Raw genomic sequence first — 54205 nt, forward strand, 5'->3', positions numbered from 1 at the left:
GCTTGACGATGTCGGCCATGGGCAGGATGCGGTCCAGGCGGGCGCGGAAGGCGTCGGGCTGGGTGATGAAGAAGGGGCGGATGTTGGGGTCGATCATCACCACGCGGTCGCCGTGGTGATCCGCGATCAGCGATTCCACCGTCGCGCCGCAGGGATCGGGCACCAGGCTGATGCCGCCCGCGAACAGGGTCGTGACCTCGTCCGGCAGGGGGGCGATGTCGTCGCGCGTCATCATGCGCCCCGCCGATCCCTCGTCATAGAAGGAATAGCGCGCATCGCCGTTTTCCAGCGTCACCAGCGCCAGCGTGGTCAGCCGGTCGGTGCGCGGGCACAGATCGGTGTTCACACCGGCCTCGGCCAGGGGGCGCAGGATCTGTTCGCCGAAGGGGTCGCGGCTGATCGGCCAGAGATAGCCCGCATCGACGCCCAGACGCCCGAGCGCGATGGCCGTGTTGAACACCGCCCCGCCTGCCAGCGGGCGGAAGCTGCCGTCCTGCGGCACCATGTCGATCAGCGATTCACCGGCACACAGGATCATGGGTCCCCTCCATTGGCGTGGTTCTCAGCGCGTGAAATACAGGATAATCGCTAGCGCTACCAGCGCCGCGACCGCCGCACCGGCGATTTTCCATGCGGACCACGGACGTTCGCCCATGACGCGGCCGGACTGGCCGTTCACGACGAAGCGGAAGCTGCGCCCGTTATAGCGGTATGCGGCGGTCCAGATCGGCAGCAGGATGTGCTTGAACGTCTCGGCGTCGAATTCGCTGGCGATGCTGTCGATGCGCTGCCGGTCGCCGCCGATGTCGCGCCGCACGTCGCCCTCGATCACGCGGGCCATCTGCGCGCGGGCTGCGCCATGCCCGTCCGCAAGGGCGACGGTATAGCCCTCGGCCTCGAACCCGGCCAGGAAATCGGGGCGATAGACCGCAAGATGGGACAGGTCCCAAGGCGCCATCGCACCGGTGAAGCGCTGCGGCAACGCGGTCGAGGCAGGCACCAGAACGTCGTTGAAGCTTCGGGCCACGCGCCCCCGCGCCGGCCGCCAGCGGACCTTGGCGACGCGCCGGGCGACGCGGCGCGACTTGCCGTTCACCGTCTCGGTCACCCAATGGGTTTCGTAATAGACATCCCCCCGCTGCCCGGAATAGCGCGAGCGGCTGTCGGCATCGAAGGTCCAGAACGGCGAATAGACCCCGGTCAGGTGCTTGTCCTTGCGGGCATAGGCGACCAGCCCGGACGGCGCGAACCACAGCCCGCCCAGCCAGTCCGACATGGCCTTGCGGGCCTCGGCCTCGGTCAGGCGAAAGGGCAGCACGGCCTGCGGCTTGATCCGCCGCGTGGCGCCCGTATCGGTGACGACGGGCGTGGCGCAGAAGGGGCAGGCGCTTGCGTGATGCGTGTCGTCCAGATCGACCCGCGCCCCGCAATTGGGACAGGACAGGGTGCGGACCTCGTGGACGATGTCGCCGCCGTCGCGATCCAGATGCAGGCCGTGCTCCAGCGGGATCTCGGCCAGTTCGGGGGTCTTGTGGGCGGCATCCCATTGCAGGGCGGGGTCGGCAGGACCGGCATCCGGCTGGCGGCCCGGCGCGCGTGCATCGCCCGGACCGATGGGCTGCACATGGCCGCACCAGTCGCAGACCATTTCCCGCTGGCCCGGGCGAAAGCGCAGGCTGGCCCCGCAGCGGCTGCAGGGAAAGCGGTGTTCCTGCGTCTGATCCGTCATCTTCAGGCGTTGGGCAGGGGCGGCGGCATCATGGTGAACAGCTGCGCCAGCTCGTCGATCTCTTCGGCGGGCAGCCAGCCGTCCTGGCCGGGGGTCCAGACCAGCGTGTCGCGGGCAAAGCTGCCATCCGCGATCAGGCGACCCAGATGGCCGCGACCGAAGGGCCCCTGCGCCTGGCCGCCGATGGCGATGTGCCACACAGTCTCGACCGGCTTGCCGGGCAGGGGCGGGGGCGTGGACCGCGCGGGTTGGGGGGCGGGTTGCTGCGCCGCCTGCTGCGGAACGGCGCCCCAGGGGCCGCGCATGGTCGCGCCCATCGCGGCACCCATCGCCGCGCCGAAGCCCGCGCCCGCGCCGCCCTGGTTCTGCGCGGCGGACAGCATCGCCTCGGACGCGGCATATTGGCCGAAGCGGTCCAGATCGCCCACGATCCCCATCGAGGTGCGCTTGTCCAGCATGGCCTCGACCTCGGCGGGCAGGCTGACATTCTCGATCCAGAACTCGGGCAGGGCGATGCCATAGCTGTCGATCACCGGGGCGATGGCCTTGGCGACAAGCCGCGCCAGCTGATCGGTATTTGCGGCCATGTCCAGAACCGGGATCCCCGAGGAGGCAATGGCGCGCGAGAATTCCTGCACGATCACGTTGCGGATCTGGAAGGCGATCTCGTCGCGGGTGAAGTCGCCATCGGTGCCGACGATCTCGGACATGAAGCGGGCGGGGTCCGTCACCCGCATCGAATAGGTGCCATAGGCGCGCAGGCGTACCGGGCCGAATTCGGGATCGCGCGCGATGATCGGGTTGCGCGTGCCCCATTTCAGGTCGGTGAAGCGCGTCTTGTCGACGAAATACACCTCGGACTTGAAGGGGCTGCGGAAGCCGTGATCCCAGTGCTGAAGCCGCGTCAGCACCGGCAGATTGTTCGTTTCCAGCAGGTACAGGCCCGGCCCGAAGACGTCGGCCAGCTGTCCCTCGTGGACGAAGACGGCGGCCTGTCCTTCGCGGACGGTCAGCTTCGCGCCGTACTTGATCGCGCGTCCGACCGTGTCGAAGCGCGAGACCATCGTGTCGCGACCGTCATCGACCCATTCGATGATCTCGATGAATTCGCCGCCCAGAATGTCGAAGATGGACATGGCTTTCCCCCGTTCAGGCTGTCCCGCGCCCCATGTATGGGACGCGGGCGGCACGGGATCAAGCTTCGCGGGCCAGAAGCTCGGCCGCGATGCGGCGGACGATGGGACCGGCCTCGGCCTCGGTCATGCCGGGGCGCAGGCGGGGATCGTAGAGGATCTTCAGCAGCAATTCGTCGTGCCGGGTCAGCAGGGCGAATTCCTCGTCGTCGTTGAAGACCGAGGGCCGCGCGGCGGGGCTGTCATTCGACAGGCCCATGCCCTGCGCCAGTTCCTCGTGGATGCAGGAGGTCCGCAGCAAAGGCGGCAGCTCGGCCCGGATCACCGCGACGGCATGGACGTAATCCGAGGCACCGCCCCGGCTGTAGGCGAAGACCGTGCAGCTGATCGCGGCGGGCAGGCCGGTCAGCACGTCGATGTCGCGGGCGGGGATGCCGGGCACCAGCTCGGCAATGCGCGAGGATGCCTGGCGGCGCTCGTCCTCGGTCATGACCAGCACGACGAAATTGCCGCCGCTCCCGGTCAGCGACACGGGATGGCCCGTCGCGTTCGACAGCGTGCCGGCCATCTGCGCCAGTTCGGACCGCCACAGGGCGCGGTCGCCCGTATCCTTGCTGGTGCCGAAATCGGGCTGGATGCGGACCGGCTGCGACCAGCGCCGCAGCGGCGCGCTGCGGGCCTTCGCCACGATGCCGTCGGCGGTGGGGCTGTATTCGTCCTGCAGCGCGATGGCCATGAAGTTCCGGGCCAGCGTCTCGGCGTCGATGGGCGCGTCCAGCGGCACGCGATCGCGCCGCAGGCGGCCGCGCGTCAGCAGACGCGCCTCGACCGAGGCATAGTATTGCCGCTGCGCGTCGCTGACATCCGACCCCGTCGAGGCCGCGCTCTGGGCGTTGGTCTGACGGTTGCGTTCGGCACGGGCCTTGCGCAGCTCGGCCTGGCTGGGGCCGGGATCGGGGCGGGCCTCGCCCAGCCCTTCGGGGGTGGGCAGGGGCCGCGGCGACAGGGCGGGGTCGGCGCCCCGGTCGCAGGCCGCCAGAACCATCCCGCCGACAAGTGCCGCCAGAACGCCCGGACGCAGCCGGGCCAGCAATTGCGTCATGGTCAGACCGCCTTGCCCGGGGCCGGACGAGCGCGTGCGGCCGACAGCGTGTCGCGCAGCTCGCCCTCCATCCGGGTCAGTTCCTCTTCGGCGGCGCGACGGCGCGTGCGGCCTTCGTCGGCGATACGCAGGCTGTCCTCGATCGTCGCGATCAGCTGGGCATTGGCCGACTTGACGGCCTCGATGTCGAAGACGCCGCGCTCGGTCTCGGTGCGGATCTGGGCGTTGGCGCTGCGCAGGTTGTCGGCATTGCGGGTCAGCAGCTCGTTCGTCAGGTCGCCCGCCTCGCGGACGGCGCGCGCGGCCTCGGCGCTGCGCTGGATGGTGACGGCCTGCGCCAGCTGGGTTTCCCACAGCGGCACCGTGTTCACCAGGGTCGAGTTGATCTTGGTGATCAGCGACTTGTCGTTCTCCTGCACCAGCCGGATCGAGGGCAGCGACTGCATCGTCACCTGTCGCGTCAGCCGCAGGTCGTGGACGCGGCGTTCCAGGTCGTCGCGCAGCGTGCGCAGGTCGCGCAGCTCCTGCGCCTCCATCACCTGCTCGCCCTCGGGGCGGGCGGCGACCTCCTCGACCTTGGCGGGGATGACCTGCTGGTCCAGTTCGCGCAGCTTCGCATCGCCCGCCGCGATATAGAGCGCGAGTTCGTCGTAGAAGTTCAGCGTGCGGTCATAGAGCAGGTCGAGCGACTTGACGTCCTTCAGCAGCGTCTGCTCGTGGCTTTCCAGTTCGGCCGTGATGCGGTCGATCTGGGTCTGCACCTTCTCGTAGCTGGCGACGAACTTGGCGAAGGGCGCGGCGCGGCCCAGCAGCTTCTCCCACCAGCTGCGGGTGCGGCGCACGTCCAGCTCCTGGGTCGAGAAGCCGCGGATGGTGGTCACCACCTCGCGCAGGCTGTCGCCGGCGGGGCCTGCATCCTTGCTTTTGACATCGGACAGCATCTGCTGGCTGATCTGCTGCAGATCGCCTTGCGCGCGCGTGCCGAAACGCAGGATCGAGCCGCTGTCGCCCAGGTCGATCTCGTCCATGCGCTTGCGGATCTGCGCCTCGGTCGCGGGGTCGGTGGCGTCCAGCGCGGTCTCTGCGGGGGCGGGTTCGGGAAGGGCCGTCGCGGCGACCGTCTCGATATCTTCGCGCAGGGCCTCGGCGCGGCGGCGAATCTCGTCACTCATCACAAATTTCCCTGTTCTGCGGCGCGGACGACGATGTCGCGCCTTTCGCATCGCAGCATATCGGGGATATCGGGTTTCGCAACGTGACAAGGGGGCGAATTGATCGCCCCCTTGCAATCATGACACGTCAGGCGGCCTGGGACTTCGCCCCGAAGCGACCATAGAAGCTGTCGCCCTTCTCGGCCATCTCGCGCAGCAGGGCGGGGGCCGCGAAGCGGGCGCCGTGGCGTTCGGTCAGGCCGTCGCAGATTTCCACCGCGCGGGCGGCGCCCAGCATGTCCAGCCAGCCGAAGGGGCCGCCCGACCAGGGCGCGAAGCCCCAGCCCAGGATCGCGCCGACATCGCCTTCGCGGATATCCTCCAGCACGCCCGATTCCAGCGCGCGCACGGCCTCCAGCGTCTGGGCGAACATCAGGCGGTGCTGCACCTCTGTCAGTTCCGGCTGATCGTCCGCCTGCGGATAGCGGGCATCCAGTTCCCCCCACAGGCCCTGGCGCTTGCCCTTCTCGTCATAGTCGTAGAAGCCCGCATTCGCCTTGCGGCCCATGCGGCCCGCATCGGCCATGGCAAAGATCACCTCGTCGACGGCCCCGTCGGGATAGGCGTCGCCCATCGCCGCGCGCGTGGCTTTGGCGATCTTGACGCCCAGGTCGATGCTGGTCTCGTCGACCAGCTGCAGCGGCCCGAGGGGCATCCCCATCATCTTGGCGGCATTCTCGATCAGGGTCGGGTTCACGCCCTCGCCGACCATGCGGATGCCTTCGTTGATATAGGGGATGATGCAGCGGTTGGCATAGAAAAACCGTTCATCATTGACCACGATGGGCGTCTTGCGGATCTGGCGGACGAAATCCAGCGCCTTGGCGACGGCGCGGGGACCGGTCTCGCGGCCCTTGATGATCTCGACCAGCAGCATCTTGTCCACCGGGCTGAAGAAGTGGATGCCGATGAACTGCTCGGGGCGGCTGCTGGCGCGGGCCAGATCGCTGATCGGCAGGGTCGAGGTGTTGGTCGCGAAGATCGCATCCTGCGGGATCACGGCCTCGGCCTTCTTGGTCACCTCGGCCTTGACGGACGGATCCTCGAACACGGCCTCCACGATCAGGTCGCAGCCCTTCAGCGCGTCGTAATCGGTGGTGGCGGTAATGCGGCCCAGCACCTCGGCCTTCTTCTCCTCGGTCGATTTCTTGCGGCTGATGGCCTTGTCCAGCAGCCCTTCGGAATAGGCCTTGCCCTTGTCGGCGCTGGCCTGCGCCGCGTCGATCAGCACGACCTCGATACCCGCCATCGCGCTGACATAGGCGATGCCCGCGCCCATCATGCCCGCGCCCAGGATACCGACCTTGCGGACGGTCTGATCGGGGGCCTCGGGGCGGTTCGCGCCTTTTTCCAAGGCTTCCTTGTTGATGAACAGGCTGCGGATCATCGCGCTGCTCGACGGGTTCATCAGCACGTTGGTGAACCAGCGGGCCTCGATCTTGAGCGCCTGGTCGAAGGGCACCATCGCGCCTTCATAGACCGCCGACAGCAGCGCCTTGGCCGCCGGATAGACGCCCATCGTCTTGCCATGGATCATCGCGGACGCGCCGACGAAGGTCATGAAGCCCGCGGGGTGGAAAGGCTCGCCCCCCGGCATCTTGTAGCCCTTGGCGTCCCAGGGCTTGACGATATCGGCATCGGACGCGGCCAGCACCCATTCGCGGGCGGCGGTCAGCGGATCCTCGGAGACCTCGTCGATCAGGCCGGCAGCCTTGGCCTTCTTCGGGTCCGACAGCTTGCCTTCCAGCAGGAAGGGGGCCGCGGCCATCGCGCCCAGCTTGCGGGCAAGGCGGGTGGTGCCGCCCGCGCCGGGGAAGATGCCGACCATGATTTCCGGCAGGCCGATCTTGGCCTTGGCATTGTCGGCAACAAAGATGCGATGCGTCGCCAGCGGCAGTTCAAGACCGATGCCAAGCGCGGTGCCCGGCAAGGCCGCGGCGATGGGCTTGCCGCCCTTCTTGGTCTTGCGGTCCATGCCCGCGAGTTCAATCTTGCGCAGGAGGTGGTGCAGGCCCATCACGCCGTCGAACACGCCCTGCGCGCCACCGGCCTCTCGCATGCCAGCGATGACGTTCAGATCCATCCCGGCGGCGAAATCCTTCTTGCCGCTGGTGATGACGATGCCCTTGACGGCATCGTCGGCCAGCGCGTCGTCGATCAGGTCGCTGAGGGTGTTGGCGCCCTCCATCGACAGCACGTTCATGGATTTGCCCTGAACGTCCCAGGTGATGATCGCGGCGCCGTCGGCGCCTTTCTCCATCGTGAAATCGGTCATGGTCTGATCCCTCACACGCGTTCGATGATGGTGGCCGCGCCCATGCCGGACGCGATGCACAGGGTCGCCAGACCCACGTTCTTGTCCTGACGCTCCAGCTCGTCCAGCAGGGTGCCGATGATGATCGCGCCCGTCGCGCCAAGGGGGTGACCCATCGCGATCGCGCCGCCATTGACGTTCACCTTGGCCGGATCGACCTGGAAGGCCTGCATGAAGCGCAGCACGACCGAGGCGAAGGCCTCGTTCACCTCGAAGAGGTCGATATCGCCGATGGACATGCCGCTGTCGCGCAGGATCTTCTCGGTCACGGGGACGGGGCCGGTCAGCATGATCGTGGGATCGGTGCCGATCTTGGCGGTCGCGCGGATGCGGGCGCGGGGCTTCAGGCCGTGGGCCTTGCCGAATTCCTCGTTCCCGATCAGCACGGCGGCGGCGCCGTCCACGATGCCGCTGCTGTTGCCGGCGTGGTGGATGTGGTCGATGGCGGACAGGTGCGGGTATTTCAGCATCGCCACCTTGTCGAAGCCGGGCATCATCTCGCCCATCTCCTTGAAGGCGGGCTTCAGCTTGGCCAGATCGTCGATCGTCGTGCCGGGGCGCATGTATTCGTCGCGGTCAAGGATCGTCAGACCGTTCTGGTCGATGACCGGGACGATGGACTTGTCGAAGCGGCCTTCCTGCCATGCCTGCGCGGCGCGGCGCTGGCTTTCCAGTGCCAGGGCGTCGGCCTGGTCGCGGTCGAAGCCGTATTCGGTCGCGATGATGTCGGCGCTGATGCCCTGCGGCACGAAATAGGACTTCATCGCAAGGCTGGGATCGACCGCGATGGCCGCCCCGTCGCTGCCCATCGCGACGCGGCCCATCATCTCGACCCCGCCGGCGATATAGGCGCTGCCCGCGCCGCCCTTGATCTGGTTGGCGGCCAGGTTCACGGCCTCCATCCCCGATGCGCAGAAGCGGTTGATCGACAGGCCCGGGATGCGCTCGTCCAGGTCGGATGCCAGCACCGCGCTGCGCGCAAGGCAGCCGCCCTGTTCCTTGACCTGGGTGACATTGCCCCAGATCACGTCCTCGACCGCGTGACCTTCCAGGTTGTTGCGTTCCTTGACCGCGTTCAGCAGGCGCGCGGACAGCGCCAGCGACGTGACCTCGTGCAGGCTGCCATCGGGGCGGCCCTTGCCGCGCGGCGTGCGGGCGGCGTCATAGATGAATGCGTCGGTCATATGTCCTCCTCGGTCGCCCGGTCGGATGGATTGCCGGGCATCAGGTCATAGGGGTGTTTCCAGCCGGGCAGGGCGGCGATGCCGTCCAGCCAGCGGTCGATATTCTTCCATTCGGCGCGATCGAAGCCGAAGGGCTCGGGATAATAGAGGTAACCGCACAGCGCGAAATCGGCGATGGTCGGCCCGCCGGGGGCGACCCAGTCGCGATCCGCCAGATGCGCGTCCAGCACCTTCAGCGCGGCCAGCAGGCGCCCCTGAAGGAACTCGGCCGCGCCGACGGGCCGCTTGTTCTGCGGGATGAAGTTCAGCTGGAACCGTGCCGGCCCGCCCGAGGCCGAGACCTTGTGGTTGTCGAACATCAGCCAGCGCAGCGTCTCGTTGCGGTCGGTGCCCCAGAACTTGCCGTGCAGATCCGCGACATGCATCTGGATCACCGCCGATTGCGTCAGCGTCAGGTCCCCCTCGCGGAAAACGGGCACCTCTCCCATCGGGTTCAGCGCGCGGAATTCGGGGCCGCGCGCCTCGCCGTTGAAGAAGTCGACATAGACCGGTTCCCAGTCATGTCCCGCCAGCTGCAATGTCAGCGCCGCCTTGTAGGCGTTGCCGCTTTCGCCGAAGCACCAGAGCCTTGCCGTCATCTTCCCTCCGAGTGCCGGGGGCCCGGCCCCCGGTCCGTCATGGTTTCAGGGTTCTCAGAACGCTTCCGCCTCCAGCGCCATCACGGTGTCGGCGCCCGACTGGATGCGCGCCAGGTGCGTGGCGGTCATGGGCAGCTGCCGCTTCATGTAGTAGCGCCCGGTCGCCAGCTTGGTGCGATAGAACGCCTCGTCGGCGGTGCCCGCGTCCAGCGCGGCCTGCGCGGCGACGGCCATCTGCGCCCAGACCAGGCCGAAGGTCACGTGCCCGAACAGGTGCATGAAGTCGTAGCTGCCTGCCAGCGCGTCGTCGGGGTTCTTCATCCCGCGTTCCATGAAGAACATGGCAGCGGTCTGCAGATCCTTGGACGCGGCCTTCAGCGGCGCGATGAAGTCGTCGGCCAGCGGGCCTTCGGAATGGTCCTTGCAGAAGGATTTCACCATCTCGAAGAAGGCCATGACATGCTTGCCGCCGTCCTGCGCCAGCTTGCGGCCGACAAGGTCCAGCGCCTGCACGCCGTTCGCACCTTCGTAGATCATGGTGATGCGCGCATCGCGGACGAATTGCGACATGCCCCATTCCTCGACATAGCCGTGGCCGCCGAAGACCTGCTGGGCAAGGATCGTGGTCTCCAGGCCCTTGTCGGTCATGAAGCCCTTGATGACCGGCGTCATGAGCGAGATCATGCCCTCGGCATCCGCATCATTCGCCATGTGGCTGCGGTCGATCAGGTGCGCGCCCCACAGGGCCAGCGCACGCGCGCCTTCCAGGAAGGATTTCTGGTCCATCAGGCTGCGGCGGATGTCGGGATGCACGATAAGCGGGTCGGCCGGACCGGCGGGGTTCTTCGCACCGGTGACGGCGCGGCCCTGCAGGCGGTCCTTCGCATAGGCCAGCGCGTTCTGATAGGCGGGCACCGCGCAGGCATAGCCCTGCAGGCCGACGCCCAGTCGGGCCTCGTTCATCATGGTGAACATGGCGCGCATGCCCTTGTGCAGGTCGCCCAGCAGCCAGCCCTTCGCGCCGTCATAGTTCATGACGCAGGTGGCGTTGCCGTGGATGCCCATCTTCTCTTCCAGCGAACCGACCGAAACGCCGTTGGCCTGGCCAAGCGATCCGTCCTCGTTCACGAGGAATTTCGGCACGATGAACAGGCTGATGCCCTTGGTACCCTCGCCGCCGCCGGGGGCCTTGGCCAGCACCAGGTGGATGACGTTCTCGGCCAGGTCGTGATCGCCGGCGGAAATGAAGATCTTCTGGCCCGTGATCAGATAGCTGCCGTCGTCCTGCGGTTCGGCCTTGGTGCGCAGCATGCCCAGGTCGGTGCCGCAATGCGGCTCCGTCAGGTTCATGGTGCCGGTCCAGTCGCAGGTGACCATCTTGGGCAGATAGGTCTGCTTCTGTTCGTCCGTGCCATGGGCATGGATCGCCGAATAGGCGCCATGGGTCAGGCCCTGGTACATGTTGAAGGCCATGTTGGCGCTGACGAACAGCTCGCCCACCGCGGTGCCCAGCACGTAGGGCATGCCCTGGCCGCCATATTCGGGGTCGCAGTCCAGCGCGGTCCAGCCGCCTTCCTTCATCGCCTCGAACGCCTTGTCGAAGCCTTCGGGCGTGCGGACGACGCCGTTCTCCAGCACGCAGCCCTGTTCGTCGCCGACGCGGTTCAGCGGCGCCAGTACCTCGGAGGACAGCTTGCCCGCGGCATCCAGGATCGCCTCGGTGAATTCGGGATCCAGATCGGAATGGCCGGGCAGGTCGGATTGCGACAGCTTCAGCAGGTCATGCAGCACGAATTGCAGGTCGCGGACGGGCGGTTCATAGATCGGCATGGCGTTACCCCGTGGGATGTTCATCTGTGTCGGCGACCAGCCGGCGTTCGGCATCCGCGATCTGCCTGCGCAGATCGTCGATGGCGATGCTCAGCTCGGCGTATTGACGCTCCATGTCCGCCAGGCGGTCGCGTCCCACCTCGATCGTCGCGGCGATCTGGGTGCGGTTCACGCCACCGGGTTCATAAAGCTCGAGAAGCTGCCGTATCTGTTCGAGGCTGAATCCGAACCGCTTCCCGCGCAGGATCAACGTCAGGCGCGCCCTGTCGCGGCGGTCGTAGAGACGGTGCTGCCCCCGCCGCTGCGGGAAGATCAGCTCGCGCGCCTCGTAGAAGCGAAGCGTGCGGGGCGTCACCTCGAAGGCGTCGCACATCTCTCGGATGGTCATCAGCGTGTCGGACATCTGGCGGCTTCTCCTCCTTCACCGGCTTGTCGTCCTTGGGCTGAACATATGAGCAGGTTGACGCGAACGTAAGCGAGACGCCGCGTCACGATCCGCCTGCCGCCGCGTCAGCCCATGCGGCTCAGTTCCTCGGCGGTGGCGCGACGCAGCTCCTCCAGCTCGTCGCGGGCGCCCTGAAGGTCCCTGATCTGTTCGTCCAGCACGCCCAGCTGCCGTTCGGCCATCTCGACCCAGGTCTGGTACTGTTCGCGCGATCCCTGCTTGTCATAGATCAGCAGCCACTGGCGGATATCCTCCAGGCTGAAGCCGAAGCGGCGGCCACGCAGGATCAGCGTCATCCGCGCCACCTCGCGCGGGCCATAGTAGCGAGCGCGCCCTTCCTTGCGGGGCTGCAGCAGCTCGATATATTCGTAGTACCGCAGCGTGCGCGGCGTGACGTCGAATCGTGCGCACATTTCCTTGAAACTGAGTTCGTCCCCGGTCATCCGCGCCTCCTGTGGAATTTCCCTTGGCGTCAACTTAGGCAATCGGCGAACGCATCTCAACCGAATCGACGGGGTTGAGCCTTGCGCACGGGCAGGGATATTCATTCCAAAACGACAGGAGCACCCATGTCCGAGGACCGTCCGGCCCCCGATGCCGCCCAGAGGGCCGAGCTTGCCCAGGCCTTCATCGAGCAACTGCCACATGCAAAGGCGCTGCAGATGCGCGTGGACGAGATCGGCGCGGGCCGTGCCGTCATCTCGATGCCCTGGGCCGAGCATCTGGTCGGCGATCCGCATACGGGCGTGATCCACGGGGGCGTCATCTCGGCGCTGATGGATACCTGTTCGGGTGCGGCGGTCATGTGCCATCCCAGCCAGCCGCGATCCACCGCGACGCTGGACCTGCGCATCGACTACATGCGGTCGGCCACGCCGCGCCAGCGCATCACCGCGCGTGCCGAATGCTATCACATGACCCGCAGCGTGGCCTTCCTGCGCGCCGTCGCGCTGGACGAGGACGGCGGAAACCCCGTGGCGACCGCGACCGGCGCCTTCACGATCGAGAGGTAAGCCATGGGCGATCGCAACGAACCGCTTCACCAGATCAAGTCCCGCCGCGATTCGGCGCTGAAGGCGCTTGTCGCGGGCGTGCCCTACATGCAGTGGCTGGGCGTGCAGTTCGACCGCCGCGGCGACGAGCTGACGGCAACCCTGCCCTTCGACGAGAAGCTGATCGGCAATCCGCGCCTGCCCGCGATCCATGGCGGCGTGACGGCGGCCTTCCTTGAAATGACCGCCATCATGGAACTGGCCTGGACCGCCATGTGGGAGGACATGGAGGCAGGCCGCATCGCCCCCACCGCCGAGGTGCCGGGCAGCGTGCCGCGCCTGCCCAAGACGATCGACTTCACCGTCGACTACCTGCGGTCGGGGCTGCCGCGCGACGCCTATGCGCGGGCGCGGATCATCCGGTCGGGCCGCCGCTATGCCAGCGTCCATGTCGAGACCTGGCAGGACAACCGCTCGCGGCTGATGGCGCAGGCGACGGGGCATTTCCTGATGCCCCAGCAATGAGCGGGGCCGAGCTGACCCGAAACCGGGTCCTGCATATCGCCGTGCCCATCGTGCTGTCGAACCTGACGGTGCCGATCCTGGGGCTGGTCGATACGGGCGTGGTCGGTCAGCTGGGCGCGCCCGAACCCATCGGCGCGGTGGGGATCGGCGCGGTGATCCTGGCCTCGATCTACTGGATCTTCGGGTTCCTGCGGATGGGCACGTCGGGGCTGGTGGCGCAGGCGCATGGCGCGGGCGACACCCCCGAGGTCGGCGCGCATCTGCTGCGCGCGCTGGTCATCGCCTTCGCGGCGGGGCTGGCCTTCGTCGCGTTGCAGGCACCGATCTTCTGGGCGGCCTTCCGGCTGGCCCCCGCCAGCCCCGAGGTCGAGAGCCTCGCGCGCGACTATCTTGCCATCCGCATCTGGGGCGCACCCGCGACGATCGGGCTCTATGCCCTGACCGGCTGGCTGATCGCGGTCGAACGCACGCGCGCGGTGCTGGGGCTGCAACTGCTGCAGAACGGGCTGAACGTGGCGCTGGACCTGTGGTTCGTGCTGGGGCTGGGCCTTGGGGTCGCGGGCGTGGCCTGGGCGACGCTGGTGGCGGAATTCGCGGGGCTGGGCGTCGGGCTGTGGCTGGCGCGTCCGGTCATCGCGCGGGCCATCGCCGCCGCACGCAGCGGGGCCACGCTGCTGGCGCGGGCCAAGCTGGAACGCTTCGCGCGCGTCAATGGCGACATCATGATACGCTCGGTGCTGCTGCAGGGCTGCATGACCAGCTTCCTGTTCCTGGGGGCGGGGCAGGGCGACGTGACGCTGGCCGCGAACCAGGTCCTGCTGCAATTCGTGACGCTGACGGCCTTCGCGCTGGACGGCTTCGCCTTCGCGGCCGAAAGCCTGGTCGGGCAGGCCGTGGGCGCGGGGCGCCCCGACAGGGTGCGTCGGGCATCGGTGCTGACATCGAAATGGGGGATTGGCGGCGCGGTCGTGCTGGGCCTGTTCTTCATGGCGGCGGGCGGGCCGATCATCGACCTGCTGACCACGGCACCGGGCGTCCGGGCCGAGGCGCGGCATTACCTGCCCTGGATCGGCATCGCGCCGCTGCTGGGGGCGGGGGCGTGGATGCTGGACGGCATCTTCATCGGCGCGACCCTGACACGAGAGATGCGCGTGGCGATGATCCAGTCGGTCGCGGTTTTCGTGCTGGGGGTGCTGCTGCTGCCGCCGGTGATGGGCAATCATGGGCTGTGGGCGGCGCTCATGGCGCTGAACGCCGCGCGGGCGGTCACGATGATCCGCCTCTATCCGAGGGCCGAGGCGGCAGCCGCCCCGGCCTGAACGCTCAGGCCTCGTCGGCGACCTGCCGGCGGGCCTCGGCGGTCAGCTCGGTCATCTTGGCGCGGATGGTGTCGGCATCGGCCTTGCCGTCCAGGTCGGCCGCCACCTTGCGGAACACGTCCTCCTCGCCCGGTTCCTCGAAGTCCGATGTCACCACGCTCATGGCATAGGCGCGGGCATCGTCGCCGGTCTTGCCCAGCAGTTCCGCCGCCCATTCGCCCAGCAGGCGGTTGCGGCGGGCCTCGGCCTTGAAGCGCAGCTCGGCGTCATGGGCGAACTTGGATTCATAAGCGCGTTCGCGATCGTCGAATGTGGTCATCGGACCCTCCTGCTGTCTTATCACACAGATATGGGCATGCGGACCCCGTGCAGGCAAGCCTCGTATTGCGTGTGGGGGGTGTTTCGCGATAAGGCGCGGCATCGGGGACATGCGAAAGGACGGTCGGGCCATGGCACCGCGGCGCAAGAAGATATACGAAGGCAAAGCGAAGATCCTGTACGAAGGCACTGAGCCGGGCACGCTGGTCCAGTACTTCAAGGACGATGCGACCGCCTTCAACGCGCAGAAGAAGGCCACCATCGAAGGCAAGGGCGTGCTGAACAACCGCCTGTCCGAGTTCTTCATGCAGGGCCTGACGAATATCGGCGTGCCGAACCACTTCATCCGCCGCATCAACATGCGCGAGCAGCTGATCCGCCAGGTCGAGATCGTGCCGCTGGAAGTGATCGTGCGCAATTTCGCGGCAGGCTCGCTGGCCAAGCGGCTGGGCCTGGAAGAGGGCACGATGCTGCCCCGTCCCATCGTGGAATACAGCTTCAAGAACGACGAGCTGGGCGATCCGATGGTGTCCGAGGAATATATCATCGCCTTCGGCTGGGCCACGCAGCAGGATCTGGACGACATCGTCAGCCTGGCGCTGCGCGTGAACGACTTCCTGTCGGGCGTCTTCTACGGCGCGGGCATCAAGCTGATCGACTTCAAGATCGAGATCGGCCGCGTCTGGGACAACGACTTCATGCGCCTGATCGTCGCCGACGAGATCAGCCCCGACAGCTGCCGGCTGTGGGACGTCAAGACCGGCCAGAAGCTGGACAAGGACGTGTTCCGCCGCGACCTGGGCGATCTGACGGACGCCTATACCGAGGTCGCCCGCCGGCTGGGCCTGATGCCCGCCAACACGACCAGCCTGAAACCGACCGCGATCAACTGAGAGGCCGCCATGAAAGCTCTTGTCACCATCATGCTGAAGGACGGCGTTCTGGACCCGCAGGGCGAGGCGATCCGCCACGCCCTGGGCGGCCTGGGCCACAAGGGGGTCGGCGGCGTCCGCCAGGGCAAGCTGATCGAGCTTGACCTGGATGCGACCGATCCCGAGGCCGCGAAGGCCGAGGTCGCGCGCATGTGCGAAGGTCTGCTGGCCAATACCGTGATCGAGAAGTACAGCATCGAGATCGCGCAGTAAGACCGGCTGACGCTGCGGCAATCTGCCAATATCGGCAGGTTGCCCGACATGCCCGGTTGCAAAACCGGCGCAATTCCCGCCCTATTCGCGGATGAACGACAGGAACGACATGACAGCAGACGCCGCCGCCCCGGTCATCGAGATCCGGGGGCTTCGCAAATCCTATGGCGACCTTCAGGTTCTGAAGGGCGTCTCGATGCGCGCACCGCGCGGCCATGTCATCAGCCTGATCGGATCGTCCGGGTCCGGCAAGTCCACGCTTCTGCGCTGCTGCAACCTGCTGGAGCAGAGCGAGGAGGGCGAGATCCTGTTCGAGGGGCAGCCCGTCCGCTGGAAGGGGCAGGGCCACGGTCGCCATCCGGCCGACCGCGCGCAGGTGCGCAGCCTGCGCACCAACCTGTCGATGGTCTTCCAGCAGTTCAACCTGTGGTCCCACATGACGATCCTGCAGAACGTCATGGAGGCCCCCGTCACCGTCCTGGGCGAGGATCGCGCCGAGGTCGAGACCCGCGCCCGCGCCCTGCTGGCCAAGGTCGGCATCGGCGACAAGTGCGACGCCTGGCCCGCCCAGCTGTCGGGCGGCCAGCAGCAGCGCGCCGCCATCGCGCGTGCGCTGTGCATGCAGCCCAAGGCGCTGCTGTTCGACGAACCGACCAGCGCGCTGGACCCCGAATTGCAGCAGGAGGTCGTCAAGGTCATCAAGGATCTTGCGGCCGAGCATCGCACCATGATCCTTGTGACGCATGACATGCGCCTTGCGGCGGATGTCAGCGACCATGTCGTGTTCCTGCACCAGGGCGTCATCTGCGAGGAAGGCCCGCCCGAACAGCTGTTCGGGGCCCCCAAGACCGACCGCCTGCGGCAGTTCCTGTCCGCGACGATGGCCGGCTGAACGAATAAAACCAACGGGAGAAAGACGAATGAAGAAGATCGTACTGACCGCCGCGATCCTTGCGATGGGTGCTGGCGCGGCCTCGGCCGAGACGCTGCGCATGGGCACCGAGGGCGCCTATCCTCCGTACAACTTCATCAACGATTCCGGCGAGGTCGACGGCTTCGAGCGCGAGCTGGGCGATATCGTCTGCGAGCGCGCCGAGCTGGACTGCACCTGGGTCACCAACGACTGGGATTCGATCATCCCGAACCTGGTGTCGGGCAACTACGACACCATCATGGCCGGCATGAGCATCACCGAAGAGCGCGAGGAGGTGATCTCGTTCACGCAGAACTACATCCCGCCGATCGCCTCGGCCTATGTGGCGCTGACGGACGATATCGACCCCGCGACCGCCATCGTCGCCGCGCAGGCGGGCACCATCCAGGCGGGCCACGTGTCCGAAAGCGGCGCGACGCTGCTTGAATACGCCACGCTCGACGACACGCTGGCCGCCGTCCGCAACGGCGAGGCCGACGCGGTGCTGGCCGACAAGGACGTCCTGACCCCGCATGTCGAGGAATCCTCGGGCGCGCTGGTCTTCGTGGGCGAGGACGTGGCGCTGGGCAACGGCATCGGCATCGGCCTGCGCCAGTCCGACGCCGAGCTGCGCGAGAAGCTGGACGCCGTCATCACCGAGCTGAAGGAAGATGGCACCATCAACGAACTGATCAAGAAGTGGCTTGGCGAAGACGCCACCGTCTACGAATGATCCAAGCGATGGCCGCCCCTTCGCGGGCGGCCTGAAGGAAGACCCGGTATGCTTGCCCGATGCGCCGATCCCGCCCTGCTCGAGGGGCTGCCTTGGCTGATGTGTTACCTCACATCGGGCAAGCACATGATGTTCTATGCCAGCTTCGGCACCGTGCTGCTGCTGCTGGCGATCACCGCGCCGCTGGCGCTGGCCTTCGGCTTCGGGGGCGCGCTGGCCTCGCGGTCGCGGATCGCGCCGCTGCGCTGGTTCGGCTGGCTCTATACCTCGATGGTGCGGGGCGTGCCCGACATCCTGTTCTTTCTGTTCGTGCCGATCGCGGTCGATCAGGGTCTGGAATGGCTGCGCCACAAGGCGCTGTGCGACAGCGACGCGCCGATCCGGCAGGGCAACGATTTCGTCGTCTGCGCCGCGGCCAAGCTGCCGCTCTCGACCGATCCGCAATGGGTGCACGAGGTCTATGGCTTCGCGCTGGCGGTGATGGCCTTCGCGGTGGTCTTCGGCGCCTTCGCGGCGAACGTGCTGGCGGGCGCGATGCGTGCCGTCCCCCGCGCGCAGCTTGAAACCGCCGAGGCCTACGGGCTGACGCAGCGCCAGGTCAGCCGCCGCATCCTGATCCCGCAGATGTGGACCTATGCCATTCCCGGCCTGTCGAACCTGTGGATGATCCTGATCAAGGCCACGCCGCTGCTGTTCCTGCTGGGGGTCGAGGATATCGTCTACTGGGCGCGCGAACTGGGCGGTGCCAAGACCAGCGCCTTCACCTATCCGCATCCCGACTGGCGGCTGTACTACTTCCTCGCGATCCTGGTCTTCTATCTTCTGATGACCTGGGGGTCCGAGCGTATCATCGGGCGGCTGACGCGCCGCCTGTCGTCGGGTCAGGCGACGCTTGCGGGCGAAGCCCTGCGCAAGGGGGCCGCATGACCTGCGCCGAAACCTTCTCGAACTATGCCCTGCGATCCATCGGCATGGGCGAACGCCTGCTGCCGCGATCGGATTTCGACCTGTGCCAGCAAGTCGTGCTGATCGGCTCGGGGCTGATCTGGAACCTGTATTTCGCGGTGCTGGCGCTGTTCGTCGGCTTCTTCATCGCGACGGGGCTGGCGGTCGCGCGGGCCGGTCGCAACACCCTGCTGCGCAAGCTGGCCGACGGCTTCATCTTCGTCTTCCGCGGCAGCCCGCTGTTCATCCAGTTCTTCCTGGCCTACGAGGCGCTGGTGATGCTGCCCCGCGCGGGGATCGAGATATTCGGGTTCACCGTCGCGACCAGCTGGCTGACCAAGGCCTGGGCAGGCGCGCTGATCGTGCTGATCCTGAATACCTCGGCCTATTCCGCGCAGATCTTCCACGGCGCGCTGATGTCGGTCCCCAAGGGCGATATCGAGGCTGCCGACGCCTACGGCCTTGCGGGCTGGTCGCGGTTCCGCCGCATCACCTGGCCCACCATGCTGCGCCTGGCCTGGCCCGCCTACACCAACGAGGCGATCTTCCTGTTTCACGCCACGACGCTGGTCTACTTCTCGGGCTTCCCGGCATTCCAGCAACGGGGCGACGCGCTGTACTATGCGAATTATTTCGCGGACCGCACCTTCAACCCCTTCGTGGCCTATCCGGTGGCGGCCGGGTATTTCATCGTCGCCACCTTGCTGCTGATCTGGCTTTTCGGCAGTGTGAACAAGCGCCTGAACCGACATCTTCCGGGGCAGGGCGGGCGCGTCAGGTACAGGCCCCAGCTGGTGAGATGATCCATGGAATGGTTGCGTGAACACCCCGAAGTCAAGACGATCCGCGTCGCGGCTGCAGATCTGAACGGGGTGGCGCGCGGCAAGCGCCTCGCCGCGCGTTATGCCGGCAAGCTGATGGAGGAGGGGACCAAGTTTCCCTTCTCGGTGCTGAACCTGGACATCTGGGGCGAGGATGTCGAGGACAGCCCGCTGGTCTTCGAATCCGGCGATCCCGACGGGCTGCTGATGCCGACGGAACGCGGCTTCCTGCCGATGCCGTGGCTGGACGCGCCGACCGCGCTGCTGCCCTTGTGGATGTTCCATCCCGACGGGCGCGCCTACGAGGGCGATCCCCGCCAGGCGCTTGCCCGCGTGGTCGAACGCTACGAGGCTGCGGGCCTTGTGCCCGTCGTCGCGACCGAGCTTGAATTCTTCCTGATCGACGACAGCGGCCGCCAGCTGCGCGTGCCCCCCAGCCCCCGTTCCGGCAAGCGCCGCACGGGGGGCGAGGTCCTGAGCCTGCGCGCGCTGGATGCCTTCGACCAGTTCTTCACGCAGCTCTACGAAGCCTGCGAATCGATGGACATCCCCGCCGATACCGCCATCTCCGAGGCCGGGCTGGGCCAGTTCGAGATCAACCTGATGCACCAGGCCGATCCGCTGAAGGCCGCCGACGACACCTGGCTGTTCAAGATGCTGGTCAAGGGGATCGCCCGCAGCTACGGCTTTGCCGCCAGCTTCATGGCCAAGCCCTACGAGGCGTTCACCGGCAACGGGATGCACATGCATTTCTCGGTCCTGGACAAGGACGGGCGCAACATCTTCGACGACGGGACCGAGCGTGGCACCGACCAGCTGCGCCACGCCGTCGCGGGCTGCCTGCGCGCCATGCCCGGATCGACGCTGCTGTTCGCCCCGCACGAGAACAGCTATGACCGCCTGGTGCCGAACGCGCACGCGCCCACCGGCATCGGCTGGGCCTACGAGAACCGGACCGCGGCGATCCGCATCCCGTCCTCGGGGCCGAAGGCCCGCCGGATCGAGCATCGCGTGGCGGGGGGCGACGTGAACCCCTATCTGACCATCGCGGCGATCCTGGGGGCGGCGTTGAACGGCCTGGAAGACCGGCTGGAGGCGCCCGCGCCCTTTACCGGCAACGCCTATGACAAGAACCTCGAGCAGCTTCCGACCGATTGGGGTTCCGCGATCGAGGCCTTTGCCGAATGCCCCGAGATGCGGCGCATCTTCCCGCAGCACCTGATCGACAACTATCTCATGACCAAGCGGCAGGAACTGTTCTACATGTCCGAGCTGTCGGACGAGGAGACGGTCGAGCTGTATCTGGACACGGTCTGATCCAGCAGCGCGGCGGTGTCGCGGATGATCCCTTCCGCCACCGCCAGACGACTGGGCCGCTGACGCCCCGCCAGCCCGATCAGCCATAGCGGCTGGTGCACGGGGACGGGCAGGGGACAGATCGCCAGCCGGTCGCGGCTGGAGCTGCCGTCGATGCCGCTGCGGGGCAGGATGGTCCAGCCGATCCCCTGCGCCACCGGCAGGGGAATCTGGCCGATCTGGTTCACATGCATCCGCTGGCGCAGCCTGTCGCCGCCCGGATGATCGGCGAAGTTCGGCCCCAGCAGCAGGTCCGCCAGCATCGCGGCATCCGGATGCCCGACAAGCCCGCGTTCCTGCAGATCGTCGATGCCCCCCGGGATCGACGCGTCGCGCGGCAGGATCAGGCACAGCTCCTCCTGGCCGATGGGCTGCGCCTCGATCCGGGGATGGGCCGGATCGGCATGCAGCACCCCCAGATCGAAGCGCGCGGACAGCACGCCCTCGACGATGCTGCGCTGCGGGGCGGCCTCGAGCGTGACGGACAGGTCGGGGCGGGGGGCCGCATGGGCGATCAGGCGCGGTCCCAGCATCAGCGCGAAGCTGCCCGAACAGCCGATCGCCATGCCGCCCCGGTCGGGGTCGTCGCCGCGCAGCCTGTCGCGCAGGGCGCGTTCCTCGTCGTGGCGGGCCTCGGCAAGGTCGCGCAGGGCGCGGCCCGCCTCGGTCGGGACGAACCCCTTGCCCTGTCGCAGGACCAGCTCGGCCCCGACCTGACCTTCCAGCTTGCGCAGGTGCTGCGAGACGCCGGGCTGCGTCATGTTCAGCGCCCGCGCGGCGCGGGTCGCGCTGCCGGTCCGGCACAGGATGCGGAAGGTCTCGAGCCAGGTCGCGTTCAGCATGGCAAACGTATCGTTATGAATAATGCGATGAATGATAATTTGATGTTCGCGCAGTTCAAGTCCATTTTCATCCCAGAACTTATCAGGCGCCGTGTCGCATCGCGATCCGGACCAATCACACGAAAGGAGCGATCATGTATCCTCGCAGCTTCAGCCATATCGGCCTCTCGGTTCCCGACCTCGACAAGGCCGTCGAATTCTACCGCGACGTTCTGGGTCTCTATGTCATCATGGGTCCGACCGAGGTGACCGAGGATGACAGCGACATCGGCACGATGTGCACCGATGTCTTCGGCCCCGGCTGGAACCGCCTGCGCATCGCGCACCTGGCGACCTCGGACCGGATCGGCCTAGAACTGTTCGAGTTCGACGGCAACCGTCCCCCCGAGGAGAACCTGGACTTCCGCCGCCACGGCACCTTCCACTTCGCCATCCAGGACCCCGACGTCGAGGGGCTGACCGCGAAGATCGTCGCGGCGGGCGGCCGTCAGCGCATGCCCATCCGCGAATACTTCCCCGGCGAGAAACCCTATCGCATGGTCTATGTCGAGGATCCGTTCGGCATCGTCTTCGAGCTCTACAGCCACAGCTACGAGCTGACCTATTCGGCCGGCGCCTACGACTGACGGCTGCGTCTTGCAAGGACGCGGGCAGGGCCGATAGAAGGCGGCAGAACCGATGCAGGGGGATGCCGCATGAGCCGCAGGATGGAACAGTTTCACGATGTCCAGGGCATCGCCTTCGGGATCGTGATGACAAGCCTCGGCGTGCTGTTCCTCGAATCCTGCGGACTGGTCACGGGCCAGCTTGCGGGGCTGTCGGTGCTGGCGTCATTCGCCACGCCGCTGTCCTTCGGGCTGGCCTTCTTCGCGCTGAACCTGCCCTTCTACGTGCTGGCCTGGCGCAAGCGCGGCCCGGCCTTCACGATCCGCACGCTGATCGCGGTCGCGGGCATATCCACGCTGTCGCCGCTGCTGGGGCGGCTGATCACCTTCCAGACGCTGCCCGTCCCCCTCGGCGCGATCCTTGCCGGCTGCTGCATCGCCATCGGGTTGATCGCGCTGTTCCGCCACAAGGCCAGCGCAGGCGGGATCGGCATCCTGGCGTTGTGGCTGCAGGAGACGCGCGGCATCAAGGCGGGTTGGGTGCAGATGGGCTTCGATGCCGTGATCTTCGGCATGGCGGCCTTCGTGCTGCCGCTGGACCAGTTCATGTGGTCGCTGGTCGGCGCGGTGATCCTGAACCTGCTGATCGCCTGGAACTTCCGCCTGCCGACGCCTGCGCAGCCCTAGGCGATCACCGCGCCCAGCAGCGCGCTGGCGGCGACGACCGCCCAGGGCGGCAGCCGCCACGCGACCAGCGCGAGGAAGCCCGCAAGGGCCAGCGCGAAATCGCCCATCCCGCCGATGGCCCCCGTGAAGACCGGATCATAGAGCGCGGCCCCCAGGATGCCGACGACCGCCGCATTCGCGCCCTGCATCGCCGATTGCGCGTGGGGTGCGCGACGCAGCCGGTCCCAATGCGGCAGCGCGGCCACCAGGATCAGGAAGCCCGGCAAGAAGATCGCGCTCAGCGCGATGGCCGCGCCGGGGATCCCGTCGATCGCCGCGCCCAGATAGGCCGCGAAGGTGAACAGCGGCCCCGGCACCGCCTGCGCCGCGCCATAGCCCGCAAGGAAGCTGTCCCGCCCCAGCCAGCCATTGCCGACGGTCGCCTGTTCCAGCAGCGGCAGCACGACATGCCCGCCGCCGAAGACCAGCGCGCCTGCGCGGAAGAAGCCCGTGAACAGTCCCGATCCGATCAGCAGCGGCAGCGCCAGCAGCAGTGCGAAGCCGATGGCCGCCGCCCTTGCCTGGCCGCGCGTGACCGGCATGGCGGGCGAATGTCCCCCCGGGCTCGGTTCGCCGCGGTTCAGCGCAAGCCCGGCAAGCGCGCCCATGAGGATCGCCGCGATCATGCCCACCGCCGTCGGCAGCAGCGCCAGCAGCACGACGGCAGCCACCGCGATGGCCGCCCGTTCGCGATCCGGGCAAAGGCTGCGCGACATGCCCAGCACCGCCTGCGCGACGATGGCGACGGCGACGATCTTCAGGCCCGTCAGCGCGCCACCCCCCGCGCCCCAGCCCATGGCGAAGATCGCAAGGATCAGGGCCGAGGGCAGGGTGAAGGCCAGAAACGCCGCCGCCGCGCCCCTCCACCCCGCGCGCATCAGCCCAAGCGCGAAGCCGACCTGGCTCGAGGCCGGACCCGGCAGGAACTGGCACAGGGCAACAAGGTCGGCATAGGCGCGGTCGTCCAGCCATTGCCTGCGGGTCACCAGCTCGTCCCGGAAATAGCCCAGATGCGCGATGGGCCCCCCGAACGAGGTCAGACCCAGCCGCAGGAACACGCGAAAGACTTCCGATGGGGTGCCGGGTCGGGTCATGGCTTCCTCTCGTGTCGAACGGGGCGACCATGCGCCGGGGACGGGCCTTGCGCAACGGGCGTTTGCGACGTGGCAGAACGGTGACAGGCTCAGGCCAGGTCCGCCGCCTGAAGGATGCGGGGGATGTTCTTCTTCAGCTTGAAATAGCCCGCGGTCGCATGGGGCCAGACAAGGTCGTCCCAGTCGCGCCGCATCTGCCGCAGCACGATGCCCGCACGGTCCAGCGTCGGGGCGGCGTCGTCCAGCCAGTCGCGCATGGGGCCTGCGGGCACGTAAGGCGTCACGATCTGGCGCACGCCGATATCCGCCGCCCAATCGACCAGCACTTGCGGATCGCCCGCGTGCAGTGTCCTGACCGGGCCGTCATGGCGACGGGCGGCATCGGCAAGGGCGGCCTCCTCGAACGCGCGGACCATCGGCGCGACGGGTTCGCAGGACCGCAGATGGCTGCCGGCAAGCGTCGCCGCGCCACTGATGGGGCAGGGCCATGCGTGATCCTCGGGGCGGCAATCCTCAGCCGTGATCAGCAGGCCCGCGGGCATTTCGGGCAGGAGCGGCGCGGGGCGGGGCAGGGGGATGCGCGGCGGGGGCGGACCCTCGGACAGGGGCGGGGCCTCGGACGCAAGGCCCGTCGGGCGGAAGTGGCCATCGGTGAAGCGCGCGATGTTGTCGGGATCCGCGCGATAGGACTTGCCCTGGCTGTGCAGGCCCGCGACCCACCTCCAGGACAGCGTGTTCGATGCCGCGTCCCCGTCCAGCAGGTGGCGCAGGAAGAAATCCGCGCCCCGCCGCCAGTCCAGCCGCAGCGTGAAGATCCAGATCGAGGCGAACCACATCCGCGCATGGTTGTGCAGATATCCCGTCGCGACCAGTTCGCGCACCCATGCGTCGAAGCAGTCGATGCCGGTCCGCCCCCGCATCGCATCCAGCGTCCGGTCGTCGGGCAGGGCGGTCGGTCGGGCATCGGTCCAGACTTGCGGGCGCTGTTCCAGCCAGCCCTTGAAATAGCTGCGCCAGAAGACCTCGTCGATGAACTTGGCGGCCTGTTGTCCGTGGGCATCCAGCGCGGCGGCGATGCATTCGCGTTCCGTGACCAGCCTGTGTCGCAGCGCGGGCGACAGGCGCGACACGTGCCGATGCGATCCCGGCCCCAGGTCCAGACCGCGATTGCGGGCATATTCGGCGCCCGCATGCGGGATGAAGGCATCCAGCATGTCGCGCGCGCGCTGTCGCGTATCGGGCCAGTCGGCCATGGTGACATTGTCCATCGCACGATGCTGAAACCGCCATGGGACGATCGCAAGCGCGCAGAATGTCGCGGACGATAAACCTTTTCGTAAAAAGCGATTCTTTCGAATTCTATCCAGCACGGGACGCGGCGCCTACGCTTGGCCTATGCAGTTCCTGCAACCTATGCGAAAGAAGTGCAGGATGAGGATTGTATCTGGCGGCAGCCCCATGCCCGATTGGTTTCCGGCGCTTTGCCTTGGTTTCGTGCTTCTGGCCGTTCTGGTGACGGTCCAGGTGACACGACCTGGGGTTGATGGCCAGTTCCTGATCGTCACCGATCCCCGCGCGGGCGATCTAGGGCTGATGGATATCGCCTGGCGTGCGGGCGGCGGGCTGCTGCGCAGTGGGACCATTCCGGGCACGGGAATCGCGCTGTCGGACGATCCGGGCTTTGCCGCGCGCCTGCGGGCCGAAGGTGCATGGCTGGTGCTGCCCAATGCGGCGGATCTGGGCTGCGCATCGGGCGGGAACACGGCATGAGATCCGAACTCGACAAGCTGCGCACGCGCTTCGGGGCGATGCTGGTCCTGCTGTTCTGGGCGCATGTCCCGGTGATGGCGCTGGCTGCCACGATGACGGACCGGATGCCGGTCTGGATCGCAGGTGGCGTGTCCGTGGCGCTTGCCGTGACCTATCAGCTGGCGTGGCGGGCCTGGGGCATCGCCCCCCGCACGCGATACCTTGCCGCCGTCGCGCTGGTCGCGCAGCCCGCGATGCTGCTGCTGATCCTTCGCGGCCATCCCTGGCAGATGGACATGCACATGTATTTCTTCGCGCTGCTGGCGTTGAACCTGGGATGGTTCGACCGCGGCGCGCTGCTTGCGGCGGCCATCGCGACGACGCTGCACCATCTTGTCCTGTCCTATGTCCTGCCAAGCGCCGTCTTCTCGAACGGAGGAGAGTTCGGCCGCGTCATGCTGCACGGTGGCATCGTGGCCTTCCAGACAGTGGTCCTGCTGTGGGTGCGGGACCGGACGGTCGATTCCTTCGTCGACCTGTCGCGGGTGCGTGATGAACTGGCCGCCAAGGGCCGCGCCCTGCAGGAACGCACCACCGAGGCCGAGGCCGCGACCCGCACGAAGAGCATGTTCCTTGCGAATATGAGCCACGAGATCCGCACCCCCATCAACGCGGTGCTGGGCTTCTGCCACCTGTTGCAGCGCAGCCCACTAGACGACCGGCAGCGCGACCAGCTGGGCAAGATCGCATCTGCGGGCACGGCCCTGCTGCGGCTGGTGAACGACCTGCTGGACTTCTCGAAGAACGAGGCCGGCAAGCTGCTGCTCGAACGACACGAATTCGACCTGCGCGCCGCCATTTCCGGCCAGGCCCAGCTGATGGCCGAGGATATGCGCAATCGCGGGCTGGACCTGTGCATCGCCATCGACGACGACGTGCCCGCCCTGATGCTGGGCGACGAGCTGCGCCTGAACCAGGTGATGCTGAACCTGCTGAGCAACGCGATCAAGTTCAGCGAGGACGGGACGATCGCCATCCACGCAAGGCTTGCGGAACGCGACGGCGACCTGCTGCGGCTGGAGGTTTCGGTCCGCGATTGCGGCATCGGCATGACCGAGGATCAGATCGGGCGCCTGTTCGCACCCTTCACCCAGGCGGACGCGACCACCACGCGCCGTTTCGGCGGAACGGGGCTGGGGCTGACCATCTGCCGCCAGATCGTGACGCAGATGCAGGGCTGGATCCGCGCCGACAGCAGACCCGGAGAGGGCAGCGCCTTCACCTTCTCGGTCATGCTCGAGGCCGCGCCGCCGCGTGTCGTGCAGCCCCGCCCGGAGGGCGGGCTGGAGGGCCGCCGCGTGCTGCTGGTCGAGGACAATCCCATCAACCGCGAGATCGCGCTGGCCCTTCTGACCGAGGCCGGGCTGGAGGTGGACTGCGCCGAGGATGGGCAGGAGGCCATCGAGAAGGTCTGGGCCCAAAGCTATGCCGCGGTGCTGATGGATCTGCAGATGCCGCGCCTGGACGGGCTGACGGCAACGCGGCGCATCCGGCTGCGGCACGACCGCAATGAACTGCCGATCATCGCCATGACCTCGCATACCTTCGACGAGGAGGGGCAGCGCTGCCTCGAGGCCGGGATGAACGATCACGTCTCGAAGCCCGTCGATCCGGATCGCCTGATCCGCGTGCTGATGCGCCATGTCGGGGGCGATGCGCCTGCAGCCGTGGCCGTTGCGCAGGCGGCTGCGGGATTGCCCCCCGCGCTGCCGCCCTTCGATCTGGATGACGCGCTGCGCCGGCTGGGCGGCAGGCAGGCGCTGCTGCGCAAGCTGATCGGCGATTTCGCCCGCGACCATGCCGATACCGCCCGGCGGCTGATCCTGGAGCTGGAGGCCGACCGCGAATCGGCCCACCGGCTGGCCCACAGCCTGAAGGGGGTGTCGGCCTCGCTGGGCCTGCCGGACCTGGCAATCGCCGCCGGTCGGATCGAGACCGCCATCGCAAAGGGCGAGCCGGTCGATCCGCTGATGCCCGAACTGGTCACCAACCTGGAAGCGGCGCTGGCCGCCGCCAACTCGCTGGCCCCCGTCGCGGCAGAAGCCGCCAGCACGGGCGATCCCGCCCAGGCCGAGGCGCTGAGGCAGAAGCTGAGCGACCTCATCCGCCGCCGCAGCCTTACGGCACGGCATTGCTTCGACGAACTGGCCGACGCGCTCCAGGTGGCCGGACCGGCCCGCGCGTCGCATCCCCTCTCCCTCGCCCTCCAACGTCTCGATTATGCCGCTGCCGCCGCACTGGTCGGGCCCTTCCCCTCGGAACCCGGAAACTGACATGACCGATCGCCCCGTCATCCTGATCATCGACGATGATCCCGCCAATATCGAGATATGCTGCGCCGCGCTGGACGACGAATACGAGGTCTGCTTCGCGCTGTCGGCATCGCAGGCCGTCGATCTTGCCCACGAGGTTCGCCCGGACCTGATCCTTCTGGATGTCGTCATGCCCGAGATGGACGGCTATGAACTGTGCCGCCGCATGAAGGCGGATAACGTTCTGGCCGATATTCCGGTGATCTTCGCCACGGGCCTGGGCGATGACGAGGCCGAGCTGCGCGGCCTTGCGGCGGGGGCCATCGATTTCGTGATGAAGCCAATCCGCCCCGCTTCCCTGCGCCAGAGGGTCGCGAACCATGTCCGCATGAAGCGGATGCGCGACAGCCTGGCCGATCAGGCGCTGACCGATGCGCTGACGGGCCTGGGGAACCGCCGGATGCTGGAACGGCGCCTGCAATCCGAATTGCGGCGCCTCGCCCGCGAAGAGGGCACGCTGGCGGTGATCCTGATCGATATCGACCACTTCAAGCGCTTCAACGACACGCATGGCCATCCCGAGGGCGATCGCTGCCTGCGCGAGGTCGGCCAGGCCATCGGGGCCTGCATGAAGCGCGGCGCGGATTTCGCCGCCCGCCACGGAGGAGAGGAGTTCGCCTGCATCCTGCCCGATGCCGACCAGGCCGGCGCGGCGCATATGGCCGAACAGATCCGCAAGCGGGTCGAGGGGTTGGGCATCGCGCATGGCGCATCCGATGTGGCCGGCCATGTGACCATCAGCGTGGGCGTCGCCTGGGGCATCTCCGAGCCGGGGCTGGACGCGGAATACTGGCTGACCGCGGCGGACCGGATGCTCTATCGCAGCAAGGGTGCGGGGCGGAACCGCGTCAGCTTCGAGGAGGTGCTGTCATCCGCGCGCGCGGCGACCGGATCGCAGGCCGACCAGCGCCGTGCGGCGCATTGATGCGATGATGGAATTTGGCGACCCCGGTAGGACTTGAACCCACAACCCCAGACTTAGAAGGTCCGTGCTCTATCCAGTTGAGCTACGGGGCCACGCGCTTCTCTTAGCCGCATGGCGCGGCGCAATCAAAGCGATTTTGCCTCAGATCGCGATGGTCATGAAGACCGAGTTCGGATCGGGGGCATAGCTGCCGAAGGGCGGGCATTCGGCAAAGCCCGCCTTGGCATAGAGACCGCGCGCCGCCGCGAAACTGGCCTGCGCCCCGGTTTCCAGCGACAGCCGCGTCAGGCCGCGGGCCCGCGCCTCGTCCACCAGATGCGCCAGCATCAGCCGCGACAGGCCCGCGCCGCGATGCTCGGACAGGACGTGCATGGATTTCAGCTCTCCCTCGGAGCCGCCGATCTGCTTCAGCGCGCCCATCGCGCAGGCTGCCCCGTCGATGCGCAGCACGAAGAAGCCGATGCTGTCCGACACCAGCGTCGTGCGCGGCATCATGTGGATCGATTCGGGTGGCGTATCGGCATGCATGGCCTGCGTGTGGCGTTCGAACAGCAGGTCCAGATCGGGGCTGCGCGGATCCTCGGGTGCGATGGCGATGTTCATTCGGCTTCCTTTGACCCTTGCGGCTGACCCTCTCGGATGGCTACCTTTCCGATGTCAGCAACATCAAGGTTTTTCATGCGTATCGGCATACTTCAATGCGGCCAGTCGCCTGCCCAGTTGAAGGACGGCTTGGGCGATTATCCCGACATGTTCCTGCGCCTTCTGGACGGGCGCGGCTTCGAGTTCCGCATCTGGCATGTCGAGGCGATGGAGTTTCCCGCCGACATCCACGAGGCGGACGGCTGGCTGCTGACCGGATCGCGCCACGGCGCCTACGAGGATCACGCCTTCATCCCCCCGCTCGAGGATTTCATCCGCCGCGCCTATGACGGTGCGGTGCCGATGGTGGGGATCTGCTTCGGCCACCAGATCATCGCGCAGGCCCTTGGCGGCAAGGTCGAGAAATTCGCGGGCGGCTGGGCCGTCGGCGCGCAGGATTACGATTTCGACGGCCGGAACGTCCGGCTGAACGCGTGGCATCAGGATCAGGTCGTGACCCGGCCCGAAGGGGCCGTGCCCGCCGGTCGCAACGCCTTCTGCGAGAATGCGGCCCTGATCTATGACGACCGTGCCTTCACCGTGCAGGCGCATCCCGAATTCGAGGACGCCTTCGTGCAGGGGCTGATGGATACGCGCGCCAAGGGCGTCGTGCCGCAGGACCTGCTTGACCGCGCCTCGGCCCGCATGGGCGAGGCGAAGGATACCGGTCTTCTGGCGGACCGGATCGAGGCGTTCTTCAAGGCCCCGAGGGCCGCAATGACGGGAAAGGGGGCCGCATGACCCAGTGGACCGACAAGGTGCCCCAGGCGGCACGGGACTACATGGCCGGCCGTCGCCTGGACGAGGTCGAGTGCATCGTGGCCGACATCGCGGGCGTCGCGCGCGGCAAGGCGATGCCCGCGTCGAAATTCGCCCGGCAGGAGAAGTTCTATCTTCCGAACTCGATCTTCCTGCAATCGATCACCGGCGAATGGGCGGACAACCCCGCGGGGGCCTTCACGGAACCCGACATGGTGATGACCCCCGATTTCAGCACCGCGACCGCCGCGCCCTGGACGGCGGACTGGACGCTGCAGGTGATCCACGACGCCGTGGACCAGCAGGGCAACCCGGTCCCGACCGCGCCGCGCAACGTGCTGAAACGCGTGGTCCAGCTCTATCGCGACAAGGGGTGGAACCCGGTCGTCGCCCCCGAGATGGAGTTCTTCCTGGTCGCGCGCAACATCGACCCGAACCAGCCGATCATCCCGCCCATGGGCCGGACCGGCAGGCGGGCTGCGGCGAAGCAGGCCTATTCCATGTCGGCGGTGGACGAATACGGCAAGGTCATCGACGACATCTACGATTTCGCCGAGGCGCAGGGCTTCGAGATCGACGGCATCCTGCAGGAAGGCGGCGCGGGCCAGGTCGAGATCAACCTCAACCACGGCGATCCGGTGGCGCTGGCTGACGAGATCTTCTACTTCAAGCGCCTCATCCGCGAGGCGGCGCTGCGCCACGACTGCTTCGCGACCTTCATGGCCAAGCCCATCGAGGGAGAGCCGGGCAGCGCCATGCATATCCACCATTCCGTCACCGACATGGAGACGGGGCGCAACATCTTCTCGGACGACCGGGGGCAGGAAACCGCGGCCTTCCTGCATTTCATCGGCGGCATGCAGCGGCACCTGCCGGCGGCGGTCGCGCTGCTGGCGCCCTATGTGAACAGCTATCGCCGCTATGTCCCGGACTTCGCGGCGCCGATCAACCTGGAATGGGGTCGCGACAACCGCACGACGGGGCTTCGGGTGCCGATCTCGGGGCCGGATGCGCGGCGGATCGAGAACCGGCTGGCCGGGATGGACTGCAACCCCTATCTGGGGATCGCGGCCAGCCTGGCCTGCGGTTACCTGGGCCTGATCGAGGCCGAGAACCCGCGTGCCGAATGCCTGGGCGACGCCTACATGTCGCGGGACGAGCTGCCCTACAACCTGGGCGACGCGCTGGACATCATGGCCGACAGCGCGCCCATGCGCAGCGTCCTGGGCGAGGATTTCTGCGCCGTCTACGAGGCCGTGAAGCGGAATGAATACAAGGAGTTCCTGCAGGTCATCAGCCCGTGGGAACGCGAACACCTGCTGCTGAACGTATGAACCTGCTGCATCTGAACGACGCGCCGGGGGCCTATCCGCCCAGCCTCTATGCGGCGCAGGCGGGGCCGCAGCCCGACCTGCCGCCGCTGCAGGGGGATCACCGCACGGATGTCGCGGTGATCGGGGCGGGGTATACCGGCCTGTCGGCGGCGCTGCACCTGGCGCGGCAGGGCCTGTCGGTCACCGTGCTCGAGGCGCAGCGCGTGGGCTTCGGGGCATCGGGGCGCAATGGCGGCCAGATCGGGTCGGGCCAGCGGCAAGAGGTCGACTGGCTCGAGGCGCAGCTGGGCCGCGACATGGCGCGCAGGCTGTGGGACCTGGCCGAGGAGGCGAAGTCCCTGACCCGCGCGCTGGCCGCCGAATCCGGCGTCCCCGTGCGCTTCGGCATCGCCCATGCCTGCCGGACGGACCCCGAGATCGCCCATGCCCGCCACATGGCCGATCACCTTGCGCGCAATTACGGTTACGACAAGGTGCGCCCGCTGGACCGCGAGGGGCTGGCGCAGGCCATCGGCAGCCGCGCCTATGCCGGCGGCGACGTGGATATGGGCGCGGGGCATGTGCAGCCGCTGGCGCTGGTCCTGGGCATGTCGCGGCTGGCGCGGGACGCGGGCGCGGTGGTCCATGAACGCTCCGAGGTGACGGGCATCGACCATGCGGCCCATGCCGGGCAGGACAGCACGGTCCGCACCGCGCAAGGCAGCCTGCGCGCGCGGCATGTGATCCTTGCGGCCAACGGCTATCTGGGCGGGCTGGACGGGCATGTCGCGGCGCGGGTCATGCCGATCAACAATTATATCGTCGCGACCCGCCCGCTTGGCGACGATTTCCCCGAGATCCTGCCCGACCGTTTCGCGGTGGCCGATACCAAGTTCGTCGTGAACTACTGGCGGCTGGACCATGAGCGCCGCCTCGTCTTCGGCGGGGGAGAGACGGTGACCTACCGTTTCCCCAAGGACATCTTCGCCACCGTGCGCCCGCATCTGCTGTCGGTCTATCCGCAGCTTGAGGGGGTCGAGCTGACCCACGCCTGGGGCGGCACGCTGGCGATCACCATGAACCGGATGCCTTGTTTCGCGCGACCGGCGGCGAACTGCCTGTCGGCCAGCGGGTTCTCGGGGCACGGGGTGGCGATGGCGACGCTGGCGGGGCGGCTGATGGCCGAGGCCGTCGCGGGGCAGGCGGGGCGCTTCGACGCGATGGCCGCGGTGCCCACGCGCGCGTTTCCCGGCGGTGCGCTGCTGCGGGGGCCGCTGCTGGTCGCGGGCATGGCCTGGTACGGGCTGCGCGACCGGCTGGGGTTCTAGCTGCGCGGCAGGCCCATGCGGTCCAGCACGCGCTGGCGGATCTGGCCGCTTTCGCGGTCGGGGATGCCCAGCAGCCCCGCGACCAGGCGGATCAGCGATTCCTCGTCGGCGGCGCGGTCCTCGTCGGCATAGGCCACCTCCCACATCGCCTCGATCACGCCCGCGCGGTCGTCCAGCGCGATCATGTCCTTGATCTGGCGGGTGAAGCGGACGGTGTCGCTGGCCTCGGCCTCCATCGCCTCGGCCTCATGGCGCAGATGCGCGGCCTCGTCGGGGGACAGGCCGCGGCGGCGGGCCAGCACGCGGTCGATGCGCTGGCGCTCGGTCTCGTCATAGCTGTCGTCGGACCGGGCGACCCGGACCAGCAGCGCGGCGATCGCCAGCTCGGCCTCGGACGAGGCCAGCGGCTGGGGATGCGGCTCTTCGCCCAGAAGGCGGTTGAGGATATCTTTGAACATCGTCGCAGGATGCCCCGCCCGCGCGATGCGGGCAAGGCGGTTGCGCGTCACATCGACGGGATCGCGATGCGGCCCGAGGCGACCGGTGCGCTGCGTCCCGACACGCGCACGCGGGTCAGCGCGCCATCCGCCACGTCGATGCGCAGGCCCAGATCGGACGGGCGGCCCATCTCGACCCCCTGGCGCAGGGCGAAGGCGTTCTCGCCCTCGTGCAGGGCGCCTGCGGCCAGCAGGGGCGCGGCCAGTGTGACGGTCGCGGAACCGGTGGCCGGATCCTCGGGGATGCCCATTTCCGGGGCGAACATGCGGGCGCGGAAACCGCCGCCATCGGGCGCGAAGGCATAGAGCTTGCCCAGGCCCGCCGTAAGCCGCGCGAACGCGTCGCCCGAAGGCCGCGCGCGTTCCAGGGCCGCGATGTCGCGCAGCGGCACGAAGACGAAGCCCGGCCCGGCCTCGGCCCGGCAGGGGGCGTGGTCGCCGAATCCGATATCGGATGCGCCAAGCCCGAGCGCCGCCGCCGCATCATCCGTCGTCACATCGCCCGCAACCATGCGCGGCAGGACGGGAGCGGTCAGTTCGGCGACACCATCCGCGATCCGCACCTCGACCAGGCCCGCCTGGCATTCCAGCGCGATCCGTCCGTCGCGCCCGCCCGACAGGTGCAGCGCGCAGCCGATGACGGGATGGCCCGCGAAGGGGACCTCGGCCCGCGGCAGGAAGATCCGCACGGCGGCGTCGTGATCGGGGTTTGCGGGGGCCATGACGAAGATCGTCTCGGACAGGTTGAACTCGGCCGCGATGGTCTGCATCTGCGCATCGCTCAGCCCGTCGGGATCCAGCACGATGGCCAGCGGGTTTCCGGCAAAGGCGCGGTCGGTGAAGACGTCGCGGACGTGATAGCTCAGCATGCGGACAGCCCTCAGTATCTTTGCGGGACGTACAGGTCGCGGGGCAGGACCTCGCGTTCGTAATCGGGGTTGAAGACCCGCTCGGGCAGGCGGACCTCTTCGTGGGGGACATCCTCGTAGGGGATCATGCTGAGAAGGTGGCTCATGCAGTTCAGGCGCGCGCGCTTCTTGTCGTTGCCGGGCACGATGTACCAGGGGGCCTCGGGGATGTTCGTGCGCTCGAACATGTCCTCCTTGGCCTTGGTATATGCCTCCCACCGGATGCGCGACTGCAGGTCCATGGGCGACAGCTTCCACTGCTTCAGCGGGTCGTGGATACGGATGAGGAAGCGCATCTGCTGTTCCTCGTCCGTGATCGAGAACCAGTACTTGATGACGCGGATCCCCGAACGGACCAGCATGCGTTCGAATTCGGGGACGTCCTGGAAGAACTGCTCGACCTGGTCCTCGTCGGCAAAGCCCATGACGCGTTCGACGCCGGCGCGGTTGTACCAGCTGCGGTCGAACAGCACGATCTCGCCTCCGGCGGGCAGGTGGGGGACGAAGCGCTGGAAATACCACTGCGTCTTCTCGCGGTCGGACGGCGCGGGCAGGGCCACGACGCGGGCCACGCGCGGGTTCAGGCGCTGCGTGATGCGCTTGATCGCGCCGCCCTTGCCCGCGCTGTCGCGCCCCTCGAAGATGACGACGACGCGTTCCTTGTGATAGCTGACCCAATCCTGCAGCCGGATCAGTTCGGATTGCAGGCGCAGCAGCTCCTTGAAATACAGCTTGCGGTCCATCTGGTCGGGATGGTGGCTGCGATAGATGCGGCGGATCTCCTCGGAAAGGATCGCGTCCTCCAGCTCGATCTCCATGTCCTCGTCCAGCGTTTCTTGCAGTTCGGCTTCCAGCCAGTCGCGGGCGGTCTCGTCCATGGGTCTTCTCCGAAGGTGTTTCCTCGCGCGGTCTAGGCGCTTTCTATGACAGTTCCGCGTCAGCGCCCGAAGCGGCGCGCGCATTCGGGCGTCACGGCCAGCACCATCCCCCCGCCGCGCGGGCTGTCGACAGTGCCGCACCATTCCCCCGCGACCGAGAAGATGCTGCGTGTCCCCCGCGCCGGGCGATAGGCCAGCCTGCGCCCGCGCGTGTCGAAGATGTTCAGCACGCCGCCCGCGTTCTGCGCGTAATATCCCAGCACGCTGCCGTCCTGGGTGAAGATCAGGCGCTTCTCGTTCTCGGGGTTCGCGGGGCGGTTCTGCCAGGCCGATGCCGAATTTGCCGTGTTCCCGGCCGAGTTCCAGGGCGCGTTGGGCGAATTGGCCGGGTTCGAGGGGCGGTTCGCCGGGTGCCCCGGGCCCAGATCGAAGGGCAGCTGCGTGCGGTCCAGCACGATCAGCGGCGCATCGGCCAGCGCGGGCGCGGCCATCAGGCAGGTCAGGGCAAGGATCAGGCGCATGGGCGCTCCTTCGTGTTACGGCCCATCATGGGGCGGGGGGCGCTGCGGCTGCAAGGGCCGCGCCGACACGGTCCCATTCCGCGCGATTGCCCGGAATGCCCAGCCGCAGCCAGCGATCGGAATAGGGAAAGCGCCGCGACCAGATCCGGTGCCGCGCCAGATGCGCCTGGGCGGCACCCGCATCGGGCGTGTCGAACAGCCGGAACAGATGCGTGCCCCCCGCGACCTCCCAGCCCGCGCGCAGGGCCAGCATGTCCAGCCGCATGGCCCCCTCGGCGTGATAGGTGATGGTATCCTCGGCCCAGTGGCAATCGGCCATGGCCTCGGATGCGATCTCCAGCGCGGGTCCGCTGACCGACCACGGCCCCGAGAAGTCGCGCAGCCGCGCCAGCATCCGGGGCTGCGCGACCGCGAAGCCCAGCCGCAGGCCCGCAAGGCCCCAGAACTTGCCGAAGCTGCGCAGCACGACCGCGTTCGCCGGAAGGTCGGGCGCGATCGACAGGTCGGGGCGCGGATCGGCAAAGCTTTCGTCGACGACCAGCAGCCCCACGTGCGCGGCCAACAGCCGCAGATCGGCGGGGGCGAATTCGCGCCCGTCGGGGTTGTTGGGGTTCACCACCACCGCCAGGTCGGCCCCTGCCATGGCCGTCAGGTCCGGGGCGTCCGCGACCTGCCAGCCCGCCGCCCGCAGGCTGGCCGCATGTTCGTTGTAGCTGGGCGTCAGCACCGCCGCGCGTCCGGGGGGCAGGATGCGCGGCAGCGCCTGGATCGGGGCGGTCGCGCCGGCCATCGGCAGAACGGATTCGGGGGGGCATCCGAAGTGCCGCGCGGCCACCGCGATCAGGCGCGATTCGGCCGATTTCTGGGGCAATGCGCGCAGGGCCTCTGTGGATAAGGGGCCGGGAACCCATGGATGACGGTTGATCCCCGTGGACAGGTCGATCCAGTCATCCCCGCCCCAATGCGCCCGCGCCCAGTCCAGATTCCCCCCGTGATCGCGCTGCATTCCGCACCTGTCCCCAACTTGTCCCGCATCATGTCCTAGGGCGGGCGGACGGGCTGCGCAATCCATCCACAGCTTTCAGCTTTACACGGGGTCGCCCGACGAACACGATATCTGGTATGAACGAAGGGGCGGCTACGCCCTTTCTTGTGTTTCATCCCAGTCACAGGGGGCCGCCCTCCACCCGCAAGGAACCACGCCATGGCGCAGACCGAGCTTTACATCGACAGCGACGGGATCCACCCGATCGACATCGCCGAAGAGGTGGCCCATCTGCGCGACTGGGATTTCGACCGCCTGGCCGAGGACCAGATGGTCATGGCGATCGAGGGGCAGTGGCGCAGCTACTCGCTGACGCTGGCATGGTCGGCCCGCGACGAGGTGCTGCGCCTTGTCTGCAGCTTCGACCTGGAGCCGCCGCGAGACCGCAGGCCCGCCCTGTTCGAGGTGCTGAACCTGGTCAACGACGCGGTCTGGGAAGGCAGCTTCAGCTATTGGGCCGGGCAGCGGCAGATGGTCTGGCGCTATGGCCTGGTGCTGGGGCCGGACCAGATGCCGATGCCCGACCAGGTGGACCAGATGGTCGCCAATGCCGTGAAGGCGTGCGAGCGGTTCTATCCCAGCTTCCAGCTGGTGGGCTGGGCCAATGCCGAACCGCGTCAGGCGCTGGACATTGCGCTTGGGGAAACCTACGGACGAGCCTGAGGGGGCACCGACCCCCGACCGCCACGGAGGGGAACGGATGAGCGATTTCGACGACATCAACGAACGCGGGCTGGTTCTGGTCGGCTGCGGGCGCATGGGCGGTGCCATGCTGAAGGGGTGGCTGGCGCGCGGCCTGGAACCGGGCGCCGTGACCGTCATCGATCCCAAGCTGGCGCCGGAATGGCAGGATCGCGGCCTGCGCGTCAACGAGACCCTGCCCGAGGATCCCGCCGTCATGGTGCTGGCCGTCAAGCCGCAGATGATGGCCGAGGCGCTTGGCCATGTCCCGCATCTGCCCCGCACGCTGGTCATCTCGGTCGCGGCGGGCACCACCATCGCCACCTTCGAGGAAACCTTTGCCGATGCGCCCATCGTGCGCGTCATGCCCAACACGCCCGCCGCCATCGGGCAGGGGATCTCGGCGCTGGTCGGCAATGCCCGCGCGACCGAGGCGGACCTTGCCCTGGCCGAGACGCTGATGCGCGCCGTGGGTCGCGTCGTGCGCCTGACCCACGAGGATCAGATGGACGCCGTCACGGCGCTGTCGGGCAGCGGCCCCGCCTATGTCTTCCACATGATCGAGGCGATGGCCGCCGCGGGCCGCGCACAGGGCCTGCCCGACGATCTGGCGATGGAGCTGGCCCGCATGACCGTTGCGGGCGCGGGCGCCCTTGCCATCGACGCCGACGAGGATCCGGCCGTGCTGCGCCAGAACGTCACCTCGCCCGGGGGGACGACTGCCGCCGGTCTGGGCGTGCTGATGGATGCCGATCACGGCCTGCCGCCCCTGATGGTGCGCACCGTCGCCGCCGCCGCGGATCGCGGGCGGGAACTGGGAAAGGGCGCCAAGTGACCGCCAGTTTCGAGGATTTCCAGAAGATCGACATCCGCGTCGGGACGATCATCCGCGCCGAACCCTTCCCCGAGGCCCGCAAGCCCGCGATCAAGCTGTGGCTGGACCTGGGCGAGCTGGGCGAGCGCAAGTCCTCGGCGCAGATCACGCGGCATTACGACCCCGAGACGCTGGTGGGACGGCAGGCGCTGTGCGTCGTGAACTTCGCGCCCCGCCAGATCGGTCCCTTCCGGTCCGAGGTGCTGGTGCTGGGCCTGCCCGATGACGAGGGCGAGGTCGTGCTGATCCGCCCCGACCTGCCGGTCCCGAACGGAGGAAGACTGTTTTGAAGCTGCTTGTCACACGCCCCATGACCGACCGCGCGACCGCATCGCTGAAGGCGCGCTTCGATGTCGATTTCCGCGACGACACGCCGATGGACCTGGCCGAGGCCCGCAGCGCGCTGCAACGCTATGACGCGATCCTGCCGACGCTGGGGGACGATCTGGGCACGGATGCGTTCCAGGGCGACCTGCGCTGCCGGGTCATCGCGAATTTCGGCGCGGGCACGAACCATATCGACCTTCAGGCCGCGCGCGCGGCCGGGATCGTGGTCACCAACACCCCCGACGTGGTGACGGATGCCACCGCCGACATCGCGCTGATGCTGATGCTGATGACGCTGCGCCGCGCCTCCGAAGGCGAACGCATCCTGCGCGACGGCGAATGGGTCGGCTGGCGTCCGACCCAGCTTCTGGGCCACGAGATGTCGGGCCGCCGCGTCGGCATCGTCGGCATGGGCCGCATCGGCAAGGCCATCGCCCGCCGCTGCCACCTGGGCTTCGGGATGCAGGTGCAGTTCTTCAACCGCTCGACCGTGTCGTCGCTGGACATCCCCGCGCGCCAGGTTCCCGACCTGCACGAGATGCTGCGCATGTGCGACATCGTTGTGCTGGCCGTGCCCGGCGGTGCCGCGACGCGCCACCTGATCGGCCCGGACGAGCTGGCCGCAATCGGCCCCGAAGGCTTCCTGGTCAACATCGCCCGCGGCGACGTGGTGGACGAGGACGCGCTGATCGAGGCGCTGCATGGCGGAACCATCGCGGGCGCGGGGCTGGACGTCTATGCCCGCGAACCGCATGTCCCGCAGCGACTGCTGGATGCGCCGAACGCGACCCTGCTGCCGCATCTGGGCACCGCGACCGAGGATACGCGCAGCCGCATGGGGCTGCGCGCGCTCGACAACCTCCTGGCCGTGGCCGAGGGGCAGACACCGCCGGATCGCGTCGCCTGAAATTTGCGGAACCTGCAACGGGGGTGAGGTGTTTCACCCCTGAACGCAGCGATGGAAAGGTTCGACAGATGAACTGGGATATCATCCAAGGCAAGTGGACGCAGCTGAAGGGTTCGATCCAAGAAAAATGGGGCGAACTGACGAATGACGATCTGGACCGTCTCGACGGAAACAAGGATCAGCTTTCGGGCAAGCTGCAGGAAAAGTACGGCTGGACCAAGGCCGAGGCCGATCGCGAGATCGACGACTATTTCCAGGACAAGTGAATCCGTCAGGGGGTGACGGCAAGGGGGCGCTTCAGGCGTCCCCTTTTTCGTTGCCCGCAGAGTCCGCATCGGCCAGTTACGGGGCAGGCCGGACAGGAGAGCCGCGATGCACTATGCCTATGTCACCCGCAACGATCGCCTGGCGCGGCTGGATCGCGATGCCGACCTGGCGCAGGCCGACTGGATCGACCTCGTGCAGCCCACCGATGCCGAGATGGCGCTGCTGCGCGACATGGGCGTCGCCGTCCCCACCCTGTCCGAGATGGAGGAGATCGAGCTGTCGAACCGCCTCTATCGCGAGAACGGGATGGATTACATGACCGCCGTGCTGCCCGGCGAACGCGGCAGCGGCGAACATGGCGCGATGCCCGTGACCTTCATCCTGTCGGACCGGCGGCTTGTCACCGTGCGCCACCATTCGCCGCGCCCCTTCCTGACATTTCCGACCCGGGCCGAACGCTCGACCCTTGGCTGCGGCACCCCCGAGCGGCTGTTCTCGGGCCTGCTCGAGGAGATCATCGCCCGGCTTGCCGACATCCTGGAAGGCGCGGGCAGGGTGCTGGACAAGACGACGGCCTCGGTCTTCGAACGGCGGACGACGGGGGCCGCGTCGGACATGCTGCAGACCGCCCTGCGCGATGTCGGCCGAGAGGCCGAGACCATGGCCCGCGTCCGCCTGAGCCTGCTGACGGTCGAGCGCATCCTGGCCTTCCACACCGCCGTGATCGAGGATCGCCCCGAATCCAAGCGCCTGCGCCCCGTGATCCGGGCGCAGATGCGCGACGTGCAGGCGCTGGAGGTGCATGCCGATTTCCTGGGCAATCGCGTCAGCCTGGCGGTGGACACGACCCTGGGGATGATCAACCTGCAACAGAACAATACCGCGCGCATCCTGTCGGTAATCGCGGCGCTGTTCCTGCCGCCCACGCTGATCGCCAGCATCTACGGGATGAACTTTGCCAACATGCCCGAACTGAACCAGCCCTGGGGCTATGCCTGGGCGCTGCTGCTGATGGCGCTGACGACGGGCGGGACCTATCTGTTCATGCGCTGGAAGAACTGGCTCTAGATCCGGTCGATCAGGTCCAGAAGCTCGGGAGGGATCTGTGATTCCGGCATCTCGAAGCAGCGCTGCGCACCGCCCGCGACGATGGTGATGCGATAGCGCAGCCCGTCGGGGCAGTCGCGGCAGGGCGCATCCGCGATCCGCGCCAGCGCGTCGGGGTCGAAGGCATGGGCCAGCTTCGACCCCTCGGGGGTCTCGACCTGCCTGGGGCGGGCGGCGGCGATGCCCGCGAAACCGCCCGAGGTCTCGATCCGGATGATCATCAGACCTGTATCCCCACCAGCTTCCACGCGCGGCGCAGCATCTGCCCCTGGTAGGATCCCGTACCCGTCAGCTCGTCCGCGCTGCGCAGGGTGCGTTCGGCCCATTGCGCGAAGCTGGCCATCGGATTGTTGAGGTTCTGCAGCGCGTGATACCAGATCCGGCCCGGCAGCTCCCATGCCGCGCCGCCCATATAGGACGCGAAAAGGTAGAAGGCGTGGTTCGGGATGCCGGAATTCACGTGCACGCCGCCATTGTCGTCGGTGGTGCTGATGAAGCCGTCCATGTGCCAGGGCTGCGGATCCTGCCCCAGCAGATCGTCGGCATAGGCCGTGCCCGGCGCCTTCATGCTGCGCAGCGCCGCACCCGCGATGTCGGGGCCGAGGATGCCCCGCCCGATCAGCCAGTCGGCATCATGGGCCATCTGCCCGCGCGCACGCTGCAGGGCAAGGGTGCCGAACACGTCCGCGATGCTTTCGTTCAGCGCGCCGGACTGGTTCTCATAGATCAGGCCGCCGGAATGCTGGATCACGCCATGCGTCATCTCGTGGGCGACGACAGACAGTTCCAGGAAGGTCTGGAAAATCTTTCCATCGCCCGTGCCATAGGCCATCTGCTCGCCGTTCCAGAAGGCGTTGTTGTAGTCGCGGCGGTGCCGGACCGTGGCGATCAGCGGCATCCCCCGCCCGTCCAGCGAATTGCGGCCATATTCCTCGGCAAAGAGAGAGAAGACCTGCCCCGCCGCGTCATAGGCGAAATCGGCATCGGTCACCCCCGAGGGGGCGTCGCCCTCGGCGCGGATCAGCCTGCCGGGAAGGGCCGCGCGGAAGTCGCCGTCATGGATGCGGCGGTCGGGGCAGCACAGGTCGGGATCGGGAATGGGCAGCAGCCCCTCGTGCGGCAGGGGCGGGCTGGATTGCGCGGCGCGGATGTCGCGCAGCGCCTGGTCGTGGTCCAGAAGGCTGCGCGCCATCCGGGCGGTTTCGGCATCCCCCCGCATCGCCAGCACGCGCAGCATGTAGGGTGGCACGATGCAATGAAGGGGATGCCGATCCCCGTGGTCGCAGGACAGCGAGAGGCACATGAAACTTGACCCTAGGTAATGTTACCGGTCCAGCCTATGCCCCCGCCCGCCATCCGGCAAGATCAGTCCATGCGCGCGCCGGTCTGGCGGTCGAACAGGTGCAGCGCCCCGGGGCGGGGCGTCAGGCGCAGCACGTCCGACAGCGCCGCGTCCGAGGGCAGGGTGATGGTCATGCGCTCGCCCGCCGTGTGGCCGTGGACCAGCCGCTGCGCGCCCAGTTCCTCGACCGCGGTGACCTGCAGTTCGATCGGGCCGTCGGCGGTGACGTCCAGGTCCTCGGGGCGGATGCCGACCTGGCCCGCATGGGCGCTGCCCGGCAGGAAGGGCACCGCGCCCGCGTCGATCAGGTTCATCGCGGGGCTGCCGATGAAGCCCGCCACGAAGGCCGAGGCCGGACGGCGATACACCTCGAGCGGGGTGCCGATCTGTTCGACGCGCCCGCCGTTCAGCACGACCAGCCGGTCGGCCAGGGTCATCGCCTCGAGCTGGTCATGCGTGACATAGAGCGAGGTCGTCCGCAGGCGCTTCTGCAGTTCCTTGATCTCCAGCCGCATGGCGACGCGCAGCTTGGCGTCCAGGTTCGACAGCGGTTCGTCGAACAGGAAGGCCGCGGGTTCGCGCACGATGGCGCGGCCCATCGCCACGCGCTGTCGCTGGCCGCCGGACAGGGCTTTGGGCTTGCGGTCGAGGAACTTGCCGATCTGCAGGATCTCGGCGGCCTCGTTGACGCGGCGGTCGATCTCGGCCTTGGGGGTGCGGCGGTTCTTCAGGCCATAGGCCAGGTTCTCGCGCACCGACATGTGCGGATAGAGCGCGTAGTTCTGGAAGACCATCGCGATGTCGCGATCCGCGGGCTCGACCTCGTTGACGACGCGGTCGCCGATGCGGACCTCGCCCTCGGAGATGGATTCGAGGCCCGCGACCATGCGCAGCAGGGTGGATTTGCCGCAACCCGAAGGGCCGACCAGCACGATGAATTCGCCATCCGCGATGTCGATATTCACGTCGCCCACGGCGCGGGTGCCACCGGCATAGATCTTGCCGAGGTTGTCCAGGGTGATGGATGCCATCTTATTTCTCCGTCTCGACAAGGCCCTTCACGAACAGCCGCTGCATGCCGATCACCACCGCGACGGGGGGGATCATGGCCAGCATCGCCGTCGCCATGACAAGGTGCCATTGGGGAAGTCCATCGACCGCGTCGGCCATCCGCTTGATGCCGGCGACGATGGTGTAATAATCGCTGCTGGTGGTGACCAGCAAAGGCCAGAGATACTGGTTCCAGCCATAGATGAAGAGGATCACGAACAGCGCCGCGATATTGGTCCGCGACAAGGGCAGCAGGATGTCGCGGAAGAACTTCATGGGGCCTGCGCCGTCGATGCGCGCGGCCTCGGTCAGCTCGTCCGGGATGGTCAGGAAGACCTGCCGGAAGAGGAAGGTCGCCGTGGCCGAGGCGATCAGCGGGATCGACAGGCCCGCATAGCTGTTCAGCATGCCCAGATCCGCCACGACCTGGAAGGTTGGCACGATCCGCACCTCGACCGGCAGCATCAGCGTGATGAAGATGCACCAGAAGGCCAGCCCCCGGAACGGAAAGCGGAAATACACGATGGCGAAGGCCGACAGGATCGAGATGGCGATCTTGCCGATGGCGATGCACAGCGCCATGATCAGGCTGTTCATCATCATCGTGGCGACGGGCGGCGTGCCGCTGGTGGACACGCCCGCGCCCAGCATCTGGCTGTAATTCTCGACCAGGTGGGGGCCGGGCCACATCGGGATGGTGCCCGACATGAAGTCGGTCGCGCCATGGGTCGATGCGACGAAGGCCACCCAGACGGGCAGGGCCACGACGCAGACGCCGAAGATCAGCGTCAGATGCGCCAGCAGGTTCAGGCCGGGACGGTTCTCGATCATCAGTATTCGACCTTCTTCTCGACATAGCGGAACTGGACCACGGTCAGCACCAGGACCAGCATCATCAGCACCACCGACTGCGCGGCCGAGCTGCCCATGTTCTGCCCCACGAAACCGTCGAAATAGACCTTGTAGACCATGATGTTCGTGGCCTGGGCGGGGCCGCCCTCGGTCGTGGCGTCGATGACGCCGAAGGTGTCGAACATGGCATAGACGATGTTCACGACCAGCAGGAAGAAGGTCGTGGGCGACAGCAGGGGGAAGGTGATGTCGAAGAAGCGGCGCACGGGGCCCGCCCCGTCGATGGCCGCGGCCTCGCGCAGGGATGCGGGGATCGCCTGCAGGCCCGCCACGAAGAACAGGAAGTTGTAGCTGATCTGCTTCCATGCGCTGGCGATCACCACCAGCGTCATCGCGTCGGATTTCGAACTGATGTGGTTCCAGTCATAGCCCACCTGCGCCAGCACATAGGGCATGATCCCGATGGTCGGGTTGAAGATGAACCACCACAGGATCCCCGCGACGGCGGGCGCGACCGCATAGGGCCAGACCAGCAGCGTGGTATAGATGCGCGAGGACCGGATCATCCGATCCACGGCCACCGCCAGGATCAGCGACAGCCCCATCGACAGGATCGTCACCGAGATGGCGAAGACCGCCGTCACCTGCAGCGAATTCAGGTATTCCGCATTCCCCCACAGCTTCTCGAAATTCGCGAGGCCGACGAAACTGGTGCGGGTGCCGAAGGCGTCTTCCCTGAGAAAGCTCTGTCTGACAGCCTGCGCGGCCGGCCACAGGAAGAAGACGAATGTGATGGCAAGCTGCGGGGCCAGAAGAAGCCATGGCAGCAGCTGGTTGCGGAAAATGGTGCGCTTCATCGCGGTCCCCGTTGGAAACGGTCAGGGGCCGCGCGTTGTCCCGCGCGGCCCCGTCCGGTGATGTCGTTGGATTACTGGTTCTGCTCGCGGAACTCTTGCAGCAGGGCGTTGCCGCGTTCGACGACGTTGTCCAGCGCGCCCTGGGCATCCTTGTCGCCCGACAGAAGCTGCTCGAACTCCTCGTCGATGACGCCGCGGATCTGGACATAGTTGCCGAAGCGCAGACCCTTCGAGTTCTCGGTCGGCTCGTTCAGCGTGATCTGCTGCAGGCCGGTCTCGGCGCCCGGGTTCTCGTCATAGTAGCCCTGTTCGCGGGTCAGGTCGTAGGCGGCCTGCGTGATCGGCAGGTAGCCCGAGAACTGGTGCCAGTCGGCCTGCACCTCGGCCGAGGAGAGATAGCTGTAGAAGGCGGCGGCGGCGGCGTATTCGTCATCCGACTTGCCCGACAGCGTCCACAGGGTGGCGCCCCCGATGATCGAGTTCTGCGGCGCACCCTCGACATCGTCGTAATAGGGCAGCATGCCGTAGCCGACCTCGAAATCGGTGGCGTTGGCGATCACGCCCGCGCGGCTGGCCGAGCTGTTCATGATCATGGCGCATTCCTGGCCATAGAACATGGGCGGTGCGTTGTCGCCACCGACCGGGCCGCCATACTTGAACACGCCCTCGTCCGCGAGACGCTTGAGGTTGCCCCAGTGCTTGACCTGCGCGGGACCGTTCACGGTCAGTTCGGCGTCCAGGCCCCCGAAGCCGTTCTCCATCGAGCCGATGGGCTGGTTGTGCCAGGCGCTGAAGTTCTCGGTCTGGATCCAGCTGATCCAGCCGGTGGTGAAGCCGCAGGTGGCCGCGCCGCTGTCGATGATCTTCTTCGAGAACTCTTCCATCTCGGCCCAGGTCTTGGGCGGGGTGTTCGGGTCGAGGCCGGCCGCCTCGAACACGTTCTTGTTGTAGTACAGGATCGGGGTCGAGCTGTTGAACGGCATCGACAGCATGTTGCCGTCGGTATCGGTGTAATAGCCCACGACCTGCGGCAGGAAGGCTGCCGGATCGAAGTCCTGGCCGTGCTCTTCCATCAGCTGGTACACGGGGACGATGGCGCCTTCGGCGGCCATCATGGTGCCGGTGCCGACCTCGAAGACCTGCACGATGGTCGGCTGTTCGCCCGCGCGGAAGGCGGCGATGGCAGCGGTCATCGTTTCCGGATAGGTGCCCTTGTAGGACGGGACCACGGTGTAGTCGTCCTGGCTGTCGTTGAAGCCCTGGACGATTTCCTCGAGCTTGGCGCCAAGTTCGCCACCCATGGCGTGCCACCAGTTGATGGTGGTCTCGGCCGAAGCGGCGCAAGCGGACGCGGCCAGCGCGACCGCGGATACGGTGCTGTAACGGATCATCTGTCTACCCTCCCATTGGGGTTGCCTTGGACTGCGCTCCGCCTAGCGGGCGTGTGCGACAGGCAGGCAAACCTTGGGTGACAGTAATGTGACGATGTGACCTTTCGGTCAATAAATTTCGTTTCAGTTCGTATCGGGGCGGAACTTTGCGATCGCCGGTTTGACGACGTTCGAAATCACGGGATTGACCACGTGGTGCACCACCGGCAGCAGGATCAACCCCAAGATGAGGCCAAGCACGCCGTCGCAGAAGGCGGTGACGAACCACGCGGCCAGGCCCGGCGCCTGGGGCAGGGCCTGGGCCGCGCCTTCGGCCAGGTGGTGGACCATGTCATAGGGCGCGTGCCAGCCCATCTCGTGCAGGCCGTGGACGATGATCTGCCCGCCGACCCAGATCATGGCGGCGGTGCCGACGACCGTCAGCGTGGTCATGAAGCCCGGCATGATCTTGACGATCCCGCGCCCGATGGCCGCCAGAACGCCGCCGCGCTCGGTCGCCAGGTGCACGCCCACGTCGTCGGCCTTCACGATGATCGCCACGAAGCCATAGACCGCGACGGTGATGCCGATGGCGACGATGGCCAGGATCAGCGCCTTGGTCAGCACGCTGTCGGCGGCGGGGATCGTGGACAGCGCGATGGTCATGATCTCGGCCGAGAGGATGAAGTCGGTCTTGATCGCGCCCGCGACGCGCTGCTCCTCCAGCGCGGCACCTTCGGTTTCGGGGTGGGTATGGGTCTTGCTGTCATGCGCGTCGCTGGCGTGGAACAGGCTGGCGACCTTGTGCGCGCCTTCATAGCACAGATAGGCGCCGCCCAGCATCAGCAGGGGCGGAATGGCCCAGGGGGCGAAGACCGACAGCAGCAGCGCGACGGGCAGCAGGATCACCAGCTTGTTGAAGATCGAGCCCTTGGCAATCTTCCAGACGATGGGCAGTTCGCGATCCGCCTTGAAGCCGTGGACGTATTTCGGCGTCACCGCCGCATCGTCGATCACCGCACCCGCGGCCTTGGCACCCGCCTTGGCCGCCTGTCCCGCCACGTCGTCGATAGAGGCCGCGGCCACCTTGGAAATCGACGCGACATCGTCCAGCAACGCGATCAGACCGCTCATGTTCTTACCATCCTTCGTAAACCAGTGGCGACATCGGGTCGCAGTTCAGCAAAGCGTGGCAACGCGCGCAAGGCAAGGCGGGTTCGCGACAAACAGCCATCCGCGCATGAAAAAACGCCCGCGCAGATCCTGCGCGGGCGTCCGCCTTGCGACGTGAATGGGGGATCACATCGCGGGCAGCATCACGGTGTCGATCACGTGCACGACGCCGTTCGACTGGTCCACGTCGGGAATGTTCACCGTCGCGACCGAGCCGTTCTCGTCGGTCAGCTGCAGCGCGTTGTCGCTGTCGCGGATCGTTGCGGTCAGCATGCAGCCGCCAAGCGTCTCGACGGGGTGCGCGCCACCGTCATCGGCGATCATCTTGCCGATCGCGGGCGACATCGCGTCGGCGGACACGACATGGCAGCTGAGGATCTGGACCAGCTTGTCCTTGTTCTCGGGCTTCAGCAGGTCCTCGACGGTGCCGGCGGGCAGCTTCTCGAAGGCCGCGTCGGTCGGGGCGAAGACGGTGAAGGGGCCGGGGCCGGACAGCGTCTCGACCAGGCCCGCCGCCTGCACGGCCGCGACCAGCGTGGTGTGGTCGGCCGAGGCCGACGCGTTCTCGACGATGGTCTTGCTGGGCAGCATCTCGGCGCCGCCGACCATGGTGTTCTGCGCAAGCGCGGGTGCGCCCATCGCGATGGTGGCTGCCAGGACAGGTGCGCCGAACTTGGTGATGCCGTTCATGATGGTTCCTCCGGGTTGGTTGCGGCGCGGTGCCCCGCGCCATCACCACCAAACACGGAAGGGGCGCGGAAAAGTTGCGCCCGACCCGGAAGATTGGTCGATCACATATCCGTGAGGTTTGCGACCGCGATGACCGGACCCGTCGCCTGCCCGGTCGGGGACCCGCCTTCGGGTTCGTCCGACAGCGCGATGCGCGCGCTTTGCGAAGGCTCCAGCCCCTCGGGCAGCATCATCGTCATGTCCCCCTCGCGCGGCAGCACACCAAGCGACACGGGCTCGCTGCCCTCGGCCAGCCACCAGACCTCCCAGTCGCGACCCTCGGCGGGGCTGCCGGACTGCATGGCGATGCGCATCTCGCGGCCGCGCAGGATGGCCTCGACCGCCATGTCGCCCGCATCCGACGCAAGCTCCGCGCGATAGCCCTGCTGCGGGGGCGGGGCGTCCGGGCTGAACAGCACGAAGGCGATGGCCGCGGCGGCGAAGAAGCCCGCGATGACGCCAATCGGGCCGCGCCACCAGGACGCGCCTTCGGTCGGGTCCGTCGCCAGGGGCGCGTCGGCATGGCCCAGGCGTTCGCGGATGTATTGCCGCGCACGGGCGGGGGCCATGACCGGGGTCAGCCCCTCGGCCAGGCCGGCCAGGCGTTCCTGCCATTCGCGGACCGCGGCGGCGAATTCGGGATCGGTGGACAGGCGCGCGACGGCGGCCTCGGCCTCGGGGCCGTCCAGCAGCCCGAGCGCAAGCTCGGCCGCCAGAGCCTCGTCTTCCTGCTGGGCGGTCAGGGGGGTGTCGTCGGTCATTGGCTGACGCAATCCTTCAGCCGCAGAAGACTGCGGCGCAGCCAGCTGCGGACGGTATTGATCGGCTTGCCCTCCTGCTGGGCAAGATCGGCATAGCTGGCCCCCTCCAGGTAGACGGCCCGCACCGCACCGGCCTGCGTGTCGGCCAGCTGCGCCAGGCATTCGTCCAGCAGGCGGCGTTCCTGCGCATGGATGGTCGCGGCCTCGGGGGTGGGGGCGGTCGCGGCGATGGTCGACGCGGCCTCGGCCGGGGCGGTGGCGGGGCGCGATGCCCGCGCGCGCAGCCGGTCGATGGCGCGGTTGCGCGCGATCGTGATCAGCCAGGTCATCGGCGACAGCCCGTTCGAGGCATAGCGCGACGCGCCCTTCCAGATGCGGACATAGACGTCCTGCAGCGCCTCCTCGGCCTCGGGGCGGTCCTTCAGGATCGACAGGACGACCGCGTGCAGCTTGGCCGATGTCGCCGCATAGAGCGCATCGAAAGCCTCGCGATCCCCAAGCGCGGTGCGGGAAATCAGCTGTTCCAGTTCGGTCCGGCGTGTGTCAGTCAATGCGTCGAATTCCCGTGCCTGCACGTTGGGGCGACCTTATGGATGGCGCAAACCCGCGTCAACGAGGCCCCGCTTGCGCATGGCGGAACTTTGCGCGATCAATGCGCGGACCGATGGAAAGGGCTGACGATGCTGGACATGAACGCGAAACCCACCGAAGAGATCGACCTGCGCGAGACGTTCGGTCTGGACAGCGACATGAAGGTCAAGGGCTTTGCCGAGCGCAGCGACCGCGTCCCCGAGATCGACAGCACCTACAAGTTCGATCCCGACACCACGATGGCGATCCTTGCGGGTTTCGCCTATAACCGCCGCGTGATGATCCAGGGGTATCACGGGACGGGCAAGTCGACCCATATCGAACAGGTCGCCGCGCGCCTGAACTGGCCCTGCGTGCGCGTGAACCTCGACAGCCATGTCAGCCGGATCGACCTGATCGGCAAGGACGCGATCAAGCTGGTGGACGGCAAGCAGGTGACCGTGTTCCACGAAGGCATCCTGCCCTGGGCGCTGCGCAACCCGACCGCCATCGTCTTCGACGAATACGACGCGGGCCGCGCAGACGTGATGTTCGTCATCCAGCGCGTGCTGGAAGCCGAGGGCAAGCTGACGCTGCTGGACCAGAACGAGGTCATCTCGCCCAACCCGTATTTCCGCCTGTTCGCAACGTCGAACACGGTGGGTCTGGGCGACACGACCGGCCTCTATCACGGCACGCAGCAGATCAACCAGGGCCAGATGGACCGCTGGTCGCTGGTCTCGACGCTGAACTACCTGTCCCACGACGCGGAAACGGCCATCGTGCTGTCCAAGAACCCGACCTGGAACACCGAGAAGGGCCGCAAGACCATCGGCCAGATGGTCAGCCTGGCCGACCTGACGCGCACGGCCTTCATGCAGGGCGACCTGTCGACCGTCATGTCGCCGCGCACCGTGATCGCCTGGGCGCAGAACGCGCGGATCTTCGACAATATCGGCTATGCCTTCCGGCTGACCTTCCTGAACAAATGCGACGAACTGGAGCGCCAGACCGTGGCCGAGTTCTACCAGCGCCTGTTCGACGAGGAGCTGCCCGAAAGCGTCGCCTCGAAGGCGGTCTGAGCAAGAATCAGCCCCCGGAACGCGATTTTTCGTCGCGTCTTCAACATCGATGGCGCGGCAGCGATTGCTGCGCCACTGTTATTCTGTTTCTGTGCACCCGGAAGCGTCAGGATGGTTGTCGCTTTGGTAGGGAGTATATGTCATGCCTTTCATCACGATCTATGCGCCCTCCGATTTCATCGAGGGTCTTCCGGATGAAAGCAGCGCGGCTGCTGCGGGCACCGCTCCCTTCGCGTTGACGCTGCGTCCGGGCGCCGAGGGCGTCACCATCAACATCGACGACGAAGACGGCCTTCTGGACGAGATCGATACGACCCAGCAGATCGACAGCGAACTGATCCTTGGCGGAACCACCTATGCGCAGGGCACGTCGATCCATTCGGCCTATGATCTGATCAACACGACGACCGGGCATCAGGTCACGTCGGTTCATTTCGGGGGCGATGGCTACCAGCAGGGGCCGGTTCAGGGTCTGGTTTCGACCGTCCCGCTGGAGCCGGGCGTAAGCTATACCTTCGACGTGGAACGGACGTCGTACCTTCAGCCGACGAACACGTATTTCAACTATGTCTCGTGCCTGACGCGCGGCACCTTGCTGCGCACCCCTGCGGGCGAGGTTGCCGTCGAGACGCTGCGCCCCGGCGATCTGGTCGAGACGCTGGACGACGGCCCGCAGCCCCTGCGCCTGATGCTGTCGCGCCGGATCAGCCCGGTCGAGCTTGCGCGCCACGACGATCTGCGGCCCGTGCGCATCGCCGCCGATGCGATGGCGCCGGGGCAGCCCGCCGCCGATCTGCACGTCTCGCCCCAGCACCGGATGCTGGTGCGGTCGCGCGTGGCCGAGCGGATGTTCGGCGGGCCCGAGGTTCTGGTCGCCGCGCGCAAGCTGACCGAACTGCCGGGCATCGACAGCGACGAGCGCGCGACCGAGGTCGAGTATTTCCACCTCGTCTTCGACGATCACCAGGTGGTCTTCGCGAACGGCGCCCCGACCGAGAGTTTCTACCCCGGCTCGATGGGCCTTGCGGCTCTGTCGCCCGAAGCCCTGGCCGAGTTCGAGGCCGTCTTTCCCGATTTCGGCGGCATGCGTCCCGCGCGCCCGATCCCTCCGGGGGGCAGGCAGCGCGGGCTGGTTAGGCGGCATGCAAGGAACGGCAGGCCGCTGAACGAGGGCTGATCAGGCCTCCCGTGCCGTCTTGGTGGCCTTCGCCCACCAGGTCAGATCCTCCAGCAGCGCATCCAGTGACCCCTGCAGGTGATCCTCGATCGCGCCCATCGGGGCGTCTTCGCCCATGGGCGACACCTTCATGAAGTCGCCGCCGCCGATATGGACGGCGCTGTTCAGCGGCACCAACTGCAGTTCGACCGCGATCTGGCGCAGATGCTCGACCGCGCGCGCGGCGCCCACGCCGCCATATCCGACGGCGGCCATCGGCTTGCGGTTCCATTCGACATAGGCCTGGTCCAGCGCGTTCTTTAGCGCCCCGGTGATCGAGTGGTTGTATTCCGCGACCAGGAACACGAACCCGTCGAAGCCTTCCAGCTTCTGCTGCCATGCGACGACCCTCGGATCCTCGGACGGGGCGAAGCGGTTCGATGCCTTCTCGTTGAAGAAGGGCAGGTCCTGATCGCGCAGGTCCAGCAGCTCGAAGTCCAGATCGGCATGGCCCTTCACCTTGTCCATCAGCCATGCGGCGGGCTTGTCGGCAAAGCGGGTGTCGCGGGTCGAGCTGATGATGACGGCGATGCGTGGTTTCTGCATGGTCTCCTCCTTGGGTGCTGTCCATTCGGGGACCAATGCGCGGGGAATGTCGGGGGTTGCAGGGCAGGGGGTCGCATCCTTGCGCAGACCTCTTGCGACCCGCGCGCGGCGGTGGTCTATTCCCAGCCATGAAAAAGTCCGACAACCCCGCCGATCCGTTCAAGAAGGCCCTGTCCGAGGCGACCCGGACGCTGGCCGACGACCGAGAGCTGAACATCACCTTCAGCGCCGATCCCTCGGGGGTGGCGGGCGACACGATGCGCCTGCCGCAGATCAGCCGCCGCCTCAGCCGAGAGGAGATCCTGATCGCCCGCGGCACGGCCGACGCGCTGGCCATGCGGATGCGCCATCACGATGCGGCGACCCATGCCAGGTTCGCCCCCGACGGCCCCATGGCCCGCGAATTGTACGAGGCGCTGGAAACCGCCCGATGCGAGGCGTTGGGCGCGCGCGACATGCCGGGCGCGCTGTCGAATATCGACGTCAAGATCGGTGCCGAGGCCGACAAGAAGGGCTATTCCCAGATCTCGCAGCCTGCCGATGCGCCGCTGTCGGTCGCGGCCGGGTACCTGCTGCGTCAGGCCGCCACGCGCCGCCCCCTGCCGCCCGGTGCGCAGAACGTGGCCGACCTGTGGCGCCCCTTCATCGAGAGCCAGGCGGGCGCGGCCCTTGCCGATGTCGACGAGGCCCTGTCGGACCAGGCCGAGTTCGCGCGGCTGGCGCGCCGGATCATCCACGATCTGGGTTATGGCGACCAGCTGGGCGAAGACCCCGACCAGCCCGAGGACGACGAATCCGAGGAGAACGCCGAGCAGGACGAGGAGGCCGGCGACAACCAGTCCCGCGACGAGGACGAGAGCGACGAGGCCGATGCCAGCCCCGAGCGCAGCCAGGAACAGCAGCAGGACGAACGGCAGGCGCAGGTCAGCATGGACGAATCCTCGGAGGACGAGATGTCCGACGAGGCCGAGATGCCCGATGCCGACACCCCGCCCGACCAGCCGCCCCCCGTCAGCGACGCCGATCCCGGCTACAAGGTCTTTGCCCAGACCTGGGACGAGGAGATCCGCGCCGAGGATCTGGCCGATCCCGCCGAGTTGGAGCGGCTGCGCGCCTATCTGGACAAGCAGCTGGACCCGCTGCGCGGTGCCGTCAGCCGCCTTGCCAACAAGCTGCAGCGCAGGCTTCAGGCCCAGCAGAACCGCAGCTGGGAATTCGACCGCGAGGAGGGCGTGCTGGATGCGGGCCGCCTTGCGCGCGTCGTCGCGAACCCGACCATGCCGCTGTCCTTCAAGATCGAGAAGGATACCGAGTTCCGCGACACGGTCGTCACGCTGCTGATCGACAATTCGGGGTCGATGCGGGGACGCCCCATCAGCATCGCGGCCATCTGCGCCGACGTGCTGGCGCGGACGCTGGAACGCTGCAACGTCAAGGTCGAGATCCTGGGCTTCACCACCCGCGCCTGGAAGGGCGGCCAATCGCGCGAGGCGTGGCTGGCCTCGGGGCGGCCTGCCACGCCGGGTCGCCTGAACGACCTGCGCCACATCATCTACAAGTCCGCCGACGCCCCCTGGCGTCGCGTGCGCCCCAATCTGGGCCTGATGATGAAGGAAGGTCTGCTGAAGGAGAATATC

59 protein-coding genes and 1 tRNA gene (2 of these 60 running past the window's edge) are annotated in these 54205 nt (G+C 67.4%); 27 read left to right on the plus strand and 33 right to left on the minus strand.

The window, feature by feature from the left end; translation table 11 throughout:
- From QMZ16_RS05785 to QMZ16_RS05835, 11 genes are all read right to left on the minus strand, one after another.
- Positions 1-538: the 5' portion of a carbohydrate kinase gene (locus QMZ16_RS05785; RefSeq protein ID WP_022706602.1), read on the minus strand. Its footprint begins 374 nt before the window's first position; only the first 538 of its 912 coding nucleotides appear in the window; the start codon lies at positions 536-538; its stop codon lies beyond the left edge, outside the window.
- A gap of 24 nt (positions 539-562) precedes the next feature.
- Positions 563-1729: a zinc ribbon domain-containing protein gene (locus QMZ16_RS05790; protein ID WP_282602485.1), complete on the minus strand. Its 1167-nt coding sequence runs from the start codon at positions 1727-1729 to the stop codon at positions 563-565.
- Between the two features lie 2 nt (positions 1730-1731).
- A complete protein-coding gene (locus QMZ16_RS05795) occupies positions 1732-2865 on the minus strand; it encodes an SPFH domain-containing protein (protein WP_282602486.1) in 1134 nt (377 codons plus the stop codon).
- 58 nt (positions 2866-2923) lie between these two features.
- Complete coding sequence (locus QMZ16_RS05800) at positions 2924-3964, minus strand: DUF2927 domain-containing protein (protein WP_282602487.1); 1041 nt, start codon at positions 3962-3964, stop codon at positions 2924-2926.
- 2 nt (positions 3965-3966) lie between these two features.
- Positions 3967-5136 carry a toxic anion resistance protein gene (locus tag QMZ16_RS05805; protein ID WP_022706598.1) on the minus strand — a complete coding sequence of 390 codons (1170 nt, stop codon included), beginning with the start codon at positions 5134-5136 and terminating at the stop codon, positions 3967-3969.
- A gap of 127 nt (positions 5137-5263) precedes the next feature.
- Complete coding sequence (locus QMZ16_RS05810) at positions 5264-7450, minus strand: 3-hydroxyacyl-CoA dehydrogenase NAD-binding domain-containing protein (protein WP_282602488.1); 2187 nt, start codon at positions 7448-7450, stop codon at positions 5264-5266.
- An 11-nt stretch (positions 7451-7461) separates the two neighbouring features.
- Positions 7462-8673: an acetyl-CoA C-acetyltransferase gene (locus QMZ16_RS05815; protein ID WP_282602489.1), complete on the minus strand. Its 1212-nt coding sequence runs from the start codon at positions 8671-8673 to the stop codon at positions 7462-7464.
- A complete protein-coding gene (locus QMZ16_RS05820) occupies positions 8670-9311 on the minus strand; it encodes a glutathione S-transferase (protein WP_028725620.1) in 642 nt (213 codons plus the stop codon). The genes QMZ16_RS05815 and QMZ16_RS05820 overlap by 4 nt, the downstream gene beginning before the upstream one ends.
- A gap of 54 nt (positions 9312-9365) precedes the next feature.
- Positions 9366-11141: an acyl-CoA dehydrogenase C-terminal domain-containing protein gene (locus tag QMZ16_RS05825; RefSeq protein ID WP_282602490.1), complete on the minus strand. Its 1776-nt coding sequence runs from the start codon at positions 11139-11141 to the stop codon at positions 9366-9368.
- A gap of 4 nt (positions 11142-11145) precedes the next feature.
- Positions 11146-11544, minus strand: a complete 399-nt coding sequence (locus QMZ16_RS05830; RefSeq protein ID WP_022706593.1) for a MerR family DNA-binding transcriptional regulator — start codon at positions 11542-11544, stop codon at positions 11146-11148.
- Positions 11545-11651: 107 nt separating this feature from the next.
- On the minus strand, positions 11652-12029 hold the full coding sequence (locus QMZ16_RS05835; protein WP_022706592.1) for a MerR family DNA-binding transcriptional regulator: 378 nt from the start codon (positions 12027-12029) through the stop codon (positions 11652-11654).
- Between the two features lie 126 nt (positions 12030-12155).
- Between QMZ16_RS05835 and QMZ16_RS05840 the strand changes: the two genes are divergently transcribed.
- Genes QMZ16_RS05840 through QMZ16_RS05850 form a run of 3 tightly spaced genes read left to right on the plus strand, consistent with a single transcriptional unit; the run spans position 12156 to position 14422 of the window.
- On the plus strand, positions 12156-12599 hold the full coding sequence (locus QMZ16_RS05840) for a PaaI family thioesterase (protein WP_022706591.1): 444 nt from the start codon (positions 12156-12158) through the stop codon (positions 12597-12599).
- A 3-nt stretch (positions 12600-12602) separates the two neighbouring features.
- Positions 12603-13103, plus strand: a complete 501-nt coding sequence (locus tag QMZ16_RS05845; RefSeq protein ID WP_282602491.1) for a PaaI family thioesterase — start codon at positions 12603-12605, stop codon at positions 13101-13103.
- Entirely contained in the window at positions 13100-14422 is a 1323-nt protein-coding gene (locus tag QMZ16_RS05850; protein WP_282602492.1) for an MATE family efflux transporter, read from the plus strand. The genes QMZ16_RS05845 and QMZ16_RS05850 overlap by 4 nt, the downstream gene beginning before the upstream one ends.
- Before the next feature lie 4 nt (positions 14423-14426).
- Here the strand turns inward: QMZ16_RS05850 and QMZ16_RS05855 are convergent, their stop codons facing one another.
- Complete coding sequence (locus QMZ16_RS05855) at positions 14427-14741, minus strand: DUF1476 domain-containing protein (RefSeq protein WP_282602493.1); 315 nt, start codon at positions 14739-14741, stop codon at positions 14427-14429.
- 130 nt (positions 14742-14871) lie between these two features.
- On the opposite strand from QMZ16_RS05855, the gene purC reads away from it, so the two are divergent.
- From purC to QMZ16_RS05890, 7 genes are all read left to right on the plus strand, one after another.
- Positions 14872-15633 carry a phosphoribosylaminoimidazolesuccinocarboxamide synthase gene (purC, locus tag QMZ16_RS05860; RefSeq protein WP_022706587.1) on the plus strand — a complete coding sequence of 254 codons (762 nt, stop codon included), beginning with the start codon at positions 14872-14874 and terminating at the stop codon, positions 15631-15633.
- Positions 15634-15642: 9 nt separating this feature from the next.
- Positions 15643-15885: a phosphoribosylformylglycinamidine synthase subunit PurS gene (gene purS, locus QMZ16_RS05865; RefSeq protein ID WP_282602494.1), complete on the plus strand. Its 243-nt coding sequence runs from the start codon at positions 15643-15645 to the stop codon at positions 15883-15885.
- A 109-nt stretch (positions 15886-15994) separates the two neighbouring features.
- Entirely contained in the window at positions 15995-16777 is a 783-nt protein-coding gene (locus QMZ16_RS05870) for an amino acid ABC transporter ATP-binding protein (protein ID WP_282602495.1), read from the plus strand.
- 28 nt (positions 16778-16805) lie between these two features.
- Entirely contained in the window at positions 16806-17531 is a 726-nt protein-coding gene (locus tag QMZ16_RS05875) for a transporter substrate-binding domain-containing protein (RefSeq protein WP_282602496.1), read from the plus strand.
- Between the two features lie 48 nt (positions 17532-17579).
- Positions 17580-18458, plus strand: coding sequence for an ABC transporter permease subunit (locus tag QMZ16_RS05880; RefSeq protein ID WP_282602497.1), 879 nt, complete (start codon positions 17580-17582; stop codon positions 18456-18458).
- Positions 18455-19279, plus strand: a complete 825-nt coding sequence (locus QMZ16_RS05885; RefSeq protein WP_022706582.1) for an ABC transporter permease subunit — start codon at positions 18455-18457, stop codon at positions 19277-19279. Before QMZ16_RS05880 ends, QMZ16_RS05885 begins: the two co-directional genes overlap by 4 nt.
- A gap of 3 nt (positions 19280-19282) precedes the next feature.
- On the plus strand, positions 19283-20614 hold the full coding sequence (locus tag QMZ16_RS05890; RefSeq protein WP_022706581.1) for a glutamine synthetase family protein: 1332 nt from the start codon (positions 19283-19285) through the stop codon (positions 20612-20614).
- Here QMZ16_RS05890 and QMZ16_RS05895 read toward each other — a convergent pair.
- A complete protein-coding gene (locus QMZ16_RS05895) occupies positions 20557-21495 on the minus strand; it encodes a LysR family transcriptional regulator (RefSeq protein WP_282602498.1) in 939 nt (312 codons plus the stop codon). The genes QMZ16_RS05890 and QMZ16_RS05895 overlap by 58 nt on opposite strands.
- 134 nt (positions 21496-21629) lie before the next feature.
- Between QMZ16_RS05895 and QMZ16_RS05900 the strand changes: the two genes are divergently transcribed.
- Both QMZ16_RS05900 and QMZ16_RS05905 read left to right on the plus strand, forming a co-directional pair.
- Positions 21630-22121 carry a lactoylglutathione lyase family protein gene (locus QMZ16_RS05900; protein ID WP_282602499.1) on the plus strand — a complete coding sequence of 164 codons (492 nt, stop codon included), beginning with the start codon at positions 21630-21632 and terminating at the stop codon, positions 22119-22121.
- Positions 22122-22190: 69 nt separating this feature from the next.
- Entirely contained in the window at positions 22191-22787 is a 597-nt protein-coding gene (locus QMZ16_RS05905) for a YitT family protein (RefSeq protein ID WP_282602500.1), read from the plus strand.
- On the opposite strand, the gene chrA is transcribed toward QMZ16_RS05905, so the two are convergent.
- A complete protein-coding gene (gene chrA, locus QMZ16_RS05910) occupies positions 22784-23920 on the minus strand; it encodes a chromate efflux transporter (RefSeq protein ID WP_282602501.1) in 1137 nt (378 codons plus the stop codon). The two genes, QMZ16_RS05905 and chrA, sit on opposite strands and share 4 nt — an antisense overlap.
- An 89-nt stretch (positions 23921-24009) precedes the next feature.
- Positions 24010-25188, minus strand: a complete 1179-nt coding sequence (locus QMZ16_RS05915; RefSeq protein ID WP_282602502.1) for an FAD-binding domain-containing protein — start codon at positions 25186-25188, stop codon at positions 24010-24012.
- A gap of 163 nt (positions 25189-25351) precedes the next feature.
- Here QMZ16_RS05915 and QMZ16_RS05920 point away from each other — a divergent pair, with 163 nt between their 5' ends.
- The 3 genes from QMZ16_RS05920 to QMZ16_RS05930 are packed head-to-tail and all read left to right on the plus strand — an operon-like array spanning position 25352 to position 28966.
- A complete protein-coding gene (locus tag QMZ16_RS05920) occupies positions 25352-25690 on the plus strand; it encodes a hypothetical protein (protein WP_282602503.1) in 339 nt (112 codons plus the stop codon).
- Positions 25687-28002 (plus strand): ATP-binding protein, encoded by a 2316-nt coding sequence (locus QMZ16_RS05925; protein ID WP_282602504.1) that lies wholly within the window; start codon positions 25687-25689, stop codon positions 28000-28002. Before QMZ16_RS05920 ends, QMZ16_RS05925 begins: the two co-directional genes overlap by 4 nt.
- Position 28003: 1 nt before the next feature.
- The gene (locus tag QMZ16_RS05930; protein ID WP_282602505.1) at positions 28004-28966 is read left to right on the plus strand and encodes a diguanylate cyclase; all 963 of its coding nucleotides are present in this window, start codon (positions 28004-28006) and stop codon (positions 28964-28966) included.
- 15 nt (positions 28967-28981) lie between these two features.
- Here the strand turns inward: QMZ16_RS05930 and QMZ16_RS05935 are convergent.
- Both QMZ16_RS05935 and QMZ16_RS05940 read right to left on the minus strand, forming a co-directional pair.
- Positions 28982-29058: transfer RNA gene (locus QMZ16_RS05935), tRNA-Arg, on the minus strand.
- Positions 29059-29107: 49 nt separating this feature from the next.
- Positions 29108-29569, minus strand: a complete 462-nt coding sequence (locus tag QMZ16_RS05940) for a GNAT family N-acetyltransferase (RefSeq protein WP_022706572.1) — start codon at positions 29567-29569, stop codon at positions 29108-29110.
- A gap of 75 nt (positions 29570-29644) precedes the next feature.
- On the opposite strand from QMZ16_RS05940, the gene QMZ16_RS05945 reads away from it, so the two are divergent.
- From QMZ16_RS05945 to QMZ16_RS05955, 3 genes are read left to right on the plus strand one after another with little or no spacing between them, the layout of a single operon-like run.
- Positions 29645-30349 (plus strand): type 1 glutamine amidotransferase, encoded by a 705-nt coding sequence (locus QMZ16_RS05945; protein WP_282602506.1) that lies wholly within the window; start codon positions 29645-29647, stop codon positions 30347-30349.
- Positions 30346-31701, plus strand: a complete 1356-nt coding sequence (locus tag QMZ16_RS05950; protein WP_282602507.1) for a glutamine synthetase family protein — start codon at positions 30346-30348, stop codon at positions 31699-31701. The genes QMZ16_RS05945 and QMZ16_RS05950 overlap by 4 nt, the downstream gene beginning before the upstream one ends.
- Positions 31698-33008, plus strand: coding sequence for an FAD-binding oxidoreductase (locus tag QMZ16_RS05955; protein WP_282602508.1), 1311 nt, complete (start codon positions 31698-31700; stop codon positions 33006-33008). Before QMZ16_RS05950 ends, QMZ16_RS05955 begins: the two co-directional genes overlap by 4 nt.
- Here QMZ16_RS05955 and QMZ16_RS05960 read toward each other — a convergent pair.
- The 5 genes from QMZ16_RS05960 to cobD are packed head-to-tail and all read right to left on the minus strand — an operon-like array spanning position 33005 to position 36818.
- Positions 33005-33466, minus strand: coding sequence for a TerB family tellurite resistance protein (locus QMZ16_RS05960; protein ID WP_282602509.1), 462 nt, complete (start codon positions 33464-33466; stop codon positions 33005-33007). The two genes, QMZ16_RS05955 and QMZ16_RS05960, sit on opposite strands and share 4 nt — an antisense overlap.
- A gap of 47 nt (positions 33467-33513) precedes the next feature.
- Positions 33514-34374, minus strand: a complete 861-nt coding sequence (locus QMZ16_RS05965; RefSeq protein ID WP_282602510.1) for a PhzF family phenazine biosynthesis protein — start codon at positions 34372-34374, stop codon at positions 33514-33516.
- Between the two features lie 11 nt (positions 34375-34385).
- Complete coding sequence (gene ppk2 / locus QMZ16_RS05970; RefSeq protein ID WP_022706566.1) at positions 34386-35291, minus strand: polyphosphate kinase 2; 906 nt, start codon at positions 35289-35291, stop codon at positions 34386-34388.
- A gap of 59 nt (positions 35292-35350) precedes the next feature.
- Positions 35351-35812 carry a hypothetical protein gene (locus QMZ16_RS05975; RefSeq protein WP_022706565.1) on the minus strand — a complete coding sequence of 154 codons (462 nt, stop codon included), beginning with the start codon at positions 35810-35812 and terminating at the stop codon, positions 35351-35353.
- Between the two features lie 25 nt (positions 35813-35837).
- Positions 35838-36818, minus strand: a complete 981-nt coding sequence (gene cobD, locus QMZ16_RS05980; protein WP_282602511.1) for a threonine-phosphate decarboxylase CobD — start codon at positions 36816-36818, stop codon at positions 35838-35840.
- Positions 36819-37016: 198 nt separating this feature from the next.
- Here cobD and QMZ16_RS05985 point away from each other — a divergent pair, with 198 nt between their 5' ends.
- From QMZ16_RS05985 to QMZ16_RS06010, 6 genes are all read left to right on the plus strand, one after another.
- A complete protein-coding gene (locus QMZ16_RS05985) occupies positions 37017-37520 on the plus strand; it encodes a YbjN domain-containing protein (protein ID WP_282602512.1) in 504 nt (167 codons plus the stop codon).
- 37 nt (positions 37521-37557) lie between these two features.
- Complete coding sequence (proC, locus tag QMZ16_RS05990) at positions 37558-38373, plus strand: pyrroline-5-carboxylate reductase (protein ID WP_282602513.1); 816 nt, start codon at positions 37558-37560, stop codon at positions 38371-38373.
- Positions 38370-38702: a tRNA-binding protein gene (locus QMZ16_RS05995; protein WP_282602514.1), complete on the plus strand. Its 333-nt coding sequence runs from the start codon at positions 38370-38372 to the stop codon at positions 38700-38702. The genes proC and QMZ16_RS05995 overlap by 4 nt, the downstream gene beginning before the upstream one ends.
- Positions 38699-39646, plus strand: a complete 948-nt coding sequence (locus tag QMZ16_RS06000) for a D-glycerate dehydrogenase (protein ID WP_282602515.1) — start codon at positions 38699-38701, stop codon at positions 39644-39646. The genes QMZ16_RS05995 and QMZ16_RS06000 overlap by 4 nt, the downstream gene beginning before the upstream one ends.
- Positions 39647-39714: 68 nt before the next feature.
- Positions 39715-39912 (plus strand): CsbD family protein, encoded by a 198-nt coding sequence (locus QMZ16_RS06005; protein WP_022706559.1) that lies wholly within the window; start codon positions 39715-39717, stop codon positions 39910-39912.
- A 106-nt stretch (positions 39913-40018) separates the two neighbouring features.
- On the plus strand, positions 40019-40981 hold the full coding sequence (locus QMZ16_RS06010; protein ID WP_022706558.1) for a magnesium transporter CorA family protein: 963 nt from the start codon (positions 40019-40021) through the stop codon (positions 40979-40981).
- On the opposite strand, the gene QMZ16_RS06015 is transcribed toward QMZ16_RS06010, so the two are convergent.
- From QMZ16_RS06015 to QMZ16_RS06060, 10 genes are all read right to left on the minus strand, one after another.
- Entirely contained in the window at positions 40978-41241 is a 264-nt protein-coding gene (locus tag QMZ16_RS06015) for a protealysin inhibitor emfourin (protein WP_022706557.1), read from the minus strand. The genes QMZ16_RS06010 and QMZ16_RS06015 overlap by 4 nt on opposite strands.
- Positions 41241-42323, minus strand: coding sequence for a M4 family metallopeptidase (locus tag QMZ16_RS06020; protein WP_282602516.1), 1083 nt, complete (start codon positions 42321-42323; stop codon positions 41241-41243). Before QMZ16_RS06020 ends, QMZ16_RS06015 begins: the two co-directional genes overlap by 1 nt.
- A 62-nt stretch (positions 42324-42385) precedes the next feature.
- Positions 42386-43393 carry a sn-glycerol-3-phosphate import ATP-binding protein UgpC gene (locus QMZ16_RS06025; RefSeq protein ID WP_282602517.1) on the minus strand — a complete coding sequence of 336 codons (1008 nt, stop codon included), beginning with the start codon at positions 43391-43393 and terminating at the stop codon, positions 42386-42388.
- A gap of 1 nt (position 43394) precedes the next feature.
- Entirely contained in the window at positions 43395-44243 is an 849-nt protein-coding gene (gene ugpE / locus QMZ16_RS06030; RefSeq protein ID WP_282602518.1) for a sn-glycerol-3-phosphate ABC transporter permease UgpE, read from the minus strand.
- Positions 44243-45121 carry a sn-glycerol-3-phosphate ABC transporter permease UgpA gene (ugpA, locus tag QMZ16_RS06035; protein WP_216019428.1) on the minus strand — a complete coding sequence of 293 codons (879 nt, stop codon included), beginning with the start codon at positions 45119-45121 and terminating at the stop codon, positions 44243-44245. Before ugpA ends, ugpE begins: the two co-directional genes overlap by 1 nt.
- Positions 45122-45192: 71 nt before the next feature.
- The gene (ugpB, locus tag QMZ16_RS06040; protein WP_282602519.1) at positions 45193-46512 is read right to left on the minus strand and encodes a sn-glycerol-3-phosphate ABC transporter substrate-binding protein UgpB; all 1320 of its coding nucleotides are present in this window, start codon (positions 46510-46512) and stop codon (positions 45193-45195) included.
- Positions 46513-46635: 123 nt separating this feature from the next.
- Positions 46636-47625 (minus strand): DUF808 domain-containing protein, encoded by a 990-nt coding sequence (locus QMZ16_RS06045; RefSeq protein ID WP_282602520.1) that lies wholly within the window; start codon positions 47623-47625, stop codon positions 46636-46638.
- A gap of 165 nt (positions 47626-47790) precedes the next feature.
- Positions 47791-48303: a fasciclin domain-containing protein gene (locus QMZ16_RS06050; protein WP_245540315.1), complete on the minus strand. Its 513-nt coding sequence runs from the start codon at positions 48301-48303 to the stop codon at positions 47791-47793.
- A gap of 152 nt (positions 48304-48455) precedes the next feature.
- Positions 48456-49154, minus strand: coding sequence for an anti-sigma factor (locus QMZ16_RS06055; RefSeq protein WP_282602521.1), 699 nt, complete (start codon positions 49152-49154; stop codon positions 48456-48458).
- On the minus strand, positions 49151-49705 hold the full coding sequence (locus tag QMZ16_RS06060; RefSeq protein WP_022706548.1) for a sigma-70 family RNA polymerase sigma factor: 555 nt from the start codon (positions 49703-49705) through the stop codon (positions 49151-49153). Before QMZ16_RS06060 ends, QMZ16_RS06055 begins: the two co-directional genes overlap by 4 nt.
- Positions 49706-49834: 129 nt before the next feature.
- On the opposite strand from QMZ16_RS06060, the gene cobS reads away from it, so the two are divergent.
- The gene (cobS, locus tag QMZ16_RS06065; RefSeq protein WP_022706547.1) at positions 49835-50806 is read left to right on the plus strand and encodes a cobaltochelatase subunit CobS; all 972 of its coding nucleotides are present in this window, start codon (positions 49835-49837) and stop codon (positions 50804-50806) included.
- A 142-nt stretch (positions 50807-50948) separates the two neighbouring features.
- Positions 50949-51983, plus strand: a complete 1035-nt coding sequence (locus QMZ16_RS06070) for a Hint domain-containing protein (RefSeq protein ID WP_282602522.1) — start codon at positions 50949-50951, stop codon at positions 51981-51983.
- On the opposite strand, the gene QMZ16_RS06075 is transcribed toward QMZ16_RS06070, so the two are convergent.
- Positions 51984-52568, minus strand: coding sequence for an NAD(P)H-dependent oxidoreductase (locus tag QMZ16_RS06075; RefSeq protein WP_282602523.1), 585 nt, complete (start codon positions 52566-52568; stop codon positions 51984-51986).
- A 128-nt stretch (positions 52569-52696) separates the two neighbouring features.
- On the opposite strand from QMZ16_RS06075, the gene cobT reads away from it, so the two are divergent.
- A protein-coding gene (gene cobT, locus QMZ16_RS06080) for a cobaltochelatase subunit CobT (protein ID WP_282602524.1) crosses the window boundary here: on the plus strand, positions 52697-54205 show its 5' portion. The gene runs 357 nt beyond the window's last position; 1509 of the gene's 1866 nt are visible here — the first part of the coding sequence; the start codon lies at positions 52697-52699; its stop codon lies beyond the right edge, outside the window.

The sequence above is a fragment of the Paracoccus sp. PARArs4 genome (assembly GCF_947311865.1).
Lineage (GTDB): Bacteria > Pseudomonadota > Alphaproteobacteria > Rhodobacterales > Rhodobacteraceae > Paracoccus > Paracoccus zeaxanthinifaciens.

What these genes read in the sequence shown, in the direction of transcription:
- QMZ16_RS05790 (WP_282602485.1), bottom strand. Translation starts at nt 1,729, where the DNA reads ATGACGGATCAGACGCAGGAACACCGCTTTCCCTGCAGCCGCTGCGGG.
- QMZ16_RS05795 (WP_282602486.1), bottom strand. Translation starts at nt 2,865, where the DNA reads ATGTCCATCTTCGACATTCTGGGCGGCGAATTCATCGAGATCATCGAA.
- QMZ16_RS05800 (WP_282602487.1), bottom strand. Translation starts at nt 3,964, where the DNA reads ATGACGCAATTGCTGGCCCGGCTGCGTCCGGGCGTTCTGGCGGCACTT.
- QMZ16_RS05805 (WP_022706598.1), bottom strand. Translation starts at nt 5,136, where the DNA reads ATGAGTGACGAGATTCGCCGCCGCGCCGAGGCCCTGCGCGAAGATATC.
- QMZ16_RS05810 (WP_282602488.1), bottom strand. Translation starts at nt 7,450, where the DNA reads ATGACCGATTTCACGATGGAGAAAGGCGCCGACGGCGCCGCGATCATC.
- QMZ16_RS05815 (WP_282602489.1), bottom strand. Translation starts at nt 8,673, where the DNA reads ATGACCGACGCATTCATCTATGACGCCGCCCGCACGCCGCGCGGCAAG.
- QMZ16_RS05820 (WP_028725620.1), bottom strand. Translation starts at nt 9,311, where the DNA reads ATGACGGCAAGGCTCTGGTGCTTCGGCGAAAGCGGCAACGCCTACAAG.
- QMZ16_RS05825 (WP_282602490.1), bottom strand. Translation starts at nt 11,141, where the DNA reads ATGCCGATCTATGAACCGCCCGTCCGCGACCTGCAATTCGTGCTGCAT.
- QMZ16_RS05830 (WP_022706593.1), bottom strand. Translation starts at nt 11,544, where the DNA reads ATGTCCGACACGCTGATGACCATCCGAGAGATGTGCGACGCCTTCGAG.
- QMZ16_RS05835 (WP_022706592.1), bottom strand. Translation starts at nt 12,029, where the DNA reads ATGACCGGGGACGAACTCAGTTTCAAGGAAATGTGCGCACGATTCGAC.
- QMZ16_RS05840 (WP_022706591.1), top strand. Translation starts at nt 12,156, where the DNA reads ATGTCCGAGGACCGTCCGGCCCCCGATGCCGCCCAGAGGGCCGAGCTT.
- QMZ16_RS05845 (WP_282602491.1), top strand. Translation starts at nt 12,603, where the DNA reads ATGGGCGATCGCAACGAACCGCTTCACCAGATCAAGTCCCGCCGCGAT.
- QMZ16_RS05850 (WP_282602492.1), top strand. Translation starts at nt 13,100, where the DNA reads ATGAGCGGGGCCGAGCTGACCCGAAACCGGGTCCTGCATATCGCCGTG.
- QMZ16_RS05855 (WP_282602493.1), bottom strand. Translation starts at nt 14,741, where the DNA reads ATGACCACATTCGACGATCGCGAACGCGCTTATGAATCCAAGTTCGCC.
- purC (WP_022706587.1), top strand. Translation starts at nt 14,872, where the DNA reads ATGGCACCGCGGCGCAAGAAGATATACGAAGGCAAAGCGAAGATCCTG.
- purS (WP_282602494.1), top strand. Translation starts at nt 15,643, where the DNA reads ATGAAAGCTCTTGTCACCATCATGCTGAAGGACGGCGTTCTGGACCCG.
- QMZ16_RS05870 (WP_282602495.1), top strand. Translation starts at nt 15,995, where the DNA reads ATGACAGCAGACGCCGCCGCCCCGGTCATCGAGATCCGGGGGCTTCGC.
- QMZ16_RS05875 (WP_282602496.1), top strand. Translation starts at nt 16,806, where the DNA reads ATGAAGAAGATCGTACTGACCGCCGCGATCCTTGCGATGGGTGCTGGC.
- QMZ16_RS05880 (WP_282602497.1), top strand. Translation starts at nt 17,580, where the DNA reads ATGCTTGCCCGATGCGCCGATCCCGCCCTGCTCGAGGGGCTGCCTTGG.
- QMZ16_RS05885 (WP_022706582.1), top strand. Translation starts at nt 18,455, where the DNA reads ATGACCTGCGCCGAAACCTTCTCGAACTATGCCCTGCGATCCATCGGC.
- QMZ16_RS05890 (WP_022706581.1), top strand. Translation starts at nt 19,283, where the DNA reads ATGGAATGGTTGCGTGAACACCCCGAAGTCAAGACGATCCGCGTCGCG.
- QMZ16_RS05895 (WP_282602498.1), bottom strand. Translation starts at nt 21,495, where the DNA reads ATGCTGAACGCGACCTGGCTCGAGACCTTCCGCATCCTGTGCCGGACC.
- QMZ16_RS05900 (WP_282602499.1), top strand. Translation starts at nt 21,630, where the DNA reads ATGTATCCTCGCAGCTTCAGCCATATCGGCCTCTCGGTTCCCGACCTC.
- QMZ16_RS05905 (WP_282602500.1), top strand. Translation starts at nt 22,191, where the DNA reads ATGAGCCGCAGGATGGAACAGTTTCACGATGTCCAGGGCATCGCCTTC.
- chrA (WP_282602501.1), bottom strand. Translation starts at nt 23,920, where the DNA reads ATGACCCGACCCGGCACCCCATCGGAAGTCTTTCGCGTGTTCCTGCGG.
- QMZ16_RS05915 (WP_282602502.1), bottom strand. Translation starts at nt 25,188, where the DNA reads ATGGACAATGTCACCATGGCCGACTGGCCCGATACGCGACAGCGCGCG.
- QMZ16_RS05920 (WP_282602503.1), top strand. Translation starts at nt 25,352, where the DNA reads ATGAGGATTGTATCTGGCGGCAGCCCCATGCCCGATTGGTTTCCGGCG.
- QMZ16_RS05925 (WP_282602504.1), top strand. Translation starts at nt 25,687, where the DNA reads ATGAGATCCGAACTCGACAAGCTGCGCACGCGCTTCGGGGCGATGCTG.
- QMZ16_RS05930 (WP_282602505.1), top strand. Translation starts at nt 28,004, where the DNA reads ATGACCGATCGCCCCGTCATCCTGATCATCGACGATGATCCCGCCAAT.
- QMZ16_RS05940 (WP_022706572.1), bottom strand. Translation starts at nt 29,569, where the DNA reads ATGAACATCGCCATCGCACCCGAGGATCCGCGCAGCCCCGATCTGGAC.
- QMZ16_RS05945 (WP_282602506.1), top strand. Translation starts at nt 29,645, where the DNA reads ATGCGTATCGGCATACTTCAATGCGGCCAGTCGCCTGCCCAGTTGAAG.
- QMZ16_RS05950 (WP_282602507.1), top strand. Translation starts at nt 30,346, where the DNA reads ATGACCCAGTGGACCGACAAGGTGCCCCAGGCGGCACGGGACTACATG.
- QMZ16_RS05955 (WP_282602508.1), top strand. Translation starts at nt 31,698, where the DNA reads ATGAACCTGCTGCATCTGAACGACGCGCCGGGGGCCTATCCGCCCAGC.
- QMZ16_RS05960 (WP_282602509.1), bottom strand. Translation starts at nt 33,466, where the DNA reads ATGTTCAAAGATATCCTCAACCGCCTTCTGGGCGAAGAGCCGCATCCC.
- QMZ16_RS05965 (WP_282602510.1), bottom strand. Translation starts at nt 34,374, where the DNA reads ATGCTGAGCTATCACGTCCGCGACGTCTTCACCGACCGCGCCTTTGCC.
- ppk2 (WP_022706566.1), bottom strand. Translation starts at nt 35,291, where the DNA reads ATGGACGAGACCGCCCGCGACTGGCTGGAAGCCGAACTGCAAGAAACG.
- QMZ16_RS05975 (WP_022706565.1), bottom strand. Translation starts at nt 35,812, where the DNA reads ATGCGCCTGATCCTTGCCCTGACCTGCCTGATGGCCGCGCCCGCGCTG.
- cobD (WP_282602511.1), bottom strand. Translation starts at nt 36,818, where the DNA reads ATGCAGCGCGATCACGGGGGGAATCTGGACTGGGCGCGGGCGCATTGG.
- QMZ16_RS05985 (WP_282602512.1), top strand. Translation starts at nt 37,017, where the DNA reads ATGGCGCAGACCGAGCTTTACATCGACAGCGACGGGATCCACCCGATC.
- proC (WP_282602513.1), top strand. Translation starts at nt 37,558, where the DNA reads ATGAGCGATTTCGACGACATCAACGAACGCGGGCTGGTTCTGGTCGGC.
- QMZ16_RS06005 (WP_022706559.1), top strand. Translation starts at nt 39,715, where the DNA reads ATGAACTGGGATATCATCCAAGGCAAGTGGACGCAGCTGAAGGGTTCG.
- QMZ16_RS06010 (WP_022706558.1), top strand. Translation starts at nt 40,019, where the DNA reads ATGCACTATGCCTATGTCACCCGCAACGATCGCCTGGCGCGGCTGGAT.
- QMZ16_RS06015 (WP_022706557.1), bottom strand. Translation starts at nt 41,241, where the DNA reads ATGATCATCCGGATCGAGACCTCGGGCGGTTTCGCGGGCATCGCCGCC.
- QMZ16_RS06020 (WP_282602516.1), bottom strand. Translation starts at nt 42,323, where the DNA reads ATGTGCCTCTCGCTGTCCTGCGACCACGGGGATCGGCATCCCCTTCAT.
- QMZ16_RS06025 (WP_282602517.1), bottom strand. Translation starts at nt 43,393, where the DNA reads ATGGCATCCATCACCCTGGACAACCTCGGCAAGATCTATGCCGGTGGC.
- ugpE (WP_282602518.1), bottom strand. Translation starts at nt 44,243, where the DNA reads ATGATCGAGAACCGTCCCGGCCTGAACCTGCTGGCGCATCTGACGCTG.
- ugpA (WP_216019428.1), bottom strand. Translation starts at nt 45,121, where the DNA reads ATGAAGCGCACCATTTTCCGCAACCAGCTGCTGCCATGGCTTCTTCTG.
- ugpB (WP_282602519.1), bottom strand. Translation starts at nt 46,512, where the DNA reads ATGATCCGTTACAGCACCGTATCCGCGGTCGCGCTGGCCGCGTCCGCT.
- QMZ16_RS06045 (WP_282602520.1), bottom strand. Translation starts at nt 47,625, where the DNA reads ATGAGCGGTCTGATCGCGTTGCTGGACGATGTCGCGTCGATTTCCAAG.
- QMZ16_RS06050 (WP_245540315.1), bottom strand. Translation starts at nt 48,303, where the DNA reads ATGGGCGCACCCGCGCTTGCGCAGAACACCATGGTCGGCGGCGCCGAG.
- QMZ16_RS06055 (WP_282602521.1), bottom strand. Translation starts at nt 49,154, where the DNA reads ATGACCGACGACACCCCCCTGACCGCCCAGCAGGAAGACGAGGCTCTG.
- cobS (WP_022706547.1), top strand. Translation starts at nt 49,835, where the DNA reads ATGCTGGACATGAACGCGAAACCCACCGAAGAGATCGACCTGCGCGAG.
- QMZ16_RS06070 (WP_282602522.1), top strand. Translation starts at nt 50,949, where the DNA reads ATGCCTTTCATCACGATCTATGCGCCCTCCGATTTCATCGAGGGTCTT.
- QMZ16_RS06075 (WP_282602523.1), bottom strand. Translation starts at nt 52,568, where the DNA reads ATGCAGAAACCACGCATCGCCGTCATCATCAGCTCGACCCGCGACACC.